The organism is Klebsiella sp. CN_Kp106 (genome assembly GCF_040064575.1).
Lineage (GTDB): Bacteria > Pseudomonadota > Gammaproteobacteria > Enterobacterales > Enterobacteriaceae > Klebsiella > Klebsiella michiganensis.
Genome location: NZ_JBEAIG010000070.1, coordinates 113559 through 170949, shown reverse-complemented (window position 1 = coordinate 170949; position 57391 = coordinate 113559). Strand labels below are relative to the sequence as shown.

Below are 57391 nucleotides of genomic sequence, written 5' to 3'. Positions count from 1 at the left end.
TGAGTTTTCAGGCTCTTTCAGGCGCGACAGAATGGAGAAGCGCGACAGCGTTTCCAGCGTGCCCGGCGCGCACGGCGCATGGGTCAGCTCGCTGTTGTTAAGCAGTTTTTCATAGATACGGATCTCTTCCGAGATACGCAGGCAATAAGGCACCTTGACGATATACACGCGGTCGAGGAAGGCCTCATTGTTTTTGTTATTACGGAAGGTCACCCATTCCGATTCGTTGGAGTGGGCGAGGATAATCCCGTTGAACGGCAGGGCGGAGATCCCTTCGGTACCGTTATAGTTGCCTTCCTGCGTCGCGGTCAGCAGCGGATGCAGCACCTTGATAGGCGCTTTAAACATCTCGACGAACTCCATCAGCCCCTGGTTGGCGCGGCACAGAGCGCCGGAGTAGCCGTAGGCATCCGGGTCATTCTGCGCGTAGTGTTCCAGTTTACGGATATCGACTTTACCGACCAGCGCCGAGATGTCCTGGTTGTTTTCGTCACCGGGCTCGGTTTTGGCGATGGCAATCTGCGCCAGGATTGACGGCCACACTTTCACCACGCGGAATTTCGTGATGTCGCCGCCGAATTCATGCAGACGCTTGGCCGCCCACGGCGACATAATCGTCCCCAGATAGCGGTTTGGAATGCCGTACTCTTTTTCGAGGATTTGCGCATCCTCCTGCGGGTTAAACAGACACAGCGGATGGTCGTTGACCGGGCTGCGCTCACCGTTTGCGCTGAGCACATAGATAGGGACGCGCTGCATCAAGGACTTCAGGCGTTCGGCAAGCGATGATTTACCGCCGCCCACGGGGCCCAGCAGATACAGAATCTGTTTCTTCTCTTCCAGCCCCTGAGCGGCGTGTTTTAAGTAAGAAACAATTTGCTCGATGGCATCTTCCATACCGTAAAACTCTTCAAAGGCCGGGTAGCGCGCGACGACCCGGTTTGAAAAGAGACGGGATAGCCTGGGTTCGAGGGCCGTATCGACCATGACCGGCTCACCGATGGCCATCAGCAATCTTTCTGCTGCGTTAGCATAAGCACTGCGATCTTGCCGACAGATGGTAAGAAACTCCTGCAGTGTGAACTCTTCGTCCTTGGCAGCTTCATAGCGCTGGCGATAGTGATCGAATATATTCATGGCATGCCGTCCTTTCGTTTTTAGCACAGGTTGAGAGCCGTTCATATGAATAGTGGGAGCCCCCGGAAGAGGTAAGCTGCACAGCGCTCTCTGAATCTCCAGCAACCCTTATGCCAGGTTGGCGAAGTCTCGGGATAACGTGCCCCGCATTTACTTCTTCTAAATTAAAGCGTAGATGCATTTGGAAAACTTGCATGGCGCAGAAAATCAATTTCAATGACTTATCAACAACTCATCCTGAAAAGCAGCGTCTCATTCGCACTTCGGGTTTCGCCGCGTCATGACGCTGTCATTCAGCTGTCAGCAGGCGGTCATCTGATGATGAGAATCTGGTGAATTCAGTGTAATGACTGGTAAAGAATTTGAGGCATGACGTATACAACGTTAAACTGCCTGCGCTAATAATTTGACAACAGGAATATGGATCGTGACTAAAATCAAACTTCTGGCACTTGGTGTGTTGATTGCGACTTCAGCATCCGCCGTACACGCTGAAGGGAAGTTCACTTTAGGGGCGGGTGTAGGCGTCGTTGAACATCCGTACAAGCAATATGATGCTGATGTTTACCCGGTGCCGGTGATTAATTACGAGAGCGATAACTTCTGGTTCCGCGGCCTGGGCGGTGGCCTCTACCTGTGGAATGATACCAACGATAAGCTCTCCGTGACCGCCTACTGGTCGCCGATGTACTTTAAGCCAGGCGACAGCGATAGCGAGCAGATGCGCCGTCTGGATAAACGTAAGTCCACGGTGATGGCAGGGCTTTCCTACGAACACTATACGCAGTACGGTTTCCTGCGCACCGCGCTGTCGGGGGACACCCTCGATAACAGCAATGGTATCGTGTGGGATCTGGCCTGGCTGTATCGCTATACCAACGGCAACCTGACGCTTACGCCGGGTATTGGCGTGGAGTGGAACAGCGACAACCAGAACGAGTACTACTACGGTGTTTCGAAGCATGAATCGAATCGCAGCGGCATGCGCAGCTACGATCCGGACAGCAGCTGGAACCCGTACCTTGAGCTGTCGGCTAACTATCGTTTCCTCGGCGACTGGAGCGTATACGGCGTGGCGCGCTATACCCGCCTGTCTGACGAAATTACCGATAGCCCGATGGTGGACAAATCCTGGAGCGGGCTGATTTCAACCGGGATCACTTACTCCTTCTGATAGTGCATTATTACAGTGCGATTTGTGCATCAAAACAGGGCGTAAAGCCCTGTTTTGCATTGCGGTGGTGCAATCAAACACAGGAGCATGTCATGGCAGAAAGGACCATCCGTTTTGGCGAGCATTCAGCGGTTCCGCTCATAGGGCAGGGGACCTGGTTCATGGGCGAAAACCCGGCTCTGCGCGCGCAGGAGTCTGCTGCACTACGCGCGGGCATCGATCTTGGCCTGACGGTGATCGATACGGCGGAAATGTACGCCGACGGCGGCGCCGAAGAGGTTGTCGGCGAGGCCATTCGCGGGCAGCGCGAGCGCGTGGTGCTGGTGTCTAAAGTCTATCCGTGGAATGCTGGCGGTCGCAAAATAGCCAGCGCCTGCGAGGAGAGCCTGCGCCGCCTCAATACCGACTATCTGGATCTCTACCTGCTGCATTGGCGCGGGGACTATTCATTGCAGGAGACGGTTGCGGGCATGGACGCGCTCGTTGCGCAGGGAAAAATTCGCCGCTGGGGCGTATCAAACCTCGATTACGATGATATGCAGGAACTCTGGCAGGCGGACGGCGGCGAACAGTGCGCGACCAATCAGGTGCTCTACCATCTGGCCTCCCGCGGTATTGAACATGACCTGCTGCCGTGGTGCCAGCAGCAGCGGCTGCCGGTGATGGCATATTGTCCGCTGGCTCAGGCCGGTCGACTGCGCAATGGACTTTTAAATCATACCGTTGTGAAAAATATTGCGCAGGCGCGGGGCGTAACCGCGGCGCAGATTCTGCTGGCGTGGGTGATTAGCCACCGGGGCGTAATGGCGATCCCGAAAGCGTCAAGCATTGAGCATGTCAGGCAAAATGCCGCGGTGCTGGATATTGTGCTGAACGATGAGGAGCTTGCGCTTCTGGATAACGCCTACCCGGCGCCGGCCAGAAAAACGCCGCTGGATATGGTCTGAACAAGCGTTAAAGAAAAGCCCCGACTTCGCGGGGCTTCAGCCGTCATCCGGCAGATATGGCGCACACGCGGTTAACCCGTGGGCCAACCTTCCTGGAGTTAGCGTTTCACCACGCGAAGGGTTTGCGTCAGGCGCGAAGGTTTCTCTTCGCTGGCCTTCTGCGTTTCGGTCACGCAGCAGGTTTCTACACAAACGAAGGTCTTGTAACCATCATCCGGCATGTCGCCCATGCTGACGGAAAGCGCCGGGCCCGGGTTCCAGGCCACTACGTTGCTGTTGTGATGATGCGTAACGTCGATGTTGCGGTTCAGCGCATCGTCATGAATCACGCTGCAGGTTTCGGCATTCAGATAGACGCGGTCGGTACGATCGGGAAAAGTCTCTGTGCCGTTGCTTAATACGCCTTCTTCCGCATTTTTCACTTTATCAATATAACGGTCGCCCAGACCGCTGACCTTCACTGCCGCAATGTCGCCGACGTTGAAATAGGTATGCAGGGCTGACGTGGTTTCAAATTCGCCGTGCGCCTCCAGCTCAATTTCGCAGGTTTTGCCCAGCTTAAAGCGCGCCAGCAGGGTGAACTCGTGCGGCCAGTACTGGCGGGTGGCGTCGCTGCTTTTCAGTGCAAAGGTCAGCACCACGCCGTTGTCGTCTTCATCGTGCCCTTTCAGGGCCCACGGCAGGTTGCGGGCGAAGCCGTGGGAGGGCAGGCCCTGCTGAGCAGAAGGACCAAACCACGGCCAGCAAATCGGCACGCCGCCGCGCAGGGCAACGCCGTTTTTAAATGGAGTGTTGCCGCTGAGCCACAGGACTTCTTCTTCGCCAGCGGGCTTCCAGGAGAGCAGGTGAGCGCCCTGGAAAGCCACGGACGCTTTCACCTGCGGATGGTCAACGACGATCAGCTCCAGGTCATCAAGCTGGCGGCGGGAAAGTACAGGGGTAAGCTGTTCGATAACCGGGAGGGCAAAAATTTTATTAATCATTACGCAATCCTTTATCTTCAGACAAAAAAAAGAGCGACCGAAGTCGCTCTTACAGATTACTGTCTCATCTCAACTTATTTGGAGATGTGAGCAATCAGGTCCAGAACCTTGTTGGAGTAACCAGTTTCGTTATCGTACCAGGAAACCAGTTTCACAAAGTTGTCGTTCAGAGCGATACCCGCTTTGGCGTCGAATACGGAAGTGCAGATTTCACCGTTGAAATCGGTGGATACCACGTCGTCTTCGGTGTAGCCCAGAACGCCTTTCATTGCGCCTTCGGAAGCAGCTTTGATTGCTTTCTTAATTTCTTCATAAGAAGCAGCTTTTTCCAGACGAACGGTCAGGTCAACAACGGATACGTTCGGAGTCGGAACGCGGAACGCCATACCGGTCAGTTTGCCATTCAGTTCTGGCAGAACTTTACCTACAGCTTTAGCAGCGCCGGTAGAGGACGGGATGATGTTCTGAGCTGCGCCGCGGCCGCCGCGCCAGTCTTTGTGAGACGGGCCATCAACGGTTTTCTGAGTCGCGGTGGTTGCGTGAACGGTAGTCATCAGACCTTCGATGATGCCGAAGTTGTCGTTGATAACTTTTGCCAGCGGAGCCAGGCAGTTGGTGGTGCAGGATGCGTTGGAAACGATGTCCTGGCCTTCGTATTTGTCAAAGTTAGCGCCTTTAACAAACATCGGAGTGTTGTCTTTGGACGGGCCAGTCAGTACGACTTTTTTCGCGCCAGCGGTGATGTGTTTACGAGCGGTTTCGTCGGTCAGGAAGATACCGGTTGCTTCAGCAACAACGTCAACACCCACTTCGTCCCACTTCAGGTTAGCCGGGTCACGCTCAGCGGTAACACGGATTTTTTTACCGTTAACGATCAGATGACCGTCTTTCACTTCAACGGTACCGTTGAAACGGCCGTGAGTGGAGTCATACTTCAGCATGTAAGCCATGTAGTCAGCGTCTAACAGGTCGTTGATTGCAACGATCTCGATGTCAGAACGTTCCTGAGCAGCACGGAAAACAATGCGACCGATACGGCCAAAACCGTTGATACCTACTTTGATAGTCATATATTCCACCAGCTATTTGTTAGTGAATAAAAGGTTGCCTGTAAAATTACAAAAACCTTACGCAGCGTCAAGCGGAATCGTGTCAATCATTGCGACAAATCAATCCAGAGCATGCCTTTGCGCGGTCGATTTATCCCACTTTCCCTTTGAGCCCAATTCCATATGGGGGCTGCGCCCGGAATTTTAAAGGTCACTGAAGATAAAAATGTGATATTCATCACAATTGTGTGGCTGCCTTTTGGCGTCGCCTAAGTTTAGAACAAAAGTGCACGCTTCATTGTTAATATTTTGTTAGAATTGACGTGAAAAGTTGTCCTTTCACAGCGAGAAGCAAGCCAATGTCGAATAAACCCTCTTCGGACGAGCTCAAAAAAAATTTGAGCGAGATGCAGTTTTACGTGACGCAGAATCACGGTACTGAACCGCCGTTCACCGGGCGGTTGCTCCACAACAAACGCGATGGCGTCTACCACTGCCTGGTGTGCGATGCCGCGCTGTTTCACTCGCAAACCAAGTATGATTCCGGCTGCGGCTGGCCAAGCTTTTATGAGCCCGTCAGCGATGACGCTATCCGCTACCTTAATGATTACTCCCACGGTATGCAGCGCACGGAAATTCGCTGCGGAAACTGCGATGCTCACCTTGGGCACGTATTCCCGGATGGTCCACAGCCTACCGGAGAGCGTTTTTGTGTTAATTCGGCCTCATTAAGCTTCACCAATGATGAAAACGGTGAGCAAATTAAGGGTTGAAAAAACGATTCAGCAAATTATTCCAAACGGGGTTGGCGGAAGATGGAAATTGAGCGGATTATTGACGGTATGACGCCGGAAGTTTATCAGCGCCTGGCGACGGCGGTTGAGCTGGGTAAATGGCCGGACGGCGTGGCGTTGACTGACGAACAGAAAGAGAACTGTCTGCAGCTGGTGATGCTCTGGCAGGCGCGATACAACGTTGACGCGCAGCATATGACCATCGATACCAACGGGCAGATGGTGATGAAGAGTAAACAGCAGCTGAAAGTTGACTTTGGCATTACGCCGCAGCCTATCGCAACCTTTAAATCCTGAGACTGCAAAGGCCTGCGTCAGCCCGGCTAACTGCGCGCCGGGCTCTGAGGCATTACAACGTTACTTCTTGTTCATCATCGCTTTAAGATCGGCGAAGGGGTTATATTTCGCTTCGCCGACGCTTTTCTGCGCATCTTCGCCAGCGACCACCGTCGAGCCATACAGATCGGCTTCGGTGTATTTTGAGTGCTCATGATCGTGACAGTACAGGCACAGCATCTCCCAGTTGCTACCATCTTCCGGGTTATTGGAGTGGTCGTGGTCAATATGGTGTACCGTCAGTTCACGCAGGTTTGAATAGACAAACTCTCGCGAGCAGCGTCCGCAGACCCAGGGGAAGAGCTTCAGCGCTTTTTCGCGGTAACCGACTTCCAGACGGGCGTAGTTTTTCGGGATATAAGCCATAATACCCATGCCTTTTGTTGCAAATGAAAAGCTGCGCCGGAGCCGGCGCAGCGGAATGGGGTTATCATAACCTATTGTGCTGGCGCTGACACCGCGCAGATCAGCGTTTGATCCCCAATGACTCGGCCAGCTGTTTCGCTAACTGATTCTGGTCATCGGCGCCGTACTCCCAGAACATCGCGCCACCCAGCCCCTTGCTCTTGATGTAGTCAGCCTTGATGGCCACCGAGCGCGGGTTCTCATACGAAAGCGCAAAGAGGGCTTGACCGTCGGCGGACTGCACCGACAGCCACGGTACCTTCGCTTCATCATCCCAATGCTGAGTAAAGCGCTTCTGCGGATCGTTGATTAACTTCGCCACGATATCGTTATATTTCACATAGGTATCTTTGGTCAGATCGACGCCCAGCGATTCAAACAGTTCAATCTGTTGAGCCGCAAAATAGGGGCGGGTGGCCGGGTTTTTCTGCGCGTCCGGCTTGCTCCAGTCAATACCCGGCTCGACGGCGCGTTTGGGTATCCGGCCATAGAAACCAATCCCCAGGTTCATCTGGCTCGGCTTTAGACCGGCGGCAAGGTAATTGTTCACTATAAAGTCCGCGCTGTACTTATCCGCTTCTGCGACCGTCGGCCAGCGGGTTGAATTATACAGGTTGGAATTGAAGTACTGGGTACCGTAGGCCAGGTCGTAGGTCATCAGGTTGATGTAGTCGAGCGATGGCGCAATGGCTTTGACGTCCACCCAGCTTTTTGGGCTCTCCGCGTTGGCGCCTACGGCGATGGTCACCAGTTTTTTATTACCGACCGCCGCGCGCAGTTCTTTCAGCAGGGCGGTAAAATTATCGCGATCGGCCGGTTGGCTGGCGACCAGCCCCCACGCGCCGTTGACCGGATACTCCCAGTCCAGATCGATCCCATCGAGACCGTATTTTTCAATAATCGCCTGAGCGGACTGAATAAACACCGCCCGGGTTTCCTTCGTCGCCGCCGCGCCGGAGAATCCGCGCGCTCCCCAGCCGCCTACGGAAAGCAAGACTTTCAGGTTCGGGTTCTGCTGGCGCAAGCTGGGGATTTTCTGTAAATCAGCCTGCACTTTCGGCGACAGCCAAATTTGATGCAGCTTGCTCGGATCTTTCAGGGCGGCGTTGGTTTCGTCTTTTTCATCGTTGTAAACCAGACCAAACGAGTAGTTGAGATGGGTAATCTGGCGTACGTCCAGTTTATCAATATCGCCGCCTGGACCGGCAGTGACGTCGCCGCCGCCGTTAAAGTAGCCGACGGACATCAGTGAGTTAGCGGAAACAACGCTTGCGCAGAGCAGGGGTAAAGCTGCCAGTAAAGGCAAAAGTTTCATAGCGGATCCTCTTTGACTTAAAAGTGACATTGAAAAGCAAACACGCCACGGAAATGGCGTGGCGAAAAAAACAGCTCGTGCAGCCTAGCATCTTCCGCTGCGCAAAAATGCGAAGCGGTTCACGGCTGCATTAGCGAAGCGGTAGTGCGACGACGTCCTTTTCTTCACTTCAATCATCTCCCTCGACGAATTTTGCCGTATTTGTGATCTGAGTTGTGAAATGCAGATCAATATCTGTGTTTTAAAGATTTAATATTGACCTTAAAGATTCTGTGGTTAAGTATGGCCTTCACTGATGCAAAATCATTAAACAAAGGAAAACGCAATGAAAGCACTGGCAAGATTTGGTAAGGCCTTTGGCGGCTATAAGATGATTGATGTTCCGGAGCCGGCGTGCGGACCAGATGACGTGGTGATTGAAATCAAAGCCGCCGCCATCTGCGGCGCGGATATGAAACACTACAACGTGGACAGCGGCTCTGATGAATTTAACTCCATTCGCGGTCACGAATTTGCCGGTGCAATTGTCCGGGTTGGCGAAAAGGTCAAGGACTGGAAGGTCGGCCAGCGGGTGGTTTCTGACAACAGCGGGCACGTCTGCGGCGTGTGTCCGGCCTGCGAACAGGGCGATTTTCTGTGTTGTACAGAAAAAGTGAATTTAGGCCTGGACAACAATACCTGGGGCGGCGGATTTTCGAAATACTGCCTGGTGCCGGGGGAGATCCTCAAAATTCATCGCCACGCGCTGTGGGAAATCCCGCCGGGCGTTGATTACGAAGAAGCTGCGGTGCTGGATCCTATCTGTAATGCCTATAAATCGCTCGCCCAACAATCCAGGTTTCTTCCCGGTCAGGACGTGGTGGTTTTCGGTACCGGTCCATTAGGGCTATTTGCCGTACAGATGGCGCGCATTATGGGGGCCGTTAATATTGTGATGGTCGGTCTGGAAGAGGACGTCGCGGTGCGTTTCCCTGTTGCCAAAGCGCTCGGGGCAACGGCGGTCGTCAACGGTTCATCCGAAGATGTGGTCGCCCGCTGCCAGGCAATCTGCGGCAAAGATAATCTGGGGCTGGTTATCGAATGTTCCGGCGCCAATATCGCTCTCAAACAATCCATCGAAATGCTGCGCCCCAACGGTGAAGTGGTGCGCGTGGGTATGGGCTTCAAACCGCTGGACTTCTCCATCAACGATATCACCGCGTGGAACAAAAGCATCATCGGGCATATGGCCTATGACTCTACGTCCTGGCGCAACGCCATTCGCCTGCTCGCCAGCGGCGCTATCAAAGTCAAACCAATGATCACGCACCGCATTGGCCTGTCGCAATGGCGCGAAGGGTTTGACGCCATGGTCGATAAAACCGCCATCAAAGTCATCATGACTTACGACTTTGATGAATAACCCCCGTGATAAAAGGAACGTTATCCGATGGAACAGATAGCAAAACCGCACTGCGGCGCCAGGCTGGATCGCCTGCCTGACTGCCGCTGGCACTCTTCAATGTTTGCCATGGTCGCTTTCGGATTACTGGTCTGCTGGAGTAATGCCGTTGGTGGATTAATTCTCGCGCAGTTAAAAGAGCTCGGCTGGACCGACAATTCGACTACCGCCACGTTCTCCGCCATTACCACGGCAGGTATGTTTCTCGGCGCGCTCGGCGGCGGCATCATCGGCGATAAAATTGGGCGTAAAAACGCGTTTATTTTGTATGAAGCGATTCATATTATCGCCATGGTCATTGGGGCGTTTTCCCCGAATATGAGCTTCCTTATTGCCTGTCGTTTTGTCATGGGCGTGGGATTAGGCGCGCTGCTGGTAACCTTATTTGCCGGTTTCACCGAATATATGCCCGGCAGAAATCGCGGAACCTGGTCCAGTCGGGTCTCGTTTATCGGTAACTGGTCTTATCCGCTCTGTTCGCTAATCGCGATGGCATTAACGCCGCTAATTAGCGCGGAATGGAACTGGCGCGTGCAGCTGTTGATCCCGGCCGCGTTGTCGCTGATAGCTACCGTGATTGCCTGGCGCAGTTTCCCTGAATCCCCCCGCTGGCTGGAGTCGCGCGGGCGCTATGCGGAAGCTGAGGAGATAATGCGGGCCATTGAAGGGCGGGTGGCTCGGCAGACGGGCAAGCCGCTGCCGCCGGTAGTTATCGATGATGACGGCAAACCGCCGCGCGCCGTTCCTTATTCGGCCTTATTAACGGGCGCATTGCTGAAACGGGTTATTTTAGGCTCCTTCGTGCTGATAGCCATGAACGTCGTCCAGTACACCTTAATTAACTGGCTACCGACGATATTTATGACCCAGGGTATTAATCTGAAAGACTCAATTGTCTTAAATACCATGAGTATGTTCGGCGCGCCGTTCGGAATTTTTATCGCCATGCTGGTGATGGATAAAATTCCCAGAAAGACGATGGGTGTAGGCCTGTTAGTGTTAATTGCCGCGCTGGGATATATCTATTCGCTGCAAACCAGCATGCTGCTGATTACGTTAATTGGCTTCTTCCTGATTACGTTTGTCTATATGTACGTCTGTTACGCCTCGGCGGTTTATGTTCCGGAAATATGGCCGACTGAAGCGAAGCTTCGCGGGTCGGGTCTCGCGAACGCGGTGGGGCGAATCAGCGGTATCGCCGCGCCTTATGCGGTGGCGGTACTGCTTAACGGCTATGGCGTAACTGGTGTGTTTGTGCTGCTGGGGGCCGTCTCTATTATTGTCGCTATCGCTATTGCAACCATCGGAATTGAAACCAAAGGCGTCTCTGTCGAAAGTCTCGGTATTGATGCAGTTACCAGCAAATAATATTGACGGGAAATAAAATGAAAAATTCAAAAGCGATATTAAAAACACCGGGCACGATGAAAATTATCGCTGCCGATATCCCGGTACCCAAAGAACATGAAGTGCTGATCAAAATTGAATACGTCGGAATTTGCGGTTCAGATGTCCACGGTTTTGAGTCGGGGCCCTTTATTCCGCCGAAAGACCCTAATCAGGAAATTGGTCTGGGACACGAATGCGCCGGTACGGTGGTGGCCGTAGGCAAAAGCGTGAGCAAATTTAAGCCGGGCGACCGGGTGAATATTGAACCCGGCGTGCCGTGCGGCCACTGCCGCTACTGCCTGGAAGGAAAATACAATATCTGTCCCGACGTCGACTTTATGGCCACGCAGCCAAATTATCGCGGCGCGCTAACCCACTATTTATGCCATCCGGAGAGCTTCACTTACAAACTGCCCGATAACATGGACACCCTTGAAGGCGCTTTGGTGGAGCCTGCGGCGGTTGGCATGCATGCCGCAATGCTGGCGAACGTCAAGCCGGGCAAGAAAATCGTCATACTTGGCGCAGGCTGTATTGGCTTAATGACCCTGCAGGCATGCCTTTGCCTGGGGGCAAGCGACATCGCGGTGGTTGATGTGCTGGAAAAACGCCTTGCCATGGCCGAACAGCTCGGAGCCAAAGTCGTTATCAACGGCGCGAAAGAGGACACCGTTGGGCGTTGCCAGCAGTTCTCCGGCGATATGGGGGCCGATGTTGTTTTTGAAACGGCCGGGTCTGCCATCACCGTTAAGCAGGCTCCTTACCTGGTGATGCGCGGAGGAAAAATCATGATCGTCGGTACGGTTCCCGGTGATTCAGCCATCAATTTCCTCAAAATTAACCGTGAGGTCTCGATTCAGACCGTCTTCCGCTATGCCAACCGCTATCCGGTCACCATAGAAGCGATCTCCTCCGGGCGTTTCGATGTGAAATCGATGGTGACGCATATTTATGATTTTGAGGATGTTCAGCGCGCGTTTGATGAATCCGTTAATAACAAACGCGAGATTATTAAAGGTGTTATTAAAGTTAACCATTAATGTATTGCAAAGGGAGAAACAACCATGCTGGCAGATATTAAATATTGGGAAATTGATGCCCAGAATAAACATTATGCGATTGCCCACTTTAACGTGTGGAATGCGGAAATGCTGATGGGAGTTATTGATGCAGCGGAAGAGGCTAAGTCGCCGGTGATTATCTCTTTCGGTACCGGATTTGTGGGCAATACCTCGTTTGAAGATTTTTCGCATATGATGGTTTCGATGGCCAAAAAGGCGTCGGTTCCGGTGATTGCTCACTGGGACCACGGGCGCAGCATGGAGATAATCCACAACGCCTGGGTCCACGGCATGAATTCGCTGATGCGCGACGCTTCAGCCTTTGATTTTGAAGAGAACATTCGCCTGACCAAAGAGGCGGTGGATTTCTTCCATCCGCTGGGTATTCCGGTTGAGGCGGAGCTGGGGCATGTGGGGAATGAAACGGTCTACGAAGAAGCGCTGGCGGACTATCACTATACCGACCCGGATCAGGCGGCGGAGTTCGTCGAGCGTACCGGATGCGATTCGCTGGCGGTGGCGATTGGCAACCAGCACGGCGTCTATACCTCAGAACCGAAATTGAATTTTGATGTAGTGAAACGCGTGCGCGAGGCGGTATCCGTTCCGCTGGTGCTACACGGCGCGTCCGGCATTAGCGACGCGGATATTAAGCAGGCCATTTCGTTAGGTATTTCGAAGATTAACATCCATACCGAACTGTGCCAGGCGGCGATGGCGGCGGTACAGGAGAACCACAATCAGCCGTTCCTGCACGTAGAACGTGAAGTTCGCAAAGCGGTGAAAGCGCGCGCGCTGGAGAAGATCAAACTGTTTGGTTCTGACGGGAAAGCGGAATGACAATATGGATAATATCGAGGTTATTTGTCTGGGTGCGGCTATCGTAGATATTCCTCTGCAGCCGGTGAGTAAAAATATCTTTGATGTCGACTCTTATCCGTTAGAACGCATCGCCATGACCACCGGGGGAGATGCCATTAATGAGGCCACTATTATTTCCCGACTCGGTCACCGAACAGCATTAATTAGCCGGATAGGGAACGACGCAGCAGGACATTTTATTCTTGAACACTGCCGCCGGGAGAATATTGATATCCATAGCCTGAAGCAGGATAGCGAAATCGATACCTCAATTAACGTGGGCTTAGTCACCGCCGATGGCGAGCGTACTTTTGTGACTAACCGCAACGGGAGCCTGTGGAAGCTGAATATTAACGATGTTGATTTTGACCGCTTCTCTCAGGCAACGCTGCTGTCGCTGGCGAGCATTTTTAATAGCCCGCTGCTCGACGGCAAAGCGTTAACGGAGATCTTCATTCAGGCCAAAGCGCATGGGTTAATTATTTGCGCCGATATGATTAAGCCGCGGCTTAACGAAACCCTTGAGGATATTCGTGAGGCGCTGAGCTACGTCGATTATCTGTTTCCCAATTTTGCCGAGGCAAAACTGCTCACCGGCAAAGAGACGCTGGATGAGATTGCCGACTGTTTCCTGAGCTGCGGCGTAAAAACGGTCGTCATCAAGACCGGTAAGAGAGGCTGCTTTATTAAGCGTGCCGATATGAAAATGGAGGTTCCGGCGGTTTCTGGCATTACCGCCATCGACACCATTGGCGCGGGCGACAATTTTGCCTCGGGATTTATCTCCGCGCTGCTGGAAGGCAAGCCGCTGCGCGACTGCGCGCTGTTTGCTAACGCAACGGCCGCGATCTCGGTGCTTAGCGTAGGCGCCACCACGGGCGTGAAGAACAGAAAGCTGGTTGAACAACTTCTCGACGAATACGAAGGGTAATAGCAGCAGATGAAAATGATTCCTTTAGGCAGTACGGATATGACGCTTTCCCGCATGGGATTAGGCACATGGGCCATTGGCGGCGGCCCGGCATGGAACGGCGATCTCGACCTGCAGATATGTATCGATACCATTGTTGAGGCGCATCGCTGTGGGATCAATCTGATTGATACCGCGCCGGGCTACAACTTCGGCAACAGCGAAGTGATTGTCGGCCAGGCGCTTAAACAGCTTCCGCGCCGTGAAGTCGTCGTCGAAACCAAATGCGGTATCGTCTGGGAGCGGACGGGTAGCCTGTTTAACAAGGTCGGCGATCGCCAGCTGTACAAAAACCTGACGCCCGAGTCGATTCGCGAAGAGGTGGAGGCCAGCCTGCAAAGGCTGGGTATCGACACCATTGATATCTATATGACCCACTGGCAGTCGGTGGAGCCCTGCTTTACGCCAATTGCGGAGACCGTCGCCACGCTGAACGCGCTAAAGAAAGAGGGCAAGATTCGCGCCATCGGCGCGGCGAACGTCGATGTCGGGCATATCAGGGAGTACCTCAAACACGGCGAGCTGGATATCGTGCAGGCCAAGTACAGCATTCTTGACCGGGCGCTGGAAGCCGAGCTGCTGCCGCTCTGTCAGCAGAACGGTATTGTGGTGCAGGTCTACTCGCCGCTTGAACAGGGGCTACTGACCGGCACTATCGGCCGTGATTATGTTCCCGGCGGCGCGCGTGCTAATAAGGTCTGGTTCCAGCGGGAAAATATGCTGCGCGTGATTGATATGCTTGAGCAGTGGCAGCCGCTGTGCGAAAAATACCGCTGCACCATCCCCGCGCTGGCGCTGGCGTGGATTTTAAAGCAAAGCGATTTAATCACCTTACTCAGCGGCGCCACGGCGCCCGAACAGGTGCGTGAAAATATTGCCGCGCTGACCATCGCTTTGACGGATGATGATTCATTATTGATGATACGAATGGCGGAAGCGGTGGAGACAAAATAAGAGCGGCATCATTGACCTCTGTTTCTGTGTAAAAGAATATTGGAATCTGCTATTCGGACATGTTATTTTGAAAACAAACATGTCCTGGCAGAGGCCAGGGGGTTATTACTTTGCGGGAAACAGAGGTGTTATCGTGGCGGCAAAAGACAGGATTCAGGCCATTAAGCAAATGGTGACTAACGATAAGAAAGTGGCGGTTTCTAATTTAAGCGCAATTTTTCAGGTCACTGAGGAAACCATACGCCGCGATCTGGAAAAGCTCGAAGATGAAGGTTTTTTGACCCGAACGTACGGCGGCGCGGTATTAAATACCAGTGCTTTATCCGACAATATTCATTTTTATAAACGGGCAAAGTCTCATTTTGAAGAGAAGCAAATTATTGCCCGTAATGCCTTGCCGTTTATTAAAAATAAAACCACCATGGCTGCCGATTCCAGCAGTACGGCGATGGAGTTATTAAAGCTGCTAAAGGAGAGAAACGATCTCACGCTGTTAACCAACTCGGCGGAAGCATTTCATGAGCTGGCGCAGTCGGAAATAAACGTTGTTTCTACCGGCGGAGAACTGAATAAGAACACGCTGTCGCTGCAGGGGCGAATCACCAAGGAAATTATCAGTCGTTATCATGTAGATATTATGGTAATGAGCTGCAAAGGCCTCGATATGCAGAGCGGGGCGCTTGACTCGAACGAAGCGGAAGCGGAAATCAAGAAAACCATGATTCGCCAGGCAGCCGAAGTAGCTCTGCTGGTCGATCACTCCAAATTCGATCGTAAAGCGTTCGTCCAGCTGGTGGATTTTAGCCATATTAATTACCTTATCACTAATAAGGCGCCGGGTGCACAGTGGATTGCATTCTGTAAAGAAAATAATATTCAACTGGTTTATTAACTTCGCCGTTGGTGGTGTCGATATTGTTTTCGTTTGCACTTGGGTAATGCCATAAAAATTTAATGATGACGGACGGCGCGGCAAAAGTGACCCTGCCGCCAACGCCATACTTTATAATTTAGCTGAATTTGAGGCATCCAGATGGAACAATGTGACCCTATCGGCGCAAGATTAGACCGCTTACCCTTGTCGCGATTTCATTTTCGTATTTTTGGCATTATTAGTTTTAGTTTATTAATCACCGGTTTCCTCAGCTATTCCGGTAACGTGGTGCTGGCAAAATTAGTCAGCAACGGCTGGTCAAATAATTATCTCAATGCGGCATTTACCTCGGCGCTGATGTTTGGCTACTTTATCGGCTCGCTGACCGGCGGTTTTATTGGGGACTATCTCGGACGACGCAAAGCTTTTCGCGTCAATTTACTGATCGTCGGGATCTCTGCCTGTGCGGCAACCTTTGTGCCCAATATATACTGGCTTATCTTATTCCGCTGTCTGATGGGCTGCGGGATGGGCGCGCTGATTATGGTGGGCTATGCCTCATTTACCGAATTTATTCCGCCCGCGGTACGCGGCAAATGGTCCGCCCGACTGTCGTTTGTCGGCAACTGGTCGCCCATGCTGTCGGCGGCCATCGGCGTTGTAGTGATCGCTTTTTTAAGCTGGCGGATGATGTTTCTGCTCGGCGGTGCGGCTATGCTGTTGGCCTGGTATCTGTCGGGGATGTATTTTATTGAATCCCCACGCTGGCTGGCCGGCAAGGGACAACGACATGCGGCTGAAGAACACCTCCGGCAGGTGGAGTCGCAAATCGAGAAAGAGAAAAACATCACATTACCGTCCTGGCAGAGTACTGCCCCGGTTGCGGAGCCGTGCGCGGAAAGCGGCTCTTTCTGGCTGCTGTTTAAAGGTCAGATGCTGCGGCGAACGCTGGTGGCGATCACGGTACTGATCGCCATGAACATTTCGCTCTATACCATCACGGTGTGGATCCCAACGATTTTCGTCAATTCGGGGATCGACGTGACGAAATCTATCTTGATGACCGCGATAATGATGGTTGGGGCACCGGTGGGGATATTTATCGCCGCGCTGATTATCGACCGTTTTCCGCGGCGATTATTTGGCTCATTTCTACTGATAATTATTGCGGTGCTCGGCTACTTCTATTCGATTCAAACCGCAGAGTGGGCCATCTTAAGCTATGGTCTGGTGATGATATTTTTCCTGTACATGTACGTCTGCTTTGCTTCAGCGGTATATGTGCCGGAGCTGTGGCCAACGCATCTCCGTCTGCGCGGTTCAGGTTTTGTTAACGCGGTAGGCAGAATTGTCGCCGTATTTACCCCTTACGGCGTCGCTATCCTGCTGACCCGCTACGGCGCGATTACCGTATTTATGGTTCTTGGTTTATTGCTGGCGCTTTGCGCGCTGATTCTGTTTTGTTTTGGCATCGAAACGCGCAACGCGTCGCTGGAAGAGATTTCCGCTCTGGCCTGAGATAACGCGCCGACAGGACAATGCCTGTCGGCGTATTTCATGCGTGGGTTTCCAGCCAGTCGTCAAGGGTATAGAGAGTTGCGCCCGCGGCGGCCATCTCCATAAACGCCAGATTGCTATCCTGCGGCTGAATATTCACCCCGCGGCAGCCGTCGGTAATCACGTTGACGGTGTAGCCCAGATTGAGGGCGTCAAGCACGGTAAACTTGACGCAGTAGTCGGTGGCGAGCCCCAGCACCGTTAGCTCGCTAATGCCGCGCTCGCGCAGCCATGCATCGAGCTGCGTTTTCTGCCGGTGGCCGTTGTCGAAAAAGGCGCTGTAGCTGTCAATGGCCGGATTTTCCCCTTTGTGGAACACGGCGGCAATATCCTGCTGTTTGAGCAGCGGATGCAGCGCCGCGCCTTCGCTATTCTGCACGCAGTGATCCGGCCAGAACGTCTGCGCCAGGCCATCAAGCTCACCCTGGGCATAGGGTTCGACCTGATGCTGACTGGCAAAGCTGCCGTGGTTCGCCGGGTGCCAGTCCTGGCTGGCAACTACCGTTTCTCCCCGCGCCAGGCTCCAGTCTATAAGCTGGTTGGCGACGTCCACCGTGCTGTCGCCCTGCGGGACGGCTAGCGCGCCGCCGGCGCAGAAATCATTTTGTAAATCGACCAGTAGCAGCGCGCGCTGGGTCATGTGCTTCTCCTTACTCATCGGGTGTCAGTTCGCCGCGCAGATTCTCCTGCATGGCGTGACGGATAGCCGCCACGTCCAGATCCTGGCTCAGCAAATAGTGTAGCTTGGTCAGCGTGGCCTCGACGGTCATATCAAATCCGCTAATCACGCCAGCCTGCGCCAGCGCGTTGCCGGTGGCGTAGCCGCCCATGTTGACCTTGCCGGACATACACTGGGTCAAATTAATCACCACGATACCGCGCTGGCTGGCTTCGGCCAGGACCTGAATAAACTCGCCGTTCTGCGGCGCGTTACCGACGCCATAGGAGCGCAGGATCAGCGCTTTGACCGGCTGGCGCAGGAAGTTGCGCACCACGTCGGCGGAAATGCCGGGATAAATCGTCACCACGCCAATCGGCTGCGGCGTGATAGGGTGCACCACCAGCTCGCCGCTGCCGTGCGGCGCGGGAGGCGTGCCGAGCCGGCGAATATGGATACCGGCTTCCAGCAGCGGCGCCAGGTTGGGCGAGGCGAAGGCGTTAAAGCCGTCGGCATGGGCCTTCGTCGTGCGGTTGCCGCGGTAGAGGCGATTATTGAAGAACAGCGACACTTCGTTAATCGGATAGTTGGCGGCGACGTACAGCGCGTTGAGCAGGTTAATCTGGCCATCAGAGCGCAGTTCGGCAAGCGGGATTTGTGACCCTGTCACAATGACCGGTTTTCCCAGATTCTCCAGCATGAAGGAGAGCGCAGAGGCGGTAAACGCCATGGTGTCCGTGCCGTGGAGGATCACGAAACCATCGTACTGGTCATAATGGTCGCGAATATCGTCGGCGATATGCTGCCAGTCTTCCGGCGTCATATCGGAAGAGTCCATTAACGGGGCGTATTCATGAATGGTGAAGTCCGGCATCTCCGGGCGGTGAAACTCGGGCATCAACGCCAGCTGGCGCTGTAAATGGCCGGAAACGGGGATATAGCCGTGTTCAGAACGCTGCATACCAATGGTGCCGCCGGTATAGGCAACGTAAATAGATTTCTTCTGCATAGCATCGCTTAGGTTAAACGTAGACAGGCGCAGTATAGAGGGGCGGAAGAAAAAATAAAGTAAATGCCGCCCCACGGGATGGGGCGGCAGAGGATTAACGAATATTGGCGCAGGTTAAGCAGAACGCGTAGCGGTTCTGCGGATCGTTGAATGCCGCCAGCTTATCGCTCTCGGTTTTCACCGCATTGGCCGCCGCGGCGACCGGTGCGGGCAGATACGCCTGGACCGCTGCCGGCAGCGCCGCGCGAACGGAACCCGTCAGGCTATCCACCACCATCGAAAAGAAGGTCGGTTCTTCCTGATAGTAGTTGATATGCCACTGTTTCAGCTTCGCCAGCTCGGCGGCTTTTGCCACAGCGTCGTCAAAGTCGCCAAGGCTATCGACCAGGCCGTTCGCTTTTGCATCTTCACCGGTCCAGACGTGGCCCTGAGCGATTTGGTCAATTTTCTCCGGCGTGCTCTTACGCGCGTTCGCCACCAGGGTGATAAAACGCTTGTAGCCGTTTTCGATGCTGAGCTGCATCAGCTGTTGTACTTCCGGAGGCAGCGCTTTGGTGGTTGAGACATCAGCCAGCGGCGAGGTGGCCACGCCGTCGGTATGGACGCCAATTGAGCCGAGGGTATCTTCGACGGTATTGATCACCCCAAAGATACCGATAGAGCCGGTAAGGGTGCTGGGGTTGGCGACGATATAATCCGCCGGGGTGGAGATCCAGTAGCCGCCGGATGCTGCCATGCCGCCCATTGAGACCACCACTGGTTTACCGGCCGCTTTTGCCGCCGCCAGCTCTTCGCGAATCATCTCGGAGGCGCTGACGCTGCCGCCCGGGCTGTTAACCCGCAGCACGATCGCTTTCACTTTCGGATCGAGGCGCGCGTCGCGGATCTGCGCGGCGGTGGTGTCGCCGCCGACGTTACCCGGCGTTTCTTCGCCATCCATAATCGCGCCGTTAGCAAAGATAACCGCTATTGCGGAACCCTGGTCGGCAGGCGTTTTCAGCGTGTAATCGTAGTAGCTGATTGCGCTGTAGTTGTTGTCCTCCTTACTCCAGCCAAACTGTTTAGTCAGCGCTTTTTCCACCTCGGTAGAGGTGCCCAGCGCATCAACCAGCTTGTTATCCAGCGCGTATTTTGCCGTGTCGCCATCGACTTTACGCAGGCCGTCAATCACGCCCTGAGCGCCGGGGAACAGCTGCTGAGCGGTGATCTGGCGGTTGGCGGCAATGGTATTGAGATAGTTTTGCCACAGCTCGCCAATCCAGCGGCTGTCCGCCTCGCGCGCCGCCGGGGACATATCATCGCGGATAAACGGCTCTACCGCTGACTTATAGGTGCCGACGCGGAAAACGTGGGTCGACACTTTGAGCTTGTCGAGCAGCGATTTGTAGTACAGGCCGTTGGTCGCGAAGCCGTGCAGGTCCACTTCGCCCTGCGGCGAGAGCCAGATCTTATTGGCGAAGCTGGCCAGATAGTACTGACCCTGGCTGTAGCTGCTGCCGATGGCATATACCGGCTTGCCGCTATCGCGGAATTCGCGCAGCGCTTTACCGATATACTGCATTGACGGCTGATCGCCGCCGGCAAAGTCCTTCAGATCCAGCACGATACCGGTGATATTGCGGTCGTCTTTCGCCTGGCGAATTGTCTGCACAATGTCGAACAGCGAGTTTTCCTGCAGGCGATCGGAACTGGCGCCAAACAGCTGGCGGCCAATCACGCCAAGCTTGCTGCTGGCCGAGGGTTTATCGACCACCACGCCGGTGATATCCAGCAGCAGCGCGCCGCGGGTAGCGTGCTCTGTCGTTGTACTGCTGAACTGGGCCCAGATGCCGACGCAGGCCAGCACCAGCACCAGGAAAACCACGTTCAGTGCGAGCTGGCGAATGAAATTGAGCACGCGCCATGTCCATTTAAAAAATCCGGCGAGCAGTCGCCAAAGAGTTCGCATGTATTCTCCCTAACCATAATCAAAAATGGGCGAGCCGCAGGGGCTGCCGCGTCTGGCTATCCTAATGAGAGTGCCGTCGGTTGTCAGCAGGAATCACCCGTTGGGCTGTAACAAAATCCTTGCGCATGTTAATTTTATGAAAAATCACATCACAGGAGTTATACAGATGGATGCTCTCGAACTACTGGTTAATCGCCGCAGCGCTTCACGTCTGACCGACCCGGCTCCGGCGGGCGAACAGCTGGAAAACATCCTTCGCGCTGGCCTGCGCGCGCCGGACCACGGGACGCTGCAGCCGTGGCGCTTCTTCATTATTGCCGATGAAGGGCGCGAGCGCTTCAGCCAGCTGCTGGAAAAAGGCGCGGTGGCGGCAGGGGGAGATGAAAAAGCGATTGAAAAAGCGCGCAGCGCGCCGTTTCGCGCGCCGCTGATCATTGCGGTGGTGGCGCACTGTGAAGATCATCCGAAGGTGCCAAAGTGGGAGCAAGAGATGTCGGCGGGCTGTGCGGTGATGGCCATGCAGATGGCGGCCGTGGCGCAGGGGTTTAACGGCATCTGGCGCAGCGGCGCGTTAACCGAAAGCCCGGTTGTACGCGAAGGGTTTGCCTGCCGCGAGCAGGATAAGATCGTGGGCTTTCTCTATCTGGGGACCCCGCAGCTCAAAGCGTCAACCACCATCGCTTTGCCGGATACCGCGCCGTTCGTGACGCGCTTCTGAGTCCGTTCTCGTTATGCCGGGCGGGCCCGGCTCACCGCCTCCTCGGGGGAAGTAGCCCGGCTAAGCGCAGCGCGAGCCGGGTGGAAGCAGTGTCAGTGTATCAGACTTGACACCTTTCCCGGAGGCGGTGCTGGCGCACCAGTCCGGACTACCAAACCGCGGACGGCTGGGAACCCGTAGCCGAGGCAGAGCGTTTCAGACGCCGCCTCCGGGCATTCAACGGCGACGATGTTACTTCTGTCGTTTCGCGAATTCGTCTTTCGCTTTCTGAAGCTGCTGCTGGAAGGCCGGATTGGTATGCAGCGTGGCGACGACCGCCGAACCGACGATACGCGCCGCGTCTACGTCGCTCTGCCAGTGATAGCCGCAGATCACCCGGCTCTCGCCGAGCTCAAAGCCGCGCTTAAGGATTTCATTTTGCCGCTGGGGATTAATCTCAGCCAGCACCAGCGCGGTGGCCCAGCCGATAGAGGTGTGGCCGGAGGGGTAGGAGCCGTTTTTCGACAGCGTATCCTGTTCCTTGGTGTTACAGGTGGCGACGCCATAAAACGCAAATGGGCGAATGCGCATGTACTTCTCCTTCGCTCCTCGCGTCGCCAGGTCGCCGGCATCTTCAATCATGTTGGTGAGCAGCTTGTGCAGCTCCGGCGCATCTTTGGCGGTAATGGGCGAGCCGAAGGCGCCGGAGAAGGCGTTGGCGACGCCGCCGCCGCTCAGGTTGGCGTCTTCAACCGCCAGCTTACCGCGCTCGGTGCCGCGCAGCAGACGGCCTTTCTCATACATCGCCTGATCGTTTAAAAACGCGATACTGCCCACTTCCGGCGGCGGCGGCAGCAGCGTCAGGCTGTCGATGGCCTGGGCGTTGGTCAGGTAGTAGAGATCGGGTTTTGTGGTGACGTCGTTACCGGCGGGAACCAGGGCGAAAGCGTTAAGGGAGAAGAGACTGGCCAGGCAAACGGCGAGAACACGCTTTTTCATGAAAACTTCCTTACGTTGTTATATGTCCAGAGAAAACAGAATTTATGCTTGTCATATTTCTGTCATTTTTTAGTAAAGGGTAAAATCACGTTGAAAAAGCGGGGCCGCATCGCAAAATCGGTTTTTTGTCTGCTTAATGAGCAACCATACGCGATTTCGGACTGTCGCACTTACCACTCCGCCATTTGGGCGCTACCATATCGGGATTGCAATGACAGGAGATGTCCATGAGCGAGCAAGCCATTCGTTTAACGCAATACAGCCACGGAGCCGGTTGCGGGTGTAAAATTTCCCCTAAGGTGCTGGAAACTATCCTGCAAAGCGACCAGGCCAAATTTATCGACCCGAATCTGCTGGTGGGCAACGAAACCAGCGATGATGCCGCGGTCTACGATCTCGGTAACGGCACGTCGATCGTCAGCACTACCGATTTTTTTATGCCGATCGTCGACAACCCGTTCGACTTTGGGCGCATTGCGGCGACCAACGCCATCAGCGATATTTTCGCCATGGGCGGTAAGCCGATTATGGCGATCGCTATTCTCGGCTGGCCCATCAATACCCTGGCGCCGGAAATTGCTCGTCAGGTGGTTGAGGGCGGGCGCTTTGCCTGCCAGCAGGCGGGGATCGCGCTTGCCGGCGGCCACTCCATTGACGCTCCGGAACCCATCTTCGGGCTTGCCGTGACCGGCGTCGTCCCGACCGAGCGGGTGAAGAAAAACAGCACCGCGCAGGCCGGCTGCAAGCTGTATCTCACTAAACCGCTGGGTATTGGCGTGCTGACCACCGCGGAGAAAAAGTCGCTGCTGAAGCCTGAGCACCAGGGGCTGGCGACGGAAACCATGTGCCAGATGAACCTCGTCGGCTCGGCGTTCGCCAACATTGACGGCGTGAAAGCGATGACCGACGTCACCGGCTTCGGGCTTCTGGGCCACCTGAGCGAAGTGTGCCGCGGCGCGGGCGTACAGGCGCAGCTTACCTATGCGGATATCCCGAAATTGCCCGGCGTCGAAGCCTACATCGCGGCGGGCGCGGTGCCGGGCGGTACCGGGCGTAACTTTGCCAGCTACGGCCATTTGATGGGCGACATGCCGCCAGCGTGGCGCGATCTGCTGTGCGATCCGCAAACCTCCGGCGGTCTGCTGCTGGCGGTAACGCCGGAAGCCGAGGCTGAGGTGCAGGCAGCCGCCGCTGAGTTTGGTATCACGCTTACCGCTATCGGCGAGCTGGTGACCGCCCGCGGCGGACGCCCTATGATCGAGATCCGTTGATTTCATGCGGCTGTTTATTGCAGAAAAACCGAGTCTCGGCCGCGCCATCGCCGATGTGCTGCCAAAACCGCATCGCAAAGGCGACGGCTACATTGAGTGCGGTAACGGGCAGGTGGTCACGTGGTGCATCGGCCACCTGCTGGAGCAGGCCCAGCCCGACGTCTACGATGCGCGCTATGCGCGCTGGAACCTGCTCGACTTGCCTATCGTGCCGGAAAAGTGGCAGCTCCAGCCTAAACCGTCGGTGACCAAACAGCTTAACGTGATTAAGCGTCTGCTCGGCGATGCGCAGGAAGTCATTCATGCGGGTGACCCGGACAGAGAGGGGCAACTGCTGGTGGATGAGGTACTTGACTACCTGCAGCTGGCGCCGGAAAAGCGTCAGCAGGTGCAGCGCTGTCTGATTAACGATCTTAACCCGCAGGCGGTGGAGCGGGCGATTAACCGCCTGCGCGCCAACAGCGAATTTGTTCCGCTGTGCGTCTCCGCGCTGGCCCGCGCCCGCGCCGACTGGCTATACGGGATCAATATGACCCGCGCATACACCATCCTTGGCCGTAACGCGGGTTACCAGGGGGTACTCTCGGTCGGGCGCGTGCAAACGCCGGTGCTTGGCCTGGTGGTACGCCGCGATGAAGAGATTGAAAACTTCGTCGCTAAAGACTTCTTCGACGTCAAGGCGCATATCGTTACCCCCAAGGATGAGCGTTTTGTCGCCACCTGGGTGCCCAGCGAGGCCTGCGAACCGTACCAGGATGAAGAGGGGCGACTGCTGCATCGCTCGCTTGCCGAGCACGTCGTCAAGCGCATTGAGGGGCAGCCGGCGACGGTCACCGCTTATAACGATAAGCGGGACTCTGAGCCAGCGCCGCTGCCGTTCTCCCTCTCGGCGCTGCAGATTGAAGCCGCGAAGCGCTTCGGCTTTAGCGCGCAGAACGTGCTGGATATCTGCCAGAAGCTGTACGAAACCCATAAGCTGATTACCTATCCGCGTTCGGATAGCCGCTACCTGCCGGAGGAGCATTTTGCCGGGCGCCATGCGGTGCTGAACGCGATCGGCGTGCACGCGGCGGATCTGCTGCCGCAGCCGGTGGTGGATCCGGAGATCCGTAACCGCTGCTGGGACGATAAAAAGGTCGATGCCCACCACGCGATTATTCCGACCGCCCGCAGTTCGCAGGTAAAACTCAGCGACAACGAAGAAAAGGTTTACGGCCTGATTGCCCGCCAGTATCTGATGCAGTTCTGCCCGGATGCGGTGTTCCGCAAATGCCAGATCGATCTCGATATCGCCAACGGCAAGTTCGTTGCCAAAGCGCGTTTTCTGGCGGAAGCGGGCTGGCGAACCCTGCTGGGCAATAAAGAGCGCGATGAAGAGAATGACGGCATGCCGCTGCCGGTGGTGGCAAAGGATGACGAGCTGCTATGCGAAAAAGGCGAAGTGGTGGAGCGTCAGACCCAGCCGCCGCGTCATTTTACCGATGCGACGCTGCTATCGGCGATGACCGGTATTGCCCGCTTTGTGCAGGATAAAGACCTGAAGAAGATCCTGCGCGCAACGGACGGCCTCGGTACGGAGGCAACCCGCGCCGGGATTATCGAACTGTTGTTCAAACGCGGCTTCTTAACCAAGAAAGGGCGCTATATCCACTCCACCGACGCCGGGAAGGCTCTGTTCCACTCTTTGCCTGAAATGGCGACGCGCCCGGATATGACCGCCCACTGGGAATCTATTCTGACGCAAATCAGCGAGAAACAGTGCCGCTATCAGGACTTTATGCAGCCGCTGGTCGGTACCCTGTTCCAGCTTATCGACCAGGCCAGGAGCACGCCGGTACGCCGCTTCCGCGGAATTGTGGCCCCGGGCGATGGCAAGAAGAGCTTTAGCAAGGGGAAAGGCAGAGCCAAAGTGAAAGATAAAAAAAGCGCCGCCGGCCCTGCGGCGGAAAGCCCGCAATAAAAAACCCCGGGAAACCGGGGTTTTTCAATTATGCTCCGAACCCATATACAGGGGTTCAGTCAGCGAGTGGACTTAAATAACACCCTGCGCCAGCATTGCGTCGGCGACCTTCACGAAACCGGCGATATTCGCGCCGCGTACGTAGTTGGTCTGCTTCGCTTCACCGCCGTATTCAACGCAGGCGTGGTGGATATCCAGCATGATATGGTGCAGACGGGCATCCACTTTCTCCGCTTTCCAGCCCATACGCGCGGCGTTCTGCGCCATTTCCAGTCCTGAAGTAGCGACGCCGCCGGCGTTGGCCGCTTTACCCGGCGCGAACAGCACGCCCGCTTCGAGGAACAGATCGGTCGCCGCGATAGTGGTTGGCATGTTGGCGCCTTCCGCGACGGCCTTCACGCCGTTGGCAATCAGCTGGCGGGCAGCGTCGACGTCCAGCTCGTTCTGCGTGGCGCACGGCAGAGCGATATCCACCGGCACGGACCACGGCTGCTTACCTTCAAGGTAGGTCAGGCCGAACTCGCGCGCGTAATCCGCCACGCGGCCGTGGCTGCGCTCTTTAATGTCGATCAGGCGCGCCAGTTTTTCTTTGGTAAAGCCAGACTCGTCAACCACGGTACCGTTGGAGTCGGAAGCCGTAATCACCCGCGCGCCGAGCTCCATGGCTTTCTCAATCGCGTACTGCGCCACGTTGCCCGACCCGGACACCGCGACGCGAGCCCCTTCAAAGCCCAAACCGTGGCGCTTAAGCATCGCTTCGGTGAAGTAAATCAGTCCGTAACCGGTGGCTTCCGGACGAATCAGGCTGCCGCCGAAGGAGAGGCCTTTACCGGTGAAGACGCAGGCGCTGTTGTTGGAGAGCTTACGCATCATTCCGGCCATAAAGCCCACTTCACGACCGCCCACGCCGATATCACCGGCCGGCACGTCGGTATCCGGACCGAGGTGGCGATACAGCTCAGTCATCAGCGACTGGCAGAAACGCATCACTTCGCCATCGCTTTTTCCTTTAGGATCGAAGTCGCTGCCGCCTTTACCGCCGCCCATAGGCAGGGTGGTGAGGGCGTTTTTGAAGGTTTGTTCAAAGCCGAGGAATTTCAGAATCGACAGGTTTACAGAGGGATGGAAACGCATACCGCCCTTATACGGGCCGATGGCGGAGTTGAACTGCACGCGCCAGGCGCGGTTAACCTGAACCTGATTGCGGTCATCAACCCAAACGACGCGGAACTGGATAGCACGCTCCGGTTCAACCAGACGTTCCAGCAAATTCATCTGACGATAGCGCGGATTTTCCTCAAGGAATGGCCACAGGGTGGTCATCACCTCGCGGACCGCCTGAGCAAATTCAGTTTGATTTGGATCGCGCTGTTGAACGCGGGCGAGAAAACCTTCCAGAGTGCACGTCTGATCCATAGATATAAGTTCCCCTTATGGTTGTGGTTGCGTCTATTTATTATGATTCGGCCCTTGAAAAAGCCGATTTTCCGACTATACCATCGGAAATCGTTAGTTAAGCAAGGAAAAATTGTTCAGAAAGCAAAATTTATAATCAGGCGGTGGTCATAATCAAAAACGATGACAACCACCCGATAAAATTAGCGGGAATGGAGAGCGGCGCGCTGGGCGATAAAGGCTTCGAGCAGGGGAATATCGGCTGGCGCAAGAGGGAAGGTTAACGCCTCCTGCGGTGAACACCAGCGCAGCTGGCTGTGGTAGCGGGCGATGGGTTCGCCGTTAAAATGCGGAACCCACCAGGCGTGAAGATGTATCAGGCGGGCGGACACTTCGCGCTGGTGGCTGGCGATGTAGCATTCCGGCCGGGCGTCGATCGCCAGCTCCTCCTGGAGCTCGCGCGCCAGCGCCTGGGCCTGGGTTTCGCCGGGTTCTACTTTACCGCCGGCCAGCTCCCACATTCCCGGCTGATCCGCGTGGGGCGGCCGCTGCGCCAGCAGAATTTGCCCGTTGCGTTCGATAATGGCGGCAACAACATCAAGGGTTTTTAGCATGTGAATCATCGTTCTGTACGGGATAATGGCCTATTATCACCGTCCTTGTCCCCGTCAAACAACCCTGAATTCGCTGGAGAGACTTTGTGCTTGACCGTCATTTGCATCCCCGCCTGAAACCTGTCCTCAACGCCGCCGTCGCCCTGCTGGATCGTCCGGCTATCTCTCCCGATGGCCTGACGCTCTTTGGCTTTGCGATTGGCGTGCTGGCGCTGCCGTTTTTAGCCCTGGGCTGGTATCCGGCGGCGCTGGCGGCGATCGTGCTCAACCGACTGCTGGATGGCCTGGACGGCGCGCTGGCCCGGCGACGCGGATTAACCGATGCGGGCGGTTTTCTCGATATTTCGCTCGATTTCCTGTTTTATGCCCTGGTGCCGTTTGGCTTTATTCTTGCCGATCCGGCGCACAACGCGCTAGCGGGCGGCTGGCTGCTGTTCGCGTTTATCGGCACCGGCAGCAGCTTTCTCGCCTTTGCCGCGCTGGCGGCTAAGCATCAAATCGATAATCCGGGCTACGCCCACAAATCGTTTTATTATCTCGGCGGGCTGACGGAAGGGACGGAAACTATCGCGCTGTTTGTGCTGAGCTGCCTGTTCCCGGCGTGGTTTGCGTGGCTGGCGTGGATGTTTGGCGCACTGTGCTGGCTGACGACCTTTACGCGGGTGTGGAGCGGATACCTTACCCTGAAGCAGGTAAGAGATTGATGGGCGGGTTTTTCCCGGCTCGGGCTGCGCTTAGCCGGGCTACGGGGCCGCAGTCGTCAGCGGTCCGGTGCGCCAGCGCCGTCTTCGGGAATGCGCCGGGAAGGATGCTTCCCGGCGGTGCATATGGCCAACAGGCGAATTACATACTGCTTTCCGGGCCGCGTTCCCCGCGCGAGACCGGGTTTTTCGGGTTGCTGCTCCACTCGTACCAGCCGCCGTCGTAGACCGAGACGTTGTTCCAGCCCATCGCCCGGGCGTACATAAAGGTTTCTGAGGCGCGCCAGCCAGTACCGCAGTAAAAAGAGACCTGCTGGTTCGGCAGAATATTCCATGATTTCCACATCGCGGCGATATCATCTGCGCTACGCATGGTGCCGTCCGGATTATGGAAATCCTCCATATGGGTGGAGTCGCTTCCGGCATGGCCCCAGCGGGCCCCGGCAATCTCCCCCATCGGCTTGATATAGCTGTAGCCGCTGGTGGTGCCGATAAACTCCGGCCAGGAACGAATGCTCACCAGCGAGGCGTCCTGACGGTGCAGCAGGGCGCGAGCCTGCTCGGTATTGAGCATCAGCTGCGGCTGACCCGGGATCGGCGCGCCGAACTCCGGCTCGGGCTTCTGCTTCGGCGGCGTTCCGCGCTCGACCGGCAGCCCGGCGTCGGACCAGGTTTTCCAGCCGCCGTCGAGCAGGCGCACATCCTTCACCCCGGCGTAGAGCATGATCTGCGCCACGCGGGCGGCGGCATACACGTCGCGACCGTACAAAATCACCGTGGTGTCATGGCGAATACCGTGTTTTGCCAGCATCGCTTTAAGCTGCGCGTCGGAGACTTTGTTCCATAGCGGCTCGCTCTCCACCTCGTTGGTATCGATATACCCGGCGCCCGGAATATGGCTCAGCAGATAAAACTTCGGCGCGCCCCAGGCGGCCTCGAACACCTTCCAGTGCCCGGCAGGCGCGGCGGTGACCGGTTTACCCTGCTGGAGGTCGTGCAGCCACTGCGGATACACCAGCTGTTCAAAATGCGGCAGCTTCTGCAGGCGGTCCGCCTGGCTCAGGGCGTCGCCGAGCGAGCTGAGGTGAGTGAAACCAGCCGCCTTAAGGCGCGCCGCGACTTTCGCGTTGTCGTCGGCGTTGCCGTACAGCGCAATCGGCGTAGAGGCCTGCAGATTGTGCAGCTTAGCCCAGGCGCTCAGCTGTTCATCGTTCAGCGAGCCAAGCCAGCTGGCGGCGAGGTTGAGCGCCTGCGGTTCATGGCCCTGAGGGCCGTCGGCGCCTTGCGGCCAACCGTTATAGAAAGCGCTAAGGCGCGTGTCAATAGCGACGCCGTTGTGCTGTTGCAGCGTGGAAAGCGTTAGCGTTGGCATGGTGTCAGCGGCGGAGGTGGAAGCAGCAGCAAGCCCCATCAGCAGGGCGAGTGCGGTCAATTGAGAAACACGTTTCATCGAAATGCCCGGCAGTAGAAAATTGAGCGGCAATTCTCCGCGAACAACGCGGAGAATTCTTTGCGATAGCGCAGGCTTTCATTGCCAGAGCCCCATATGCAAACAGCGTCCGCCGGCGGGCGTATCCTGGTCATCATGCGTGACCAGCACCGCGGGGATCGCCTGCCGCGCCAGTTCGTTGAACACCCAGCGGCGAAAATCGGCGCGCAGCGCAACGTCGAGGCGGTTAAACGGCTCATCCAGCAGCAGCGCCCGCGGTCGGGCCAGCAGGGCGCGCAGCAGGCTGACCCGCGCCCGCTGGCCGCCGGAAAGGGTGGCCGGATCGCGCGTATAAAACCCCGCCAGACCGGCGCGCTCCAGCGCCTGTTCGACCTGGGCTTTGCGCTGGGGGCCGCGGACGTCAGCGGCAAGCGCCAGCAGTAAATTTTGCCCGACGCTGAAGTGGTCGAACAGCAGCGCGTCCTGGAACAGGATGCCGATGCGCCGTCGCTCGGTGGGTAAACTGTCGCAGCGCTGGTTATCCAGCCACAGCTCGCCGGCGGCGCGAAAATTCTCCGCCAGCGAGCCGACCATCCAGGCGAACAGAGTTGATTTACCGCTGCCCGAGGGGCCCATCAGGGTCAGTATCTCGCCGGGAGCAACGGAAAAGTCGACGTTGCGCAGCAGCGGCTCTCCGTTGAGGCTGAGAGTCAGGTTTTTGACGATCAACATTAGCGTAATCCTTGTCGATAGCGGCCGGTCAGCCAGGCCAGCAGCGCGGTGGCGGCAAAAAACAGCGCCGGCAGCAGTAGCTGCCATAGCGCCTGCGCGGCCAGAGTGGACGTCTCGCCGCCGCTGCTCAGCGCGACGGCTTCGCTGGTGAGCGTCGGGAACCGTCCGCCCCCCAGCCATAACGTCGGCAGATATTGCGCGATGCTTACCGAAAAGCCCACCGCCAGCGCGGTCAGCAGAGGACGCGTCAGGGCGGGTAAGGTAACCAGCCAGAAGATGCGGCCTCGTTGCCAGCCGAGGGTGCGGGCGAGCAGCTCCATGCGCGGGTCGCGAGCGCACCACGCGGGACGCAGAATAAACAGCATCCACGGCACGACCCACAGCAGGTGCCCCCATAAAACGGCGATCCACTCACCGTCCAGCCACGTATACAGCGCCAGCTGATATTGGCCGTCTACCAGCGGCAGCGCCGGTAAAATCAGCGGCAGCCAGATCCATCCGTCGAAACGGGAAGGGCCAGACGCCAGCCACAGCAGGCAGATAACCGCGCCGAGCGACGCTGAGCAGAGTCCAAGCCACAGGCTGTTGCTGACGCTATCGCTGACCGGCTGGCTATTCTGCGCCGCCGCGGCAAGCAGCAGGGCGCAGGCCACGCCGCACAGCGGCAGAAGAAGGGCGAAGCTTTTCCCGGCGAGCGCCCGCGGCTGCGGGCGGCGGATCCCCTGAACCTGCGGGATCCGCCGTCGCCAGAGACGCCAGACTCCCCACGCCGCCAGCGCCATGATGGCGAGCGTCAGCAGCAGTACCAGGCTGGCGAGGGCGCCTTTCGCCTGCTGGATCTCATCGCCCTGGCTTAACCATTGCCAGGCCAGCACCGCCAGCGTCGGCGGGTTACCCGGGCCAATCACCAGCGCGACGTCGACCGCCGAAAGGCTCCAGGCGGCGGTGGCCAGCAGCGCTATCGACAGCGCCGGAAGCAGCGTGGGCAAGACTAACCATTTCAGGCACTGCCAGCGTCCGTAGCCGAGGCTTTTTAATACCGTCGCCTGTCCGGCCAGGCGTTTCTCGCCTAACAGGCCATAAACCACCCACAGCAGAAACGCGCTCTCTTTGAGCGCCATCGTCAGGCCCAGTCCAATGCCGTAGCGGTCAACCGGCGGGGTAAAAAAGGGCAACAGGCGCGGGAGCCAGCCGCCATCGGCGAAGAGCAGCAGGGCTGCGGTGGCGAAGGCCACGTGAGGTACCGCCAGCAGCAGAGGGAGCCTTGCGGCCAGCCGCCGCCAGCCGCCCGACGGCCAGAGTGCGGCCACGACGGTGAGCGTGATGATCAGCGCGCCGCCAACCGATAGCAGGGTTGAGACGAGAGTCGCCGCCAGCGCCTGGCTGAATTGCGGGTCGGCAAACAGCGACAGCCAGCGCGCGCGGCGGAGCGCCGGAAGCGCCATCAGCGCAGCGGCCGGCAGCAGCGGCAGATAGATCAGCGCGACGGCGGCCCAGGCCAGCAGCCTTAGTGCGTGCCGTAGCGGCGCAGCCATTCCTGCTCCAGCGCGTCAACCCAGGCCGCGTGCGGTTCACCCAGCATCGGCGGCATATTCTGCGGCACAACGGCGTTAAAGGCCTGCCGCTCAGTCTCGGTTAATTTCGCCGGATCCAGCACGCTGGGGTCGCCCCACACAGTCGGGTCGGCCTTGCGCAGCTGGGCCTGCGGCGAGAGCAGGAAATTCGCGACCACTTTCGCCCCCGCCGTCGCCCGGGCATTGGCCGGGATCGCCACAAAGTGGACGTTGCCAAGCATCCCCTCGCGGAAGCCGAAACCGTAGCTGTCTTTCGGCAGCTCGCCGCTGACCGCTTTTTGCTGCGCGTGCAGCGGGTTAAAGGTGATGGACAGCCTGAGGGTCCCATTTTTAAGCATGGCATCCATGCGGGCGGGCGAAGCCGGGAAGTCGCGGCCCTGGCGCCACAGCAGAGGGTGAAGCCGATCAAGATAGTGCCACAGCGGCGCGGTCACGGCGGCGAAGGTGGCCTCCTCAGGCGGCTGGCGTAGCGCGTCGGGCCGCGGAGTCAGCGTCAGCAGCAGCTGTTCAAGAAACGCGGTACCGGTAAAATCCGGCGGACGCGGGTAGGTGACGCTGCCGGGATGCGCGGCGGCGAAAGCCAGCAGCGCCTGCGGAGTGGTGGGCCCGTCGGGCGTTTGTGAGCGGCGGGCGATAAAAGTGAGCTGCGCGCCGCCCCACGGCGACTCGGCGCCGTCGGTGGGGATGGAGAAATCCTCGCGCACCGGCTTTTGCGTATCGACAAAGCGCCAGTTGGGCAGGGTTTCCGCCCACCGGGTTTGCAGCAGCCTGGCGTTTTTCAGGGTGCGGAAGTTTTCGCCGTTGACCCACAGCAGATCGATGGAACCGCCTTTACTGCGTCCGGCGCGGGCTTCGGTCTGGATGCGCTTTACCGCGTCGGCGGCATCCGCAATATGCACGATGTGCAGGTCGATAGCGTAGTCGCGCTTTACCTCACCGCTGACCCAGTCGAGATAGCGGTTCACCGCCGGATCGCCGCCCCAGGCGTTAAACCACACCGTCTGGCCGCGGGCTTCTTGTTGTAGGGATTGCCAGCCAGCGCTGGCGGCCAGCGGGGAGAGCAACAGCAAAGCGAAGACCAGCACACTGCGCATAACCACTCCTTATGGTTTTGAATCGGTTGGGAGCCGGCACAATCCCTGGGCGGGGATCGCCATGGCCGAATTAAAGCGCGCCGACAGGTTTTGTAAACCGATCAGCGCCGTGAGTTCGGTGAGCGCGCGGGCGTCAAACTGGCCTGCCAGCCTGTCGCGCAGCGCATCGTCGACCACCGGCGGCGTCATGCTGGCCGCCTCGGCATACTCCAGCGCCAGCCGCTCGCGGTCGCTGAACAGCGCGCTGTCCCGCCATTCGGCGACTGCCAGCAGCTTAGCGCTGCCGCCGCTGCGTTCCGCCAGCTTCATATTGGTGATATCAATGCAAAACTCGCACAGGCACAGCTGCGCGACGCGGGCGCTGACCAGCGATCTCAGCACCGGATCGAGGGGCGAACGCTTGCGCTCCAGATAGCCGACGAACATCGACACCAGGTAAAACACCAGCGGAATACGGCCCCACCAGCGGATAGGGCTGAGCACCTCGCCGTAGTGGCGACGATGCAGCCAGGCCTGCGGGCGAAGAATCAGCGGAATGGACTTCAGAGGGGGTAAGCTCATCGTGAACGCCTCTTTTGTTGTTCAAGATAGAGCGCTTTCGCGACGACCACCACAATCGCCAGCGCAAATAGGATCGATAAACCGGTCACCAGCCAGAATGTGCCGCCGGTCAGCAGGCTGCCGGTCCACGAATAGACTATCGTCGCGGGCAGCTGGCCGAGACCGGTGGCCAGCATAAAGTGGCGAAAGCGCATTGAGGTCAGCCCGGCGGTGTAGCTCACCGGGTCGAAGGGAACGAAAGGGAGCAGACGGCAGATTAATATGGTGTGTTTGCCGTAGCGGGTAAAAAAGCCATCCATACTCTGCAGTACGCTCTTGCCGGTGAGCTTTTCCACCGCGTCGCGGCCGAGCGCTCTGGCGATAAAAAAGCACAGCGCCGCGCCGGCCATCGCGCTCACCCACGACAGCGCGCCGCCCCAGAAGGCGCCGAACAGGGAAGCGTTAGCGAAGGTGATCAGGAAGGCGGGAAGCGGGGCGATAATCGCCTGCAAAATCATCAGGGCGAAGGAGACCAGCGCCGCCTGCGGGCCCCAGGAGTCGATAAAGCGTTCAATAGCCTGCTGATCGAGCGTGGCAAAAGCGGCGAGGCTGCGCTGCATAAACTCATTGACGCCGGGTATCAGCCACCATGCCAGCAGAAGCGCAAACAGCGTCATGCCGATGGCTATCCGGTAGCGCGCGTTGCTATTTTTCATCGTGAGCCTGTATCCGTGATGTCTCAATTCGCCGATAGCGGGCATATCTTTTCGCCGCCTGAATCAGGACAAATAAGGCCAGCCCCGCGAGGGTCAGCTTCAGTATAAACAGGGGGGTGATACCCTCGCGGATAAGCTCGCTGGCCATCAGCGTATAGATAAATATGCCGGGCAAGGTGGTGAGGGCGGAAATAAAGGTAAACGTCCAGAATGGAATCGCCGTCAGGCCATAGGCGTAGTTCTGTACATTATAGGGAAACAGCGGGATGAGCCGGGTCAGAATTAAAAAATCGGTGCCGCTACGGGCGATGCCTTTTTCAATGGCCTGAAAAATCGCCGTCTGCCCGACGTATTTAAGCAGCAGCTCGCGGCCCAGCCAGCGGGCGAACAGAAACGACGCGGAGGAGGCGAGCGTCGCCGCCAGCAGCGATAGCAAGGTTCCCGCCAGCGGACCGAAAATCACCCCGCCAGCAATCACTAAAAGAGTGCCCGGTAGCAAAAAAAGGGTGGCGACGATAAACAGCAGAATATAGAGCGTATAGCCGAAGGCGCCGCTCTGGCGGATCATTTCGCGCAGACGATCAAAATGGGTAACCAGCCCGGCAAAACCCGATTGCTGAATAATACAGGCGACAATGCTCAATATCACCACAACAAAAAGCAGCTTATATTCTGCTTTATGACGGCTTCTTTTGCATTGGGTTCTCCTGTATGGCGCGGGCGGTCTGAAGTGCGCGCGACAGTATAATAGTTTGCCGCCGTTCACAATCTCTGACGGCGGCTTTTTTGATATGGCTCAGGCTCTCCGGACGGGAGAGCCTGACGGAGGGAATATTTAGACTTTAAAGGTCGCCCATACCGGCGCGTGGTCGGACGGCTTTTCCATTGCGCGAATTTCGTAGTCGATGCCGGTTTCGATGCAGCGCTGCGCCAGCGGGGTGCTTGCCAGCAGCAGATCGATACGCAGCCCGCGGTTATCGTCAAAGCCCTTAGAGCGATAGTCGAACCACGAGAAGTGTTCGTTATCCTGCGGATTCGCATGGCGGTAAGTATCCACCAGGCCCCAGCTCAGCAGGCGCTCCATCCATTCGCGCTCTTCCGGCAGGAAGGAACACTTGCCGGTACGCAGCCAGCGCTTGCGGTTCTCTTCACCGATGCCGATATCGAGATCGGTCGGGCTGATATTCATGTCGCCCATGATCAGTACTGGATTCTCTTTATTCAGTTCGGTATCAAGGTAGTTTTGCAGGTTCTGATAAAACGCCGCCTTCGCCGGGAATTTGGTTTCATGATCGCGACTTTCGCCCTGCGGGAAATAGCCGTTAATCACCGTCACGTTGCCAAACGGGGAAGGGATTTCCGCCATGATGATGCGGCGCTGGGCCTCTTCACCATCGTTTGGGAAACCGCGACGCACGGAGATCGGCGTCTCTTTGGTCAGCAGCGCGACGCCGTAATGGCCTTTCTGCCCGTGATAAAAGACGTTATAGCCCAGCTTTGCCACCTCTTCGAGAGGAAACATATCGTCGTGAACTTTGGTTTCCTGTAGGCCGATGACGTCGGGCTGGTGTTTATCGATGATGGCGGCCAGCTGATGCGGGCGGGCACGCAGGCCGTTGATATTAAAAGAGACAAATTTCATAGTCGCTGCCACTGTGCAAGGTGAATAGTGCAGGGATGGTAGCAGAAATTCGCCGGGCTGGCTGCGCAAAGGCACTTTATTCTGCCGATTGCAGCGGTTGGTAGCCTGTTTGCACAAACTGTGCACCATTCTGGAACGCGCTGCGCCAAAAAAGGGCGATTATTGCCGATAAATTTCGTCAAGGATCACAATTACAGAATTATATCTTACTCCTGCATAATCTTTCTTTTTATTCCACTGCAAAAGCCTCTTTTAGTATTTTTATTCACTTTTTATGCATTTTATGTGAATAGCGGTCTTTCGTAACTTATTGATATTTCGTTGACGACCTCGATTTATGCATTTTTACCTCTGGCTGGCACGAACCGTGCAATCTACATTTACAGCGTAATAACCATATTCATTAACATTATTTAAACTTTTTATTTACCGGAAGAGGTCGATATGTCTCAGTCAATTACGCGTAGCAACTTTGATGAATGGATGATGCCTGTATACGCGCCAGCGGCTTTTATTCCGGTACGCGGCGAGGGGTCACGCCTGTGGGATCAGCAGGGAAAAGAGTATATCGATTTTGCCGGCGGCATTGCGGTGAACGCCCTCGGTCACGCTCATCCTCGGCTGGTTAAAGCGCTGACCGCGCAGGCGGAAAAGTTCTGGCATACCGGTAACGGCTATACCAATGAGCCGGTATTGCGTCTGGCTAAGCAGCTGATTGACGCCACTTTTGCCGACCGGGTCTTTTTCTGTAACTCCGGGGCCGAAGCCAACGAAGCGGCGCTAAAACTGGCGCGCAAATATGCCCACGATCGTTTCGGCAGTGAGAAAAGCGGCATCGTGGCGTTCAAGAATGCCTTCCACGGCCGCACGCTGTTTACCGTTTCCGCTGGCGGCCAGCCGGCCTATTCGCAGGATTTTGCGCCGCTGCCGCCGCAGATTCAGCACGCCATCTATAACGACCTCGACTCGGCAAAGGCGCTGATCGACGACAATACCTGCGCGGTGATCGTTGAACCGATGCAGGGTGAAGGCGGCGTCGTGCCTGCGGATGCGGACTTCCTGCGCGGCCTGCGTGAACTGTGCGATGCGCACAACGCGCTGCTGATTTTCGACGAAGTCCAGACCGGCGTCGGCCGTACCGGGGAGCTGTACGCCTATATGCACTACGGCGTGACGCCGGACGTGCTTTCCACCGCGAAAGCGCTGGGCGGCGGTTTCCCGATCGGCGCGCTGCTGGCATCGGAGCGCTGCGCCAGCGTGATGACCGTCGGCACCCACGGCACGACCTACGGCGGCAACCCGCTGGCCTGCGCGGTGGCGGGAGAAGTGTTTGCCATCGTCAACACCCGCGAAGTGCTCAGCGGCGTTAAGCAGCGCCATCAATGGTTCTGCGAACGGCTCAACGCGATTAACGCGCGTTACGGCCTGTTTAAAGAGATTCGCGGCCTGGGGCTGCTTATCGGCTGCGTGCTGAAGGATGAATATGCCGGCAAGGCGAAGACCATCAGTAATGAGGCGGCGGAAGAGGGGCTGATGATGCTGATCGCCGGAGCCAACGTGGTGCGTTTCGCTCCGGCGCTGATTATCAGCGAAGAAGAGATCAACGCCGGGCTGGATCGCTTCGAACTGGCCTGCAAACGCTTTCTCGCAGGGGTCTCATCATGATGGTGATCCGTCCTGTAGAAAAAGGCGATCTGCCGGGGCTAATGACCCTGGCGGGCGAGACCGGCGGCGGCCTGACGTCGCTGCCGGCCGATGAAGCCACGCTGGCCGCGCGCATTGAACGTTCGCAGATGACCTGGCGCGGCGAGCTGCCGAAAAGCGAGCAGGGTTATGTGTTCGTTCTTGAGGACTGCGCCAGCGGCGCGGTAGCGGGAATTTGCGCCATTGAGGTGGCCGTGGGGCTTAACGACCCCTGGTACAACTATCGCGTCGGTACCCAGGTGCACGCATCGAAAGAGCTTAACGTCTACAACGCCCTGCCGACGCTGTTTCTCAGTAACGACCATACCGGCAGCAGCGAACTGTGTACGCTGTTCCTGGATCCAAAATGGCGTAAAGAGGGCAACGGCTATCTGCTGTCGAAATCGCGTTTTCTGTTTATGGCCGCCTTTCGCGAACGTTTCAACGATAAGGTCGTGGCGGAAATGCGCGGCGTCATTGACGAACACGGCTACTCGCCGTTCTGGGAGAGTCTCGGGAAACGCTTCTTCGCGATGGAGTTCTCCCGCGCCGACTACCTGTGCGGCACCGGGCAGAAGGCGTTCATCGCCGCGCTGATGCCGAAGCACCCGCTGTATATCGACTTTTTAAGCGACGAAGCGCGAGCGGTCATCGGCGAGGTCCATCCGCAAACCGCGCCGGCACGCGCGGTGCTGGAGAAAGAGGGATTTCGCTATCTCAACTACGTCGATATCTTCGACGGCGGCCCGACGCTGGAGTGCGAAATTGACCGGGTGCGGGCCATTCGCAAAAGCCGGCTGGTCACCGTCGTCGAAGGCCAGCCCGCGCCGGGCGAGTGGCCGGCCTGTCTGGTTGCTAATGAGCAGTACCAGCAGTTTCGCGCCATGCTCGTTCACGCCGACCCGGAGAGCGACCGCCTGGTGCTAAGCGCGCGCGAGCTGGATGCCCTGAAATGCCACCCCGGCGACCAGATTCGCCTGGTTCGTCTGTGCCCTGAGGAGAAAAAATCATGAGTTTATGGATTAACGGCGACTGGCAAAGCGGTCGCGGCCCGGCTCGTAGTAAACATAACCCGGTAAGCCAGGCGCTGCTGTGGCAGGGCAACGATGCCGATGCCGGGCAGGTGGCGCTGGCGGTCACCGCGGCGCGCGCGGCGTTTCCCGCGTGGGCGCGTCAGCCGTTTGCCGCCCGGAAAGCGATAGCGGAAAAGTTTGCTTCGTTACTGGAAGCGAACAAAGGTGAATTAACCAGGATTATCGCCCAGGAGACCGGCAAACCGCGCTGGGAAGCGGCAACGGAAATTACCGCGATGATCAACAAAATCGCCATTTCGGTGAACGCGTATCATAGCCGTACGGGGGAAGCACAGACCGCGATGGCGGACGGAGAGGCGACGCTTCGCCATCGGCCGCACGGCGTGCTGGCGGTCTTTGGCCCCTACAATTTTCCCGGACATTTGCCTAACGGGCATATCGTTCCGGCGCTGCTGGCGGGAAATACCGTGGTATTCAAACCCAGCGAGCTGACGCCTCAAAGCGGCGAGGTGGTGGTGAAGCTATGGGCCGAAGCCGGCCTGCCGCCGGGCGTGCTTAACCTGCTCCAGGGCGGGCGGGAAACCGGCGAAGCGCTGAGCGGCCAGGCGGACATCGACGGCCTGCTATTTACCGGCAGCTCTGCGACGGGTTTTCAACTTCATCGTCAGCTTGCCGGGCAGCCGGAAAAAATTCTCGCTCTTGAGATGGGCGGCAACAACCCGCTGATCGTCGATGACCCACAGGATATCGACGCCGCGGTCCATCTGACCATTCAGTCGGCGTTTATTACTGCCGGACAGCGCTGTACCTGCGCGCGGCGGCTGCTGGTAAAACGCGGCGAGGCCGGCGATGCGTTTCTTCAGCGACTTGTGACGGTGTCACAAACGCTGATTCCCGACGCGTGGGACGCTGAACCTCAGCCGTTCCTCGGCGGGTTAATTTCAGCGCAGGCCGCGCAAAAGGTACATCAGGCCTGGCTGGCCCACGTGGCCAGCGGCGGAAAAACCCTGCTGGAGCCGCGCCTGCTGCAGGCCGGAACCTCGCTGCTGACGCCGGGTATTATCGAGATGAGCGCGGTGGCGCAGGTGGCCGACGAAGAGGTCTTCGGGCCGCTGCTCTGCGTCTGGCGCTATGACCATTTCGATGAGGCGATTGCCCTCGCTAACGCGACCCGTTTCGGGCTTTCCTGCGGGCTGATCTCCGCCGAACGCGACAAATTCGACCAGCTGCTGCTGGAGGCGCGGGCCGGGATCGTTAACTGGAACAAACCCTTAACCGGCGCCGCCAGCACCGCGCCGTTCGGCGGTACCGGCGCTTCCGGTAACCACCGGCCAGGGGCGTGGTACGCCGCAGACTATTGCGCCTGGCCGATGGCCAGTCTCGAATCACCGGAGCTGGCGCTGCCGGCAACCCTCAGCCCCGGGCTGAATTTCCGTAAGGAGACATCACAATGAAAGCCCGGGAAGTGAACTTTGACGGGCTGCCGGGCCTGACCCACCACTATGCGGGTTTATCTTTCGGCAACGAAGCCTCGACGAAGCACCGCTATCGGGTGTCGAACCCGCAGCTGGCGGCAAAGCAGGGGCTGAAAAAAATGAAAGCGCTGGCGGATGCTGGCTATCTGCAGGCGCTGATCCCGCCGCAGGAGCGGCCAAACATTCCGCTGTTGCGGCAGATCGGTTTTAGCGGTAGCGATGAGCAGGTGCTGGAAAAGGCGGCGCGCCAGGCGCCGGAACTGCTCTCGGCGGTCAGCTCCGCGTCATCGATGTGGGTGGCTAACGCCGCCACGGTCTCGCCCTCGGCCGATTCGCTGGATGGCCGGGTGCATCTGACCGTCGCCAACCTGAACGATAAATTCCATCGCGCCAGCGAAGCGCCGACCACCGAAGCGCTGCTGCGGGCGATTTTCCCCGATGAGCAGCGGTTTGCCGTACACGGCGCGCTGCCCCAGGTATCGCTGTTCGGCGATGAAGGGGCGGCAAACCACAACCGCCTCGGCGGCGACTACGGCGCGCCCGGCGTGCAGCTGTTTATTTACGGCCGCCAGCAGGGGGGCGAAGATAATCCGCTGCGCTACCCGGCGCGGCAGACGCTCGAGGCCAGCCAGGCCGTCGCCCGCCTGAATCAGGTCAATCCCCGGCAGGTGATTTTCGCCCGACAAAATCCGGCGGTGATTGATAAGGGCGTGTTTCATAACGATGTGATTGCGGTAAGCAATCAGCAGGTGCTGTTTTGCCACGAGCAGGCGTTTGTTGACCAGCCGCAGCTCCTGCAGCAGCTGGCGCAGCAGGTCTCCGGCTTTACGCCGCTGGTGGTGCCGGCGAGTCAGGTTTCGGTGGAAGAGGCGGTGGCGACCTATCTGTTCAACAGCCAGCTGCTGAGCAAAGAAGAAGGCGGGATGCGGCTGATTTTGCCGCTGGAAGCGCAGGAACACCCAGGCGTCTGGCGCTACCTGAACCGGCTGGTGGAGGGCGATAACCCCATCGATGAGCTACAGGTTTACGATCTGCGCGAAAGCATGGCCAACGGCGGCGGCCCTGCCTGCCTGAGGCTGCGGGTGGTGCTGACGGAGGACGAGCGACAGGCGGTGAATCCGGCGGTCATGATGAACGATACGCTGTTCGCCACCCTTAATGACTGGGTAGACCGCTACTATCGCGATCGCCTGACCCAGGTCGATCTCGCGGATCCGCAGCTGCTGCGCGAAGGCCGCGAGGCGCTCGACCGCTTAACGCAAATCCTGCGCCTGGGCTCAGTGTATCCGTTTCAGCAATAAGGAGGCGTCGTGGACGACTTTCTGGCACTTACTCTGGCGGGGCGTCTGCCCCACCATTTCCATGGTCAAACCGCGCATTTTCGCTGGCACTGGATTGACTGCGGTATTCTGCAGCTCATTCCTCATGAACCCTGCGATCGGTCATTGGTTTTGTCATCCGGGCTTCACGGCAATGAAACCGCGCCGGTCGAAATCACCGATTTACTGCTGCGGCAGCTGTTTCGTGGGGAAATACCGCTCCGCTGGCGGCTGCTGGCGATCTTTGGTAACCCTCCGGCGCTGCGGGCCAACAAGCGCTATATGCACAGCGATATCAACCGGATGTTCGGCGAGCGATGGCGCGCTTTTAGCGCCAGCGATGAAACCGTTCGCGCCCGGCAGCTGGAGCATGCGCTGGCGCGATTTTATGCCGGGACGCCCGGCGAGCGCTGGCACCTGGATTTACATACCGCCATACGCGGTTCGCTGCATACCCGCTTTGGTGTCCTGCCGGCGCGGGATACGCCGTGGGATGAAGCGTTTTTGCGCTGGTTAGGGGCGGCAGGGCTGGAGGCGCTGGTGTTTCATCAGCAGCCTGGCGGGACTTTTACCCATTTCAGCTGCGAACGCTTCGGCGCGCGCTCCTGCACGCTGGAGCTCGGCAAGGCGCTACCTTTTGGCGAAAACGATCTGCGCTTGTTCGCGGCGACTCAACGCGCGCTGTCGCTGCTGCTGGCGGGAGAAGTGGCGGCGGAAGAGGCGCACGCGCCGCTGCGCTACAGGGTGGTACAGCAAATTACCCGCAGCAGCGACAGTTTCCGGCTGCATATGTCGGCGCAGACGCTGAACTTTACGCCGTTTGCCGCCGGGACGCTGCTTGCTGAGGATGGCGATACCCGCTACATAGTGGAAAGGGAGCAAGAGTACGTTTTGTTTCCCAACCCCAGCGTCGCCTTCGGCCAGCGCGCCGGGCTCATGCTGGAGCGCTTCCGGTGAATCCGTCGCCCGTCCGGGCGGCGGCATTTATTTCAGCGTTTATTTTTCCGCAGCCATCTTATTTTTTCGTGCTCTGTCCATTGATTGCAGATTATTCCTGGTTAAATGCTTTGTTTTTAATCTCTGCTGATTTATAATCTTCATAATTTCCCAATAAAACAGTTGCTTATTTATTTTTTATTGCATTTATTCCCTCATTTTCCTTATTTTCTCCATAATTGGCGAGAAAATGTTTTTTACACTTTCAATGTTTTACGCTTGCTCTGATTAATTGACGATAAACGTCGTAAAGTTAATCTCGTCAACACGGCAACGCGCCGTAAGAATAACGCAAAGTAAGGATTGAACTATGAAGAAGATTACTGCACTGTTTGTTGCCTCTACTCTGGCTCTGGGCGCGGCTAACCTGGCCCACGCGGCTGACGCTACTGCAACCCCAACCGATAACGCGCCGATGATGCATCATAAGCGCGGACCTGCGGGCCCACATGAAATGATGTTTAAAGGGCTGAACCTGACCGATGCGCAGAAAACGCAAATCCGCGACATTATGAAGAGCCAGCGCGACAACATGAAGCGTCCGTCCCTGGATGAGCGCCGCGCGATGCATGAGCTGGTAGCCAGCGATACCTTCGATAAGGCAAAAGCGGAAGCGCAGATTGATAAGATGGAAGCCCAGCATAAAGAGATGGCGCTGGCTCGTCTGGAAACCCAGAATAAGATTTACAACATTCTGACGCCGGAACAGAAAAAGCAGTTCAATGCCAATTTTGAGAAGCATCTGACAGATCGTAAAGCGCCGGAAGGTAAAATGCCTGCACCTGCTGAATAACTCAGCGCGCTGACTTAAGACCGCCGGTCTTGCCCAATAACGCCAACAGGCTTTGGGCAGGACCGGCGGTTTTTCTTTATCTGTAGCGACAAGCTGATTTACCCGGCAGGGACGAATGTGCCAGTATGAGTGCCATCGCCACGGACTCTGGTGTCCTGGTCTAAAGCCTACTCTGCTCATGGATCTTGCATATGGAAATGTATATCGGCCTCGCCGTCCTCGTTGTCGTCCTCATCTGGGTCGTGATGACCTATAACCGCTTTATCTCCCTGCGACGTTTCAAGGACGAAGCCTGGAGCGGCATTGCCGTACAGCTTAAGCGCCGCCACGACCTGGCGCCGAATCTACTGAGCCTGGTGAAACGCTATGCGCAGCATGAAAAAGAACTGCTGGAAGAGATCTCCCGCCAGCGCGGCGAACTGGTCGGCAGCACCCGACAGATCGCCGACAGCGAACGCCAGTACTCTGGTACGCTAGGGCGCGTTTTCGCGCTTGGCGAAGCGTACCCGGAACTTAAAGCCAGCGAAAACTACCTTGCCTTACAGCAATCTCTCAGCGAAATAGAAGAGCAGCTGCAGATGGCTCGCCGCTACTTCAACGGTACGGTGCGCGATTTCAATATCCTGGTCGAGTCTTTCCCCAGCCTGCTGCTGGCGCGACTGTTTAATTTTCAAACGGAAGTTTTCTTCGAGCTGGACTCACCAGAAGAAGCTAAATCACCGCGAATGGCGTGATTAAATGGCGAATTTACTTTTTCGGGGGCTGTGTACCCTCGTCCTGCTGCTGCTTCTGAACATCAGCGCGGCTTTTGCCGCCGGCGACATGATCATCATCAAGGATGCTTCCCAGCTTCCCGCTGACGCTATTCCAGCGTATGAACATATCCTCTCTTTCGATGCCCGGGCGCGCTTTAACCCGGACGGTAGCATGGAGATGCGGGAAAATATCAAAGTACTTTCTCTGGGCAGGCAGATTCGGCGGGGGATTTTCCGTACGCTGCCCCTGACCTGGAACCGCCAGGACGGCAAGATCTTTCGCGTGTATTACGCGATCGAGTCGGTGTCGCGCGATGGCGTGCCTGAGCCGTTTAGCCTTGATGAAGCAGAAAAAAACCTGACGGTACGCATTGGCAGCGGCGAACGGGTCCTGAAACCAGGGATCTATAACTACGAGATTCGCTATCAAATCAGCAACCATTTCAGCCGCTTCCCCGAATGGGATGAGCTTTACTGGAACGTGACGGGCAATGACTGGGCGTGGCCAATTAGCAAGGCCAGCTTTCGTCTTGAACTGCCGGACGCCGCCGGAAATCTCAACGCCGACGCTAAGGACGCCAGAGTGCGATCGCTTGATGTTTATACCGGCGTCGCAGGGGCGAAAGAACACAACGCGCAGGTGCTTCCTGACGGTAGCGTACGCACCCTGCGGCCTCTGGCGCGGGGGGAGGGGCTGACCGTTGTCTATACCTGGCCTCGGTCGATCCTTGCCGACGCTCCGGCGCCGGAGGCCGCTTTGCCGCTGGTGCATCTCCTTATCCCCACCCTAAAAACCTGCGTGGTCTGGCTACCTCTGCTGCTGATGGCCGCTTATTACCTGATGTGGTGGCGAAAAAACGTCACCAAAGCCGGGCTAAAAATGCCGCCGGTCATTGCGCTTTATTCACCGCCTCCCGGCATGTCTCCGGGCTACCTGCGTTTTATCACCCGGCGTAAATATGATGATGTGGCTTTTAGCAGCGATTTATTAGCGCTGGTGGCTAAACGCGGAATGGCGGTCAGCGGGGACAGTCAACACACCCCTAACCCGTGGCTTGCGAACGCCGGCGTAAAACAGCGGCTGACCCGTTTGCCCGTCGAGGGAAACCGGCAATTAAACTATGATGACAGGCAGCTATTAAGTACGCTCTTTAAAGGTAAACAAAAAAATATCGATCTCAGCAAGGCCCATCAGCGACCGATGCAGACAGCGCGTGATGAGCAGGAAAAGCGTTGTGAAGCGCAGCGGGATAAATTATTTCGCAAATGGGGGCAGCCGCTGCGGCGCTGCATCTACATTGCGCTGTTGGTGCCGGTGGCCTGCGGTCTTTGGGTTAATACGGAGGCCGCGCTGCTGACGATACCGGCCGCGGTTTTTATGCTGATTGGCGGAGCGATGCTCGCCTGTTTGCTGCGCTTTATATGCCGCCCGCGGGAAATGTGGCGTGCCTGGGGGCCGGTGCCGCTCTTTTTTTTGGCGATCTTCGGCCCCTTCGCGACGCTGGGAGGCGGGATTTTTCTCTTTGGTATACTGCCCATCACCCAGCTTCCGTCAGGATACATTGGCGCGCTTATTGCCGCGCTGGTGCTGTGCGTTTTCGTTGCCTGGAAAACGCCTCGCTATACACAGCGCGGGCTTGATGAACTGGCTATCGCGAAAGGATTGATGCGCTATCTTGGCACCGCCGAAAAGCATCGTTATCAGATTATCTATCCGCCTGAGCAGATGATTTCCCATTTTGAAGCGCTGCTGCCGGTTGCCCTGGCGCTTGGCGTAGGGAAAACATGGGCAAATACCTTTGCCCACTACCTGAGTAGTACAGGCGCCGTGTCGCATGCGTTTGCCGGCGCCGACTGGGGAAGCGTCCACCACTTCAGCGAAGCCTGCCGAACCGCCTCTATGTCAACGCCGGATAGCGGTTCAGGGAGCGGTTCATCATCAGGTTCAGGTTACAGCGGCTCCGGTTCATCCGGAGGCGGCTCGGGCGGCGGCGGCGGGGGCGGCTGGTAATTGCCCCGATAGCGCATCGGGGCTGACATTCGCCTCACAGAGGATGGAGCTTATAGCGGCCGCTGAGCAGCGGCTTACACAATATTTTATAACCGTCATGGTCAAATTTGGCCGACAGGCGCGTGAGTGATGACGCCTGCGACAGAGACTCTACCGCGCCAAGCCAAAGCCAGTTTTGAATAATGTGGTATTGGGTCATATCCTCGCTGCTCTCTTCCAGCGCGATCGCCCCGGCCCAGGGCCAGCATACCAGCTGCATCTTTTGCATATTGTCGACCAGACGCTGCTGGTGTGTTTCAACGCTCTCTTTTCCGCAACAGGCGCCCGCGCAGCGGCCGAGCGCCGAACGAAAGCAGGCCCGCCCGCGGTTGAGCGGCTCGAGGCCCATTAATCCGTAGCACAGGCGATGCTCGTCGGCAATTTTTTGCAGCGCCTGCAGCGCCGCGCGGCGGTTGGCAAAAAGACCATAGAGATCGCTTTGCAGGGAAAAATCCAGCTCGCTGGCGTACACCACCTGCGGACGGGCGTCAGCCAGGCGTAATGAACATAGCTGTCGGTTTTGCCGCAGACGCTTATTGAATAGCGGCTGCTGTTCTTTAATGAGCTGTGCCTCTAATAAGAGTGCGCCCAGCTCTCCCGCCGTTCGTTGCCAGGTAATGCGCCGGGACTGGCGCAGCATCGCCGCTTCGTCGGGCGTGCGCAGATGCGACAACACCCGGCTGCGGATATTCACGCTTTTCCCGATATAGAGCGGTAGGGTATCGCTTTCGCCGTGGAACAGATACACCCCCGGCTGCCTGGGCAAAGCCTCAAGCCACGGTCGCAGATGTTCGGGATACTCATAAATTGCCGCCGCTTCAAATTCGAGACGCGGGGCGGATTGCCTTCTTGCCACTTTTGCTCCTGGTGCTGGTTATTTATCCAGTATAGCAGTCGAAGGAAGAGGCGAAAAGGATAAAAAATCGCCCCGAACCGGGTCGGGGCGGAGGGGGAGAGGCGAATTACTTTTTCCAGAAGTCGTCGAAGACCGTAATCGGCGGTCGGCGTTTATGCTCGGTTTTCAAATACCAGCCTTCAATCGTTTTCGCAATTTTCTCATCCAGCGCTTTGCCTTCCAGATAATCATCGATATTTTCGTAGGTCACGCCCAGCGCCACTTCGTCCGGCAGGGAGGGGCGGTCGTCCTCAAGATCGGCGGTCGGCAGCTTTTTATACAGATGCTCCGGGCAGCCTAGCTGGGCCAGCAGCTGTTTGCCCTGGCGTTTGTTAAGGCGAAAGATAGGGTTAATATCCGTACCGCCATCACCGTATTTGGTGAAGAATCCGGTAATGGCTTCCGCCGCATGGTCGGTACCCACCACGACGCCGTGGGTCATTCCGGCGATGCTGTACTGCGCCTTCATGCGTTCGCGGGCTTTTTCGTTACCGCGAACAAAGTCGCTAAGTTCAATCCCGGCCTCGCGCAGCGCCTGTTCGCTGGCCAGCACGGCGCCTTTGATATTGACCGTTAATACGCGATCCGGCTGAATAAAAGCGATAGCGTCCTGGCAGTCCTGCTCATCCGCCTGCACGCCGTAGGGCAGGCGCACGGCAATAAACTGCAGGCTACTGTCACCGGTTTCGGCACGCAGTTCGTTGATGGCTAACTGACACAATTTACCGGTTAGCGTTGAATCCTGGCCGCCGCTGATGCCGAGGACCAGTGATTTAATAAAAGGGTATCTCTGAAGATAGGCCTTCAAAAAGTCTACGCTGCGGCGTATCTCGGCTTCGACATCGATCTGGGGTTTTGCGCCCAGCGCCTGAATAATCTCTTGTTGTAGCGTCATTGCGCCCTCCGGGAAGTGAATCTGTTTGCCAATCAGCAGTGGTTTAACCTACCTCTTTGCCGGTAAAACGACAAGGATCACAATTTTGAGTGAAGCAAAAGCAGGCAACCTCAACAAGAGGGGATTTATTATTGGAAAGCTCTTAATTTCGCTTCATTTCCACCTTCGGCTTGAAAAATAACGATATTTATTCCAGGCTTATTAACACGCCAAAAAAAAGAGGATGGTATATGAACAAGCATTTTGCAGGATTTCTGGGCGCAGCAGCAGTATTGACCCTGCTGGCAGGGTGTACGGCCTACGACCGTACGAAAGATCAGTTTACTCAACCCGTGGTTAAAGACGTTAAGAAAGGCATGACCCGCGCGCAGGTTGCGCAAATTGCCGGTAAGCCTTCATCAGAAGTCACCATGATCCACGCGCGCGGTACCTGCCAGACATATATCCTGGGTCAACGCGATGGTAAAATTGAAACCTACTTCGTTGCGCTGGATGAAACCGGCCGCGTGATGAATTCTGGTTATCAGACCTGCGCCGAGTATGATACCGACCCACGCAACAGTAAGTAACGCCCCGCCATAGTGCTGATTCCTACGAAAGCCCGACCATTGGTCGGGTTTTTTTATGAGTTCTGATGCTTATTTAATTGCGCGAATTATTTGAGGGAAATGTGAAGGCAGTCAAAACGCGAGGTCAATGAGAGACAATTCTGTTCAAGGAGGAATTATCCTGCTGTCGATCGATGCCGTATACTCAATGCATAAACAATACTAATTCAAAGAAACATCTCTTACCGCCTCTCAGGCATCAATGATGCAGAGAGGACCGGGTCACACAAATTGAGGAAGCGTTCATGGAAAAGAAACATATCTACCTGTTCTGTTCTGCTGGGATGTCGACATCACTGCTGGTATCGAAAATGCGTGCCCAGGCCGAGAAGTATGAAGTGCCGGTGATTATTGAAGCATTTCCGGAGACCTTAGCCGGTGAAAAAGGACCTGATGCGGATGTCGTATTATTAGGCCCACAAATTTCCTATATGCTGCCGGACATTCAGCGTTTACTGCCAAATAAACCCGTAGAAGTCATTGATTCTGTTCTGTACGGTAAGATCGATGGTTTAGGTGTTCTGAAAGCGGCCGTTGCGGCCATTAAGAAAGCTGCTGCACAATAATTTTATTTTAAAACTCGACATATTTCGGATAGCAGCGGTTAGAATTTCGTGAGGGTGTGTTTTAGCTGCTCGCTGTCCGAAATACCCAGAGTTTATTTTCCCGTCAAAGAGTAATTTCATCTATCATTGCCGCGGTGACTATATTGCGGCCTTAAAGGGTATTTATTATGAGTAAAGTGATTGACTCGCTTGAAAAGGTACTCCTGCCTTTTGCCGTCAAAATAGGAAGACAGCCCCACGTCAATGCAATTAAAAACGGCTTTATTAAGTTAATGCCATTGACGCTAGCCGGGGCGATGTTTGTTTTAATTAACAACGTATTTTTGAGCTTTGGCGACGGCTCATTCTTTTATTCAATGGGCATCCGTCTGGATGCGTCTACAATAGAAACGCTTAACGGTTTTAAAGCTATCGGCGGTAACGTTTATAACGGTACGCTTGGCATTATGTCGCTCATGGCGCCTTTCTTTATTGGCTCCGCTTTAGCTGAGGAGCGGAGAGTAGACCCGATGGCCGCCGGTTTACTGGCCGTTGCGGCATTTATGACCGTCACGCCTTATAGCGTCGGTGAAGCCTACGCCGTGGGTGCGAACTGGTTAGGCGGCGCCAATATCATTTCTGGTATTGTCATCGGGCTGGTCGTTGCCGAGATGTTCACCTTTATCGTGCATCGCAACTGGGTGATTACGCTGCCGTCCAGCGTGCCGGCTTCGGTTTCCCGTTCATTCTCTGCGGTCATCCCGGCCTTTATCATCCTCTCGATTATGGGGATTATCTCCTGGGCGTTGACCCACTGGGGGACTAACTTCCACCAGATCATCATGGACACTATCTCCACGCCGCTGGCTTCAATGGGCGCCGTCGTAGGCTGGGCATACGTCATTTTCACCTCGCTGCTGTGGTTCTTCGGCGTACACGGGTCGCTGGCGCTGTCAGCGCTGGATAGCGGAATCATGACGCCGTGGGCGCTGGAAAACATTGCAACCTACCAGCAGTACGGTTCCGTCGAGGCCGCGCTGGCCGCGGGTAAGAGCTTCCATATGTGGGCCAAGCCGATGCTGGATTCCTACATCTTCCTTGGCGGTACCGGCGCGACTCTGGGCTTAATCATCGCCATCTTTATCGCTTCACGTCGTGAGGATCATCGTCAGGTGGCGAAACTGGCGCTGCCGTCAGGCATCTTCCAGATTAACGAGCCAATCCTGTTCGGTCTGCCGATCATTATGAACCCGGTGATGTTTATCCCCTTCATTCTGATTCAGCCTCTGCTGGCGGCTATCACCATGACGGCTTATACCCTGGGCATCATCCCGCCGATTACCAATATCGCGCCGTGGACCATGCCGACCGGTTTAGGCGCCTTCTTTAACACCAACGGTAGCGTAGCCGCTCTGCTGCTGGCCCTGTTCAACCTTGCCGTGTCCACCCTGGTCTACCTGCCGTTTGTGGTGATTTCCAACAAAGCGCAGGGCGTCATTGAGCAGGAAGAGAGCGAAGAAGATATCGCTAACGCACTGAAATTCTAACATTGAGCGGTACGGGAGATTTCCCGTACCGTCCTGGAAATAAGGGAGTCATTATGTTTGATCTGGATAACATCGCAGCAGAAGAGACCGCGGTAAACGACCTCGAAGAGGTGGTGATGGGGCTGATTATCAACTCCGGTCAAGCGCGCAGCCTGGCTTATGCCGCGCTGAAGCAGGCAAAGCAGGGAGATTTCGAGGCGGCGAAAACGATGATGGAACAGTCGCGCATGGCGCTGAGCGAAGCGCACCTTGTGCAGACGCAGCTGATTGAGAGCGATGAGGGTGAAGGCAAAATGAAGGTGAGCCTGGTGCTGGTTCATGCGCAGGATCATCTGATGACCTCAATGCTGGCTCGTGAGCTGGTTGCCGAATTGATTGAGCTGCACGAGAAGGTACAATAGGTCATCGACACGATGAGGCAGCCAAAGATGATGACCACTGAAATCAGTACCGCCCGGGAGCAACAACTCTTTAACGGCAAGAACTTTCATGTGGTCATCTATAACAAAACGGAGAGCGTAAGCGGGCTTCACCAGCATGATTACTACGAGTACACCATCGTTTTAACCGGGCGCTATTATCAGGTTATTAATGGCAAGCGGGTGCTGCTGGAGCGCGGGGATTTTGTCTTCATCCCAATGGGGTCGCATCACCAGAGTTTTTATGAATTTGGTGCGACGCGCATTCTTAACGTTGGCATCAGCAAAAGTTTCTTTGAGAAACACTATCTGCCGCTGCTGCCGTTTGGTCTGGTCGCCTCACAGGTCTATGCCGTTAAAAGTACTTTTCTCAGTTATATTGAGTCGGTTATTGCATCACTGAATTTTCGCGAAACTGAATTCGACGAATTTATCGAGCTGGTGTCTTTTTACACCCTGAATCGTTTGCGGCATTATCGTGAAGAACCTACGGAAGACGTTATTCCGCAATGGTTAAAAAATACCGTTGAGGGTATGCACGATAAGCTTAAATTTGGCGAGGGGGCGCTGGAGAATATGGTCGAGCTTTCCGGGAAAACTCAGGAATACTTAACCCGGGCGACCCAGCGTTATTACGCCAAAACGCCGATGCAGATGATTAACGATATTCGCATCAACTTCGCCAAAAAACAGCTGGAGATAACCAACTACTCGGTGACCGATATCGCCTATGAGTCGGGGTACAGTAGTCCAAGTCTGTTTATTAAAACATTCAAGAAGCTGACTTCCTTTACCCCCAGCAGCTATCGGAAACACCTCACCAGTATTAATTAACCGGGCGCGGAATAGTCCGCGCGGTCTAAATATTCAAATTAACTGTCCGTATTTAAACGGAGAGCGGGTGCCGCATACGCGCTATCCGCAAGGGAGAAAAAGATGAGCCAGAAATTGAAGGTAGTGACTATCGGCGGCGGCAGCAGCTATACCCCGGAATTACTGGAAGGATTCCTGAAGCGTTACCATGAACTGCCGATTAGCGAACTGTGGCTGGTGGACGTCGCGGAAGGGCAGGAAAAGCTCGATATAATCCACGCGCTGTGCCAGCGCATGGTGGAAAAAGCCGGCGTCCCGATGAAAGTCTACAAGACTCTCGATCGCCGCGCGGCGCTGGAAGGCGCAGATTTCGTCACCACTCAGCTGCGCGTCGGCCAGCTTAAGGCGCGCGAAAAGGATGAGCGTATTCCGCTGAGCCACGGCTATTTAGGCCAGGAAACCAACGGCGCGGGCGGACTGTTTAAAGGTCTGCGCACCATTCCGGTCATTTTTGACATTGTGAAAGATGTGCAGGAAGTCTGTCCGAACGCCTGGGTGATTAACTTTACCAACCCGGCGGGCATGGTGACCGAGGCGGTTTATCGTCATACCGGCTTTAAGCGCTTTATCGGCGTGTGCAATATTCCTATCGGCATGAAGATGTTTATCACCGATGTGCTGAAGCTGAGCCCGAGCGATGAGCTCAATATCGATCTGTTTGGTCTGAACCATTTGGTGTTCGTGCGAGATGTGCTGGTCAACGGCGTTTCGCGCTTTGACGAGCTGCTTGACGGCGTGGCGTCGGGTCGATTGAGCGCAAACTCGGTGAAAAATATCTTTGATTTGCCGTTTAGCGAAGGGCTGCTCCGTTCGCTGCGCCTGATCCCTTGTTCCTATCTGCTCTACTACTTTAAGCCAAAAGAGATGCTGGCGATTGAAATGGGCGAGTACTACAAAGGTGGCGCCCGCGCGCAGGTGGTGCAGAAGGTTGAGAAACAGCTGTTTGAGCTGTACAAAGATCCGGATCTGAACGTTAAACCAAAAGAGCTGGAACAGCGCGGCGGGGCGTATTACTCCGACGCGGCCTGTGAAGTGATTAACGCCATTTACAATGATAAGCAGGCTGAACATTACGTGAACGTGCCGCACCATGGCCACGTGGATAACATCCCGGCCGACTGGGCGGTCGAGATGACCTGTACGCTGGGTCGCGACGGTGCGAAACCGACGCCGCGCATCACGCATTTCGACGAAAAAGTGCTGGGGCTGATTTACACCATTAAAGGCTTTGAAGTCGCGGCCAGCGAAGCGGCAATCAGCGGTAAACTGGATGACGTGCTGCTGGCGCTTAACCTGAGCCCGCTGATCCACTCCGATCGTGACGCCGAACAGCTGGCGCGTGAGATGATCCTTGCGCACGAGCAGTGGCTGCCAAACTTTGCGGCGACTATCGAAAAACTGAAACAGTAACGGGAGCGGCTTATGGAACGCGTGTTAATCGTCAATGCCGATGATTTTGGCCTCAGCAAAGGGCAAAACTACGGCATTATCGAAGCCTGCAAGAACGGTCTGGTCACCTCCACGACGGCGCTGGTCAACGGCGCGGCGATCGGCCACTCTGCCCAGCTTAGCCGCTGCGTCCCTGAGCTGGCGGTGGGGATGCACTTTGTCCTGACGCTGGGCGAACCGCTGTCGGCGATGCCGGGCTTAACCCGCGAAGGTCGTCTCGGTAAGTGGATTTGGCAGATGGCGGAAGAGGATAGCCTGCCGCTGGATGAGATCGCGCACGAACTGGAGTGCCAGTACCGGCGCTTTGTCGAGCTGTTTGGCCATGAGCCGACGCATATCGACAGCCATCACCATGTGCATATGATTGCGCAGATTTACCCCATCGTCGCGGCCTTTGCGCGCGAGAAGGGGGTGGCGCTGCGGATCGATCGGCAGCTGGCGACGCTGTCAGGTTTAGCGCAGGATGCGGCGCGCAGCAGCGACGGGTTTACCAGCGAGTTTTACGGGGAAGGGGTTTCGGAAGCGCTGTTTCTGCAAACCCTGGATGCCTCTATCCAGCGTGATGAGCGATCGCTGGAGGTGATGTGCCACCCGGCGTTCGTTGATAACACGATTATGGGTAGCGCCTATTGCTACCCGCGCCTGACCGAACTGGACGTGCTCACCGCCGAGTCGCTGAAGTATGCGATTGCCGAGCGCGGCTACCGGCTCGGCACCTATCGCGATGTGTAAGTAAAGAGAAGTGAGAAGCCCGGCAGAAATGCCGGGCTTTTTTTACGCCGGGATCGCGGAGATTTTGGCGCTTCTCGACCACACCCGATGCGCCGCCATCAGGGTAATCAGCGCATCCACCGACGAATTATCGATGGCGTCCGTCTCAACGATGCCTTCTTCCCCCTGACTGGCAACCTGCAGCGGCGCTTTGCACTGCCGGGCATCGCCTGCCAGCAGAATCGGCTTCAGGTGTTTATAGGCTTCCAGCAGGTAGTAGTGGAAATCACCATTGTTGCTCAGGCTTTGCAGATCGCCGCCGGGAACAATGACCGCGTCCACGGTAAGCGATGGCGACCCGGCAAAGGTCCCGGCCACCGGCAGCTCGGTACCGTCATCGGCCTGCACTTTCCCCATTCGGGAATAGAGTAATTTGGCATGCACCCCGTGCGCTTTGAGCGCCTTGAGCAGCGTCAGGAGCTCTTTGGCGACCGGACGATCGTTAAGCAGTACCGCTACCACCCGGCCTTTTACGTCACCGCTGGGAATAGCGTACAGGCTTAACGTAGGATCCTTTTTCAGACCGTTAACATCAGGCGGCGGCGTGATGCTGCGCTGTTCGTCGGTGAGCTCAATACCCAGATTTTTACCCACCGCCTGAGCCAGCTGCAGGTCGATATGCGCCAGCTGATCGACCACCCGCTCGCGGATCCACTCCCTGACGACCTTGCTCAGCTCGAAGCTGAATCCGTCGATAATATGCTGCTGCTCAATAGGCGTCTGGCTACGCCAGAACAGCAGGGGCTGCGAGTAATATTCGCCAAACGACGGACTGCGCTGGCGAATTTTTTCCCCGTCAACCCGCTCGGCACAGGATTCAAAGCCGCCGCGTTTCGCGGCCGGCGGCGTCTCCCGCGGCCAGTTATCGTTGATGGAGTTAGGTTCATAGTTTGCCGGGTTGGTATCAATATCCATCCGGTGCATGCCGTCGCGCTGGAAATTATGGTACGGGCAGGTGGGTTTATTGATCGGGATTTCATGGAAATTCGGCCCGCCGAGGCGGCTGATCTGCGTATCGGTATAGGAGAAGAGTCGGCCCTGCAGCAGCGGATCGTTGCTGAAGTCTATCCCCGGAACGATATGCCCTGGATGGAAGGCCGCCTGTTCGTTTTCGGCAAAGAAGTTGTCCGGGTTGCGATTGAGGACCATCTTACCGACGCGCTGCACCGGTACCAGCGCTTCCGGAATCAGCTTGGTGGGATCCAGCAGATCGAAATCAAAAGCAAACTCGTCCTCTTCCGGGATCAGCTGTAAGCCCAGCTCGTACTCAGGATAATCGCCGGCTTCAATCGCTTCCCATAAATCACGGCGGTGGAAATCGGGATCGCGACCGGTCAGCTTTTGCGACTCGTCCCATACCAGGGAGGCTTTGCCCGCGACCGGCTTCCAGTGAAAACGTACGAAGGTGGCTTTACCTTCCGCGTTAATCAGGCGGAAGGTGTGGATGCCGAACCCTTCCATCGTGCGGTAGCTGCGGGGCAGTCCGCGGTCGGACATCGCCCACATCACGTTATGCAGCGTTTCGGGCTGCAGTGAGACGTAATCCCAGAACGTGTCGTGTGCGCTTTGCCCCTGCGGGACGGCCCAGTGCGGCTCGGGTTTGACCGCGTGGACGAAATCAGGGAACTTGATCGCGTCCTGAATAAAAAAGATCGGCGTGTTGTTGCCGACCAGGTCAAAGATGCCCTCGTCGGTATAAAACTTGGTGGCAAAGCCGCGGATGTCGCGCACCGTATCGGCGGAGCCTGCGCCGCCCTGAACGGTGGAAAACCGGACGAAGACCGGCGTTTTTTTCTGCGGATCGCAGAGGAAAGCCGCTTTGGTGATATCGCTTAAATCGCTGTACGCCTGGAAATAGCCGTGCGCAGCGGAGCCGCGGGCATGGACGATCCTCTCAGGAATGCGCTCGTGGTCAAAATGGGTGATTTTTTCGCGCAGGATAAAATCTTCCAGCAGCGTGGGGCCGCGTTTGCCAGCGCGCAGCGAGTTCTGGTCGTCTGCGATGCGTACGCCCTGATTGGTGGTGAGCGCAAAATCCTCGCCGCCTTTACGCTGTTTTTCAAGGGCATCGAGCTTTTCGCTGTGCGTATCCGGGGCTTTCATACTGCCCGGGGCGGTCGGCTCTTCACCTGGGGCGGTGGGATGCGGCGTGGGCCGCCAGTTCTGATCTTCGGGGGCTAAGGCATCCAGACCTGGTTTTGCTTCCCGGTCGTCGTGAACCGGTGATTGATGGGGTTGCGGGTTATGGTGTTTATCAGACATTGCTCGCTCCTGCTTTCATTGCTGAAAATGGTCGTTGCTAAACCAAAACCCTTCTAATTGTAGAACATCATTTCAAGAATATATTTTTATAAGAGTTTTACTACTAAAGGGCCGCAAGCTGGGGGCGACGAAAGGGGGCTTTTTCGGCTATGATAGGGGTTTCTGTTTCCCGCTGTGTTTAGTGAATCTATTTGTGATGAAACCACTTCGCCAACAAAATCGTCAGGTCATTAGCTACGTGCCGCGAGTCGAGCCTGCGCCGCCGGAACACGCCGTCAAAATGGATGGTTTTCGCGACGTCTGGGTTTTGCGGGGTAAATACGTTGCTTTTGTGCTGATAGACGAACATTTTCGTCGCTCCCCGCCGTTTAACGTGCCGGAAGCGGCGCAGCGCTGGGCGACGCAAATGAGGCAGGAAGGTGAAATCGATGCCTGAAAGGCGCCAGCAACCATCGCTTAGAGAGTTTCCCCCAGTCAGACAGGAGAGACCCGATTGGCCGTATACGTAATAGTATTCGGCCCTTCACGCGCTCTGTTGGAACCCAACTTTATTTTGTCAGCATCCGGACAAAAAATGTGATCACATAGACAAAACGTTACCGCTCACCTGATCTACCCAACATGACGATCACATTAGCTAAAAAACATAAAGTCGTAGCAAAAAAACATAATGGATTGCACGTCTGTAAGTGGAAAAAATAACTTCGTTATGAAAGCGCTTCCACTTGATGCGGGAAATAAACTGTAAATCAGCTGGCTGTAAGTATCAGTCTTATTGTGCTTTGATGCCTGTCTT

The 57391-nt window shown here is 56.5% G+C and carries 54 protein-coding genes (1 of these 54 running past the window's edge); 32 read left to right on the top strand and 22 right to left on the bottom strand.

Features of this window, described 5'->3' with window-relative positions; all coding sequences use genetic code 11:
- Nucleotides 1-1137 carry the 5' portion of a protein kinase YeaG gene (gene yeaG / locus ABLU96_RS25475; protein WP_004121478.1) on the bottom strand. It extends 798 nt beyond the left edge of the window, so 1137 of the gene's 1935 nt are visible here — the first part of the coding sequence; its start codon is at nt 1135-1137; its stop codon lies off the left edge, out of view.
- Between the two features lie 427 nt (nt 1138-1564).
- Here yeaG and ABLU96_RS25470 point away from each other — a divergent pair, with 427 nt between their 5' ends.
- Together ABLU96_RS25470 and ABLU96_RS25465 are read left to right on the top strand one after the other, a co-directional pair.
- Nucleotides 1565-2311 carry a MipA/OmpV family protein gene (locus ABLU96_RS25470; protein WP_004850021.1) on the top strand — a complete coding sequence of 249 codons (747 nt, stop codon included), beginning with the start codon at nt 1565-1567 and terminating at the stop codon, nt 2309-2311.
- Between the two features lie 92 nt (nt 2312-2403).
- Nucleotides 2404-3258: an aldo/keto reductase gene (locus ABLU96_RS25465; protein WP_064405359.1), complete on the top strand. Its 855-nt coding sequence runs from the start codon at nt 2404-2406 to the stop codon at nt 3256-3258.
- Between the two features lie 98 nt (nt 3259-3356).
- Here the strand turns inward: ABLU96_RS25465 and ABLU96_RS25460 are convergent, their stop codons facing one another.
- Both ABLU96_RS25460 and gapA read right to left on the bottom strand, forming a co-directional pair.
- Complete coding sequence (locus ABLU96_RS25460) at nt 3357-4241, bottom strand: D-hexose-6-phosphate mutarotase (RefSeq protein ID WP_014838178.1); 885 nt, start codon at nt 4239-4241, stop codon at nt 3357-3359.
- A gap of 74 nt (nt 4242-4315) precedes the next feature.
- The gene (gene gapA, locus ABLU96_RS25455) at nt 4316-5311 is read right to left on the bottom strand and encodes a glyceraldehyde-3-phosphate dehydrogenase (RefSeq protein ID WP_004138295.1); all 996 of its coding nucleotides are present in this window, start codon (nt 5309-5311) and stop codon (nt 4316-4318) included.
- A 338-nt stretch (nt 5312-5649) separates the two neighbouring features.
- Here gapA and msrB point away from each other — a divergent pair, with 338 nt between their 5' ends.
- Nucleotides 5650-6063 (top strand): peptide-methionine (R)-S-oxide reductase MsrB, encoded by a 414-nt coding sequence (gene msrB / locus ABLU96_RS25450; protein WP_004121465.1) that lies wholly within the window; start codon nt 5650-5652, stop codon nt 6061-6063.
- 42 nt (nt 6064-6105) lie between these two features.
- Nucleotides 6106-6381, top strand: coding sequence for a YeaC family protein (locus ABLU96_RS25445; protein WP_004850031.1), 276 nt, complete (start codon nt 6106-6108; stop codon nt 6379-6381).
- 60 nt (nt 6382-6441) lie between these two features.
- On the opposite strand, the gene yajD is transcribed toward ABLU96_RS25445, so the two are convergent.
- Both yajD and ABLU96_RS25435 read right to left on the bottom strand, forming a co-directional pair.
- Nucleotides 6442-6786, bottom strand: coding sequence for an HNH nuclease YajD (yajD, locus tag ABLU96_RS25440; protein WP_004138290.1), 345 nt, complete (start codon nt 6784-6786; stop codon nt 6442-6444).
- Nucleotides 6787-6886: 100 nt separating this feature from the next.
- Nucleotides 6887-8140: a glycoside hydrolase family 18 protein gene (locus tag ABLU96_RS25435; RefSeq protein ID WP_064405361.1), complete on the bottom strand. Its 1254-nt coding sequence runs from the start codon at nt 8138-8140 to the stop codon at nt 6887-6889.
- Between the two features lie 325 nt (nt 8141-8465).
- On the opposite strand from ABLU96_RS25435, the gene ABLU96_RS25430 reads away from it, so the two are divergent.
- The 8 genes from ABLU96_RS25430 (at nt 8466) to ABLU96_RS25395 (ending at nt 17208) form a co-directional block, all read left to right on the top strand.
- On the top strand, nt 8466-9542 hold the full coding sequence (locus tag ABLU96_RS25430; RefSeq protein ID WP_032749518.1) for a zinc-binding dehydrogenase: 1077 nt from the start codon (nt 8466-8468) through the stop codon (nt 9540-9542).
- A gap of 27 nt (nt 9543-9569) precedes the next feature.
- Nucleotides 9570-10949, top strand: coding sequence for an MFS transporter (locus ABLU96_RS25425; RefSeq protein WP_064405363.1), 1380 nt, complete (start codon nt 9570-9572; stop codon nt 10947-10949).
- A 17-nt stretch (nt 10950-10966) separates the two neighbouring features.
- Nucleotides 10967-12010: an NAD(P)-dependent alcohol dehydrogenase gene (locus ABLU96_RS25420; RefSeq protein ID WP_064405365.1), complete on the top strand. Its 1044-nt coding sequence runs from the start codon at nt 10967-10969 to the stop codon at nt 12008-12010.
- Between the two features lie 24 nt (nt 12011-12034).
- Nucleotides 12035-12871 (top strand): ketose-bisphosphate aldolase, encoded by an 837-nt coding sequence (locus tag ABLU96_RS25415; RefSeq protein WP_064405367.1) that lies wholly within the window; start codon nt 12035-12037, stop codon nt 12869-12871.
- Nucleotides 12872-12875: 4 nt separating this feature from the next.
- The gene (locus tag ABLU96_RS25410; protein ID WP_032749515.1) at nt 12876-13823 is read left to right on the top strand and encodes a sugar kinase; all 948 of its coding nucleotides are present in this window, start codon (nt 12876-12878) and stop codon (nt 13821-13823) included.
- 9 nt (nt 13824-13832) lie between these two features.
- Nucleotides 13833-14816: an aldo/keto reductase gene (locus ABLU96_RS25405; RefSeq protein ID WP_064407216.1), complete on the top strand. Its 984-nt coding sequence runs from the start codon at nt 13833-13835 to the stop codon at nt 14814-14816.
- 133 nt (nt 14817-14949) lie between these two features.
- The gene (locus tag ABLU96_RS25400; RefSeq protein WP_014228959.1) at nt 14950-15708 is read left to right on the top strand and encodes a DeoR/GlpR family DNA-binding transcription regulator; all 759 of its coding nucleotides are present in this window, start codon (nt 14950-14952) and stop codon (nt 15706-15708) included.
- Nucleotides 15709-15849: 141 nt separating this feature from the next.
- On the top strand, nt 15850-17208 hold the full coding sequence (locus ABLU96_RS25395; protein WP_064405371.1) for an MFS transporter: 1359 nt from the start codon (nt 15850-15852) through the stop codon (nt 17206-17208).
- Between the two features lie 37 nt (nt 17209-17245).
- Here ABLU96_RS25395 and pncA read toward each other — a convergent pair whose 3' ends face one another.
- From pncA to sppA, 3 genes are all read right to left on the bottom strand, one after another.
- Nucleotides 17246-17887: a bifunctional nicotinamidase/pyrazinamidase gene (pncA, locus tag ABLU96_RS25390; RefSeq protein ID WP_064407215.1), complete on the bottom strand. Its 642-nt coding sequence runs from the start codon at nt 17885-17887 to the stop codon at nt 17246-17248.
- A gap of 10 nt (nt 17888-17897) precedes the next feature.
- A complete protein-coding gene (gene ansA, locus ABLU96_RS25385) occupies nt 17898-18914 on the bottom strand; it encodes an asparaginase (RefSeq protein WP_004850037.1) in 1017 nt (338 codons plus the stop codon).
- Nucleotides 18915-19008: 94 nt separating this feature from the next.
- A complete protein-coding gene (gene sppA / locus ABLU96_RS25380) occupies nt 19009-20862 on the bottom strand; it encodes a signal peptide peptidase SppA (protein WP_014228962.1) in 1854 nt (617 codons plus the stop codon).
- Between the two features lie 166 nt (nt 20863-21028).
- On the opposite strand from sppA, the gene ABLU96_RS25375 reads away from it, so the two are divergent.
- Nucleotides 21029-21580, top strand: a complete 552-nt coding sequence (locus tag ABLU96_RS25375) for an NAD(P)H nitroreductase (RefSeq protein ID WP_038424334.1) — start codon at nt 21029-21031, stop codon at nt 21578-21580.
- A 231-nt stretch (nt 21581-21811) separates the two neighbouring features.
- Here the strand turns inward: ABLU96_RS25375 and phoC are convergent, their stop codons facing one another.
- Nucleotides 21812-22558 carry an acid phosphatase PhoC gene (phoC, locus tag ABLU96_RS25370; RefSeq protein ID WP_032749502.1) on the bottom strand — a complete coding sequence of 249 codons (747 nt, stop codon included), beginning with the start codon at nt 22556-22558 and terminating at the stop codon, nt 21812-21814.
- Between the two features lie 227 nt (nt 22559-22785).
- Here phoC and selD point away from each other — a divergent pair, with 227 nt between their 5' ends.
- Together selD and ABLU96_RS25360 are read left to right on the top strand one after the other, a co-directional pair.
- Nucleotides 22786-23829 carry a selenide, water dikinase SelD gene (selD, locus tag ABLU96_RS25365; protein ID WP_014228965.1) on the top strand — a complete coding sequence of 348 codons (1044 nt, stop codon included), beginning with the start codon at nt 22786-22788 and terminating at the stop codon, nt 23827-23829.
- A 4-nt stretch (nt 23830-23833) separates the two neighbouring features.
- Nucleotides 23834-25789, top strand: coding sequence for a DNA topoisomerase III (locus tag ABLU96_RS25360; RefSeq protein ID WP_048261807.1), 1956 nt, complete (start codon nt 23834-23836; stop codon nt 25787-25789).
- A gap of 72 nt (nt 25790-25861) precedes the next feature.
- Here ABLU96_RS25360 and gdhA read toward each other — a convergent pair whose 3' ends face one another.
- Nucleotides 25862-27205: an NADP-specific glutamate dehydrogenase gene (gdhA, locus tag ABLU96_RS25355; RefSeq protein WP_014838187.1), complete on the bottom strand. Its 1344-nt coding sequence runs from the start codon at nt 27203-27205 to the stop codon at nt 25862-25864.
- 182 nt (nt 27206-27387) lie between these two features.
- On the bottom strand, nt 27388-27798 hold the full coding sequence (locus ABLU96_RS25350) for a pyrimidine (deoxy)nucleoside triphosphate diphosphatase (RefSeq protein WP_009653472.1): 411 nt from the start codon (nt 27796-27798) through the stop codon (nt 27388-27390).
- 86 nt (nt 27799-27884) lie between these two features.
- Here ABLU96_RS25350 and ABLU96_RS25345 point away from each other — a divergent pair, with 86 nt between their 5' ends.
- Nucleotides 27885-28502, top strand: coding sequence for a CDP-alcohol phosphatidyltransferase family protein (locus tag ABLU96_RS25345; protein ID WP_046878586.1), 618 nt, complete (start codon nt 27885-27887; stop codon nt 28500-28502).
- Between the two features lie 139 nt (nt 28503-28641).
- On the opposite strand, the gene ABLU96_RS25340 is transcribed toward ABLU96_RS25345, so the two are convergent.
- The 8 genes from ABLU96_RS25340 to xthA form a co-directional block, all read right to left on the bottom strand.
- Nucleotides 28642-29949: a rhodanese-like domain-containing protein gene (locus ABLU96_RS25340; protein ID WP_064377145.1), complete on the bottom strand. Its 1308-nt coding sequence runs from the start codon at nt 29947-29949 to the stop codon at nt 28642-28644.
- Nucleotides 29950-30027: 78 nt separating this feature from the next.
- The gene (locus ABLU96_RS25335) at nt 30028-30660 is read right to left on the bottom strand and encodes an ATP-binding cassette domain-containing protein (protein ID WP_064405376.1); all 633 of its coding nucleotides are present in this window, start codon (nt 30658-30660) and stop codon (nt 30028-30030) included.
- Nucleotides 30660-32195 (bottom strand): ABC transporter permease subunit, encoded by a 1536-nt coding sequence (locus ABLU96_RS25330; RefSeq protein ID WP_064405378.1) that lies wholly within the window; start codon nt 32193-32195, stop codon nt 30660-30662. Before ABLU96_RS25330 ends, ABLU96_RS25335 begins: the two co-directional genes overlap by 1 nt.
- The gene (locus ABLU96_RS25325) at nt 32168-33328 is read right to left on the bottom strand and encodes an ABC transporter substrate-binding protein (protein ID WP_064405380.1); all 1161 of its coding nucleotides are present in this window, start codon (nt 33326-33328) and stop codon (nt 32168-32170) included. The genes ABLU96_RS25330 and ABLU96_RS25325 overlap by 28 nt, the downstream gene beginning before the upstream one ends.
- Nucleotides 33329-33337: 9 nt before the next feature.
- A complete protein-coding gene (locus tag ABLU96_RS25320) occupies nt 33338-33889 on the bottom strand; it encodes a carboxymuconolactone decarboxylase family protein (RefSeq protein ID WP_064405382.1) in 552 nt (183 codons plus the stop codon).
- A complete protein-coding gene (locus ABLU96_RS25315) occupies nt 33886-34584 on the bottom strand; it encodes a TVP38/TMEM64 family protein (protein ID WP_064380564.1) in 699 nt (232 codons plus the stop codon). The genes ABLU96_RS25320 and ABLU96_RS25315 overlap by 4 nt, the downstream gene beginning before the upstream one ends.
- Nucleotides 34574-35236, bottom strand: coding sequence for a TVP38/TMEM64 family protein (locus ABLU96_RS25310; protein ID WP_032692748.1), 663 nt, complete (start codon nt 35234-35236; stop codon nt 34574-34576). The genes ABLU96_RS25315 and ABLU96_RS25310 overlap by 11 nt, the downstream gene beginning before the upstream one ends.
- 183 nt (nt 35237-35419) lie before the next feature.
- Nucleotides 35420-36226 carry an exodeoxyribonuclease III gene (xthA, locus tag ABLU96_RS25305; protein WP_014228976.1) on the bottom strand — a complete coding sequence of 269 codons (807 nt, stop codon included), beginning with the start codon at nt 36224-36226 and terminating at the stop codon, nt 35420-35422.
- 444 nt (nt 36227-36670) lie between these two features.
- On the opposite strand from xthA, the gene ABLU96_RS25300 reads away from it, so the two are divergent.
- From ABLU96_RS25300 to ABLU96_RS25265, 8 genes are all read left to right on the top strand, one after another.
- Nucleotides 36671-37891 (top strand): aspartate aminotransferase family protein, encoded by a 1221-nt coding sequence (locus ABLU96_RS25300; RefSeq protein ID WP_064358733.1) that lies wholly within the window; start codon nt 36671-36673, stop codon nt 37889-37891.
- Nucleotides 37888-38922, top strand: coding sequence for an arginine N-succinyltransferase (gene astA, locus ABLU96_RS25295; RefSeq protein ID WP_014228978.1), 1035 nt, complete (start codon nt 37888-37890; stop codon nt 38920-38922). Before ABLU96_RS25300 ends, astA begins: the two co-directional genes overlap by 4 nt.
- Nucleotides 38919-40397: a succinylglutamate-semialdehyde dehydrogenase gene (astD, locus tag ABLU96_RS25290; protein ID WP_064405384.1), complete on the top strand. Its 1479-nt coding sequence runs from the start codon at nt 38919-38921 to the stop codon at nt 40395-40397. Before astA ends, astD begins: the two co-directional genes overlap by 4 nt.
- Nucleotides 40394-41719, top strand: coding sequence for an N-succinylarginine dihydrolase (gene astB / locus ABLU96_RS25285; RefSeq protein ID WP_064405386.1), 1326 nt, complete (start codon nt 40394-40396; stop codon nt 41717-41719). Before astD ends, astB begins: the two co-directional genes overlap by 4 nt.
- 9 nt (nt 41720-41728) lie before the next feature.
- Nucleotides 41729-42694, top strand: a complete 966-nt coding sequence (astE, locus tag ABLU96_RS25280) for a succinylglutamate desuccinylase (protein WP_047724034.1) — start codon at nt 41729-41731, stop codon at nt 42692-42694.
- Nucleotides 42695-43043: 349 nt separating this feature from the next.
- Nucleotides 43044-43526 (top strand): ATP-independent periplasmic protein-refolding chaperone Spy, encoded by a 483-nt coding sequence (gene spy / locus ABLU96_RS25275; protein WP_014228981.1) that lies wholly within the window; start codon nt 43044-43046, stop codon nt 43524-43526.
- A 191-nt stretch (nt 43527-43717) separates the two neighbouring features.
- Nucleotides 43718-44260, top strand: coding sequence for a LemA family protein (locus ABLU96_RS25270; protein WP_014228982.1), 543 nt, complete (start codon nt 43718-43720; stop codon nt 44258-44260).
- A gap of 4 nt (nt 44261-44264) precedes the next feature.
- Nucleotides 44265-46292, top strand: coding sequence for a DUF2207 domain-containing protein (locus tag ABLU96_RS25265; protein WP_064405389.1), 2028 nt, complete (start codon nt 44265-44267; stop codon nt 46290-46292).
- Nucleotides 46293-46326: 34 nt separating this feature from the next.
- Here the strand turns inward: ABLU96_RS25265 and cho are convergent, their stop codons facing one another.
- Entirely contained in the window at nt 46327-47187 is an 861-nt protein-coding gene (gene cho / locus ABLU96_RS25260; protein WP_032749480.1) for an excinuclease Cho, read from the bottom strand.
- Between the two features lie 106 nt (nt 47188-47293).
- On the bottom strand, nt 47294-48121 hold the full coding sequence (nadE, locus tag ABLU96_RS25255) for an ammonia-dependent NAD(+) synthetase (protein ID WP_004850083.1): 828 nt from the start codon (nt 48119-48121) through the stop codon (nt 47294-47296).
- A 230-nt stretch (nt 48122-48351) separates the two neighbouring features.
- Here nadE and osmE point away from each other — a divergent pair, with 230 nt between their 5' ends.
- The 7 genes from osmE (at nt 48352) to chbG (ending at nt 54294) form a co-directional block, all read left to right on the top strand.
- On the top strand, nt 48352-48690 hold the full coding sequence (osmE, locus tag ABLU96_RS25250) for an osmotically-inducible lipoprotein OsmE (protein WP_004850085.1): 339 nt from the start codon (nt 48352-48354) through the stop codon (nt 48688-48690).
- Between the two features lie 284 nt (nt 48691-48974).
- Nucleotides 48975-49295, top strand: a complete 321-nt coding sequence (chbB, locus tag ABLU96_RS25245) for a PTS N,N'-diacetylchitobiose transporter subunit IIB (protein ID WP_004101340.1) — start codon at nt 48975-48977, stop codon at nt 49293-49295.
- A 167-nt stretch (nt 49296-49462) separates the two neighbouring features.
- Complete coding sequence (gene chbC, locus ABLU96_RS25240) at nt 49463-50821, top strand: PTS N,N'-diacetylchitobiose transporter subunit IIC (protein WP_004850089.1); 1359 nt, start codon at nt 49463-49465, stop codon at nt 50819-50821.
- A gap of 53 nt (nt 50822-50874) precedes the next feature.
- Nucleotides 50875-51222, top strand: a complete 348-nt coding sequence (chbA, locus tag ABLU96_RS25235; protein ID WP_004850090.1) for a PTS N,N'-diacetylchitobiose transporter subunit IIA — start codon at nt 50875-50877, stop codon at nt 51220-51222.
- Between the two features lie 12 nt (nt 51223-51234).
- Entirely contained in the window at nt 51235-52074 is an 840-nt protein-coding gene (gene chbR / locus ABLU96_RS25230) for a transcriptional regulator ChbR (RefSeq protein WP_071532282.1), read from the top strand.
- 102 nt (nt 52075-52176) lie between these two features.
- Nucleotides 52177-53523, top strand: coding sequence for a 6-phospho-beta-glucosidase (locus tag ABLU96_RS25225; protein ID WP_009653470.1), 1347 nt, complete (start codon nt 52177-52179; stop codon nt 53521-53523).
- A gap of 12 nt (nt 53524-53535) precedes the next feature.
- Nucleotides 53536-54294, top strand: coding sequence for a chitin disaccharide deacetylase (gene chbG / locus ABLU96_RS25220; protein ID WP_064405393.1), 759 nt, complete (start codon nt 53536-53538; stop codon nt 54292-54294).
- Between the two features lie 42 nt (nt 54295-54336).
- Here the strand turns inward: chbG and katE are convergent, their stop codons facing one another.
- Nucleotides 54337-56595: a catalase HPII gene (gene katE / locus ABLU96_RS25215; protein ID WP_064405395.1), complete on the bottom strand. Its 2259-nt coding sequence runs from the start codon at nt 56593-56595 to the stop codon at nt 54337-54339.
- A 196-nt stretch (nt 56596-56791) separates the two neighbouring features.
- On the opposite strand from katE, the gene cedA reads away from it, so the two are divergent.
- Entirely contained in the window at nt 56792-57031 is a 240-nt protein-coding gene (gene cedA, locus ABLU96_RS25210) for a cell division activator CedA (RefSeq protein WP_009653410.1), read from the top strand.
- The last annotated feature ends 360 nt before the right edge of the window (nt 57032-57391 follow it).

Coding starts and splice junctions, on each gene's coding strand:
- ABLU96_RS25465 (WP_064405359.1), top strand. CDS start 2,404: ATGGCAGAAAGGACCATCCGTTTTGGCGAGCATTCAGCGGTTCCGCTC.
- ABLU96_RS25460 (WP_014838178.1), bottom strand. CDS start 4,241: ATGATTAATAAAATTTTTGCCCTCCCGGTTATCGAACAGCTTACCCCT.
- gapA (WP_004138295.1), bottom strand. CDS start 5,311: ATGACTATCAAAGTAGGTATCAACGGTTTTGGCCGTATCGGTCGCATT.
- msrB (WP_004121465.1), top strand. CDS start 5,650: ATGTCGAATAAACCCTCTTCGGACGAGCTCAAAAAAAATTTGAGCGAG.
- ABLU96_RS25445 (WP_004850031.1), top strand. CDS start 6,106: ATGGAAATTGAGCGGATTATTGACGGTATGACGCCGGAAGTTTATCAG.
- yajD (WP_004138290.1), bottom strand. CDS start 6,786: ATGGCTTATATCCCGAAAAACTACGCCCGTCTGGAAGTCGGTTACCGC.
- ABLU96_RS25435 (WP_064405361.1), bottom strand. CDS start 8,140: ATGAAACTTTTGCCTTTACTGGCAGCTTTACCCCTGCTCTGCGCAAGC.
- ABLU96_RS25430 (WP_032749518.1), top strand. CDS start 8,466: ATGAAAGCACTGGCAAGATTTGGTAAGGCCTTTGGCGGCTATAAGATG.
- ABLU96_RS25425 (WP_064405363.1), top strand. CDS start 9,570: ATGGAACAGATAGCAAAACCGCACTGCGGCGCCAGGCTGGATCGCCTG.
- ABLU96_RS25420 (WP_064405365.1), top strand. CDS start 10,967: ATGAAAAATTCAAAAGCGATATTAAAAACACCGGGCACGATGAAAATT.
- ABLU96_RS25415 (WP_064405367.1), top strand. CDS start 12,035: ATGCTGGCAGATATTAAATATTGGGAAATTGATGCCCAGAATAAACAT.
- ABLU96_RS25410 (WP_032749515.1), top strand. CDS start 12,876: ATGGATAATATCGAGGTTATTTGTCTGGGTGCGGCTATCGTAGATATT.
- ABLU96_RS25405 (WP_064407216.1), top strand. CDS start 13,833: ATGAAAATGATTCCTTTAGGCAGTACGGATATGACGCTTTCCCGCATG.
- ABLU96_RS25395 (WP_064405371.1), top strand. CDS start 15,850: ATGGAACAATGTGACCCTATCGGCGCAAGATTAGACCGCTTACCCTTG.
- pncA (WP_064407215.1), bottom strand. CDS start 17,887: ATGACCCAGCGCGCGCTGCTACTGGTCGATTTACAAAATGATTTCTGC.
- ansA (WP_004850037.1), bottom strand. CDS start 18,914: ATGCAGAAGAAATCTATTTACGTTGCCTATACCGGCGGCACCATTGGT.
- sppA (WP_014228962.1), bottom strand. CDS start 20,862: ATGCGAACTCTTTGGCGACTGCTCGCCGGATTTTTTAAATGGACATGG.
- ABLU96_RS25375 (WP_038424334.1), top strand. CDS start 21,029: ATGGATGCTCTCGAACTACTGGTTAATCGCCGCAGCGCTTCACGTCTG.
- phoC (WP_032749502.1), bottom strand. CDS start 22,558: ATGAAAAAGCGTGTTCTCGCCGTTTGCCTGGCCAGTCTCTTCTCCCTT.
- selD (WP_014228965.1), top strand. CDS start 22,786: ATGAGCGAGCAAGCCATTCGTTTAACGCAATACAGCCACGGAGCCGGT.
- ABLU96_RS25360 (WP_048261807.1), top strand. CDS start 23,834: ATGCGGCTGTTTATTGCAGAAAAACCGAGTCTCGGCCGCGCCATCGCC.
- gdhA (WP_014838187.1), bottom strand. CDS start 27,205: ATGGATCAGACGTGCACTCTGGAAGGTTTTCTCGCCCGCGTTCAACAG.
- ABLU96_RS25350 (WP_009653472.1), bottom strand. CDS start 27,798: ATGCTAAAAACCCTTGATGTTGTTGCCGCCATTATCGAACGCAACGGG.
- ABLU96_RS25340 (WP_064377145.1), bottom strand. CDS start 29,949: ATGAAACGTGTTTCTCAATTGACCGCACTCGCCCTGCTGATGGGGCTT.
- ABLU96_RS25335 (WP_064405376.1), bottom strand. CDS start 30,660: ATGTTGATCGTCAAAAACCTGACTCTCAGCCTCAACGGAGAGCCGCTG.
- ABLU96_RS25330 (WP_064405378.1), bottom strand. CDS start 32,195: ATGGCTGCGCCGCTACGGCACGCACTAAGGCTGCTGGCCTGGGCCGCC.
- ABLU96_RS25325 (WP_064405380.1), bottom strand. CDS start 33,328: ATGCGCAGTGTGCTGGTCTTCGCTTTGCTGTTGCTCTCCCCGCTGGCC.
- ABLU96_RS25320 (WP_064405382.1), bottom strand. CDS start 33,889: ATGAGCTTACCCCCTCTGAAGTCCATTCCGCTGATTCTTCGCCCGCAG.
- ABLU96_RS25315 (WP_064380564.1), bottom strand. CDS start 34,584: ATGAAAAATAGCAACGCGCGCTACCGGATAGCCATCGGCATGACGCTG.
- xthA (WP_014228976.1), bottom strand. CDS start 36,226: ATGAAATTTGTCTCTTTTAATATCAACGGCCTGCGTGCCCGCCCGCAT.
- ABLU96_RS25300 (WP_064358733.1), top strand. CDS start 36,671: ATGTCTCAGTCAATTACGCGTAGCAACTTTGATGAATGGATGATGCCT.
- astA (WP_014228978.1), top strand. CDS start 37,888: ATGATGGTGATCCGTCCTGTAGAAAAAGGCGATCTGCCGGGGCTAATG.
- astD (WP_064405384.1), top strand. CDS start 38,919: ATGAGTTTATGGATTAACGGCGACTGGCAAAGCGGTCGCGGCCCGGCT.
- astB (WP_064405386.1), top strand. CDS start 40,394: ATGAAAGCCCGGGAAGTGAACTTTGACGGGCTGCCGGGCCTGACCCAC.
- spy (WP_014228981.1), top strand. CDS start 43,044: ATGAAGAAGATTACTGCACTGTTTGTTGCCTCTACTCTGGCTCTGGGC.
- ABLU96_RS25270 (WP_014228982.1), top strand. CDS start 43,718: ATGGAAATGTATATCGGCCTCGCCGTCCTCGTTGTCGTCCTCATCTGG.
- ABLU96_RS25265 (WP_064405389.1), top strand. CDS start 44,265: ATGGCGAATTTACTTTTTCGGGGGCTGTGTACCCTCGTCCTGCTGCTG.
- nadE (WP_004850083.1), bottom strand. CDS start 48,121: ATGACGCTACAACAAGAGATTATTCAGGCGCTGGGCGCAAAACCCCAG.
- osmE (WP_004850085.1), top strand. CDS start 48,352: ATGAACAAGCATTTTGCAGGATTTCTGGGCGCAGCAGCAGTATTGACC.
- chbB (WP_004101340.1), top strand. CDS start 48,975: ATGGAAAAGAAACATATCTACCTGTTCTGTTCTGCTGGGATGTCGACA.
- chbC (WP_004850089.1), top strand. CDS start 49,463: ATGAGTAAAGTGATTGACTCGCTTGAAAAGGTACTCCTGCCTTTTGCC.
- chbA (WP_004850090.1), top strand. CDS start 50,875: ATGTTTGATCTGGATAACATCGCAGCAGAAGAGACCGCGGTAAACGAC.
- chbR (WP_071532282.1), top strand. CDS start 51,235: ATGAGGCAGCCAAAGATGATGACCACTGAAATCAGTACCGCCCGGGAG.
- ABLU96_RS25225 (WP_009653470.1), top strand. CDS start 52,177: ATGAGCCAGAAATTGAAGGTAGTGACTATCGGCGGCGGCAGCAGCTAT.
- chbG (WP_064405393.1), top strand. CDS start 53,536: ATGGAACGCGTGTTAATCGTCAATGCCGATGATTTTGGCCTCAGCAAA.
- katE (WP_064405395.1), bottom strand. CDS start 56,595: ATGTCTGATAAACACCATAACCCGCAACCCCATCAATCACCGGTTCAC.
- cedA (WP_009653410.1), top strand. CDS start 56,792: ATGAAACCACTTCGCCAACAAAATCGTCAGGTCATTAGCTACGTGCCG.